60 protein-coding genes (2 of these 60 running past the window's edge) are annotated in these 57,671 nt (G+C 31.4%); 14 read left to right on the top strand and 46 right to left on the bottom strand.

Translation table 11 applies throughout. The features are described from left to right. A protein-coding gene (locus ACWJJ2_RS02955; protein ID WP_462953812.1) for an AI-2E family transporter crosses the window boundary here: on the bottom strand, positions 1 to 238 show its beginning. The gene continues 815 nt to the left of window position 1, outside the view; only the first 238 of its 1,053 coding nucleotides appear in the window; the start codon lies at positions 236 to 238; the stop codon falls past the left edge of the window. A gap of 238 nt (positions 239 to 476) precedes the next feature. On the opposite strand from ACWJJ2_RS02955, the gene ACWJJ2_RS02950 reads away from it, so the two are divergent. Beyond that, positions 477 to 737 carry a glutaredoxin family protein gene (locus ACWJJ2_RS02950; RefSeq protein WP_165414609.1) on the top strand — a complete coding sequence of 87 codons (261 nt, stop codon included), beginning with the start codon at positions 477 to 479 and terminating at the stop codon, positions 735 to 737. Positions 738 to 1,055: 318 nt separating this feature from the next. Here ACWJJ2_RS02950 and ACWJJ2_RS02945 read toward each other — a convergent pair whose 3' ends face one another. Continuing rightward, entirely contained in the window at positions 1,056 to 2,330 is a 1,275-nt protein-coding gene (locus tag ACWJJ2_RS02945) for a DEAD/DEAH box helicase (protein WP_216302777.1), read from the bottom strand. 407 nt (positions 2,331 to 2,737) lie between these two features. Here ACWJJ2_RS02945 and ACWJJ2_RS02940 point away from each other — a divergent pair, with 407 nt between their 5' ends. The 5 genes from ACWJJ2_RS02940 (at position 2,738) to ACWJJ2_RS02920 (ending at position 6,927) form a co-directional block, all read left to right on the top strand. Beyond that, positions 2,738 to 3,607 (top strand): SDR family oxidoreductase, encoded by an 870-nt coding sequence (locus tag ACWJJ2_RS02940; protein ID WP_462953811.1) that lies wholly within the window; start codon positions 2,738 to 2,740, stop codon positions 3,605 to 3,607. Positions 3,608 to 4,084: 477 nt separating this feature from the next. Then, positions 4,085 to 4,873 (top strand): M15 family metallopeptidase, encoded by a 789-nt coding sequence (locus tag ACWJJ2_RS02935; RefSeq protein WP_462953810.1) that lies wholly within the window; start codon positions 4,085 to 4,087, stop codon positions 4,871 to 4,873. Positions 4,874 to 4,888: 15 nt separating this feature from the next. Then, the gene (locus ACWJJ2_RS02930; RefSeq protein WP_462953809.1) at positions 4,889 to 6,004 is read left to right on the top strand and encodes an amidase domain-containing protein; all 1,116 of its coding nucleotides are present in this window, start codon (positions 4,889 to 4,891) and stop codon (positions 6,002 to 6,004) included. Positions 6,005 to 6,045: 41 nt separating this feature from the next. Further along, positions 6,046 to 6,345, top strand: a complete 300-nt coding sequence (locus ACWJJ2_RS02925; RefSeq protein ID WP_165414604.1) for a hypothetical protein — start codon at positions 6,046 to 6,048, stop codon at positions 6,343 to 6,345. 135 nt (positions 6,346 to 6,480) lie between these two features. After that, complete coding sequence (locus tag ACWJJ2_RS02920; RefSeq protein WP_165414603.1) at positions 6,481 to 6,927, top strand: RrF2 family transcriptional regulator; 447 nt, start codon at positions 6,481 to 6,483, stop codon at positions 6,925 to 6,927. An 84-nt stretch (positions 6,928 to 7,011) separates the two neighbouring features. Here the strand turns inward: ACWJJ2_RS02920 and ACWJJ2_RS02915 are convergent, their stop codons facing one another. From ACWJJ2_RS02915 to hflX, 11 genes are all read right to left on the bottom strand, one after another. Further along, positions 7,012 to 7,224, bottom strand: a complete 213-nt coding sequence (locus tag ACWJJ2_RS02915; RefSeq protein WP_216302774.1) for a DUF3006 domain-containing protein — start codon at positions 7,222 to 7,224, stop codon at positions 7,012 to 7,014. A gap of 314 nt (positions 7,225 to 7,538) precedes the next feature. After that, on the bottom strand, positions 7,539 to 8,600 hold the full coding sequence (locus ACWJJ2_RS02910) for a hypothetical protein (RefSeq protein ID WP_220319534.1): 1,062 nt from the start codon (positions 8,598 to 8,600) through the stop codon (positions 7,539 to 7,541). 382 nt (positions 8,601 to 8,982) lie between these two features. Next, positions 8,983 to 9,333, bottom strand: a complete 351-nt coding sequence (locus ACWJJ2_RS02905) for a hypothetical protein (RefSeq protein WP_220319533.1) — start codon at positions 9,331 to 9,333, stop codon at positions 8,983 to 8,985. Positions 9,334 to 9,597: 264 nt separating this feature from the next. Then, positions 9,598 to 10,338, bottom strand: a complete 741-nt coding sequence (locus ACWJJ2_RS02900; protein ID WP_220287813.1) for a YebC/PmpR family DNA-binding transcriptional regulator — start codon at positions 10,336 to 10,338, stop codon at positions 9,598 to 9,600. Positions 10,339 to 10,539: 201 nt separating this feature from the next. Continuing rightward, positions 10,540 to 11,205: a YigZ family protein gene (locus ACWJJ2_RS02895; protein ID WP_165413409.1), complete on the bottom strand. Its 666-nt coding sequence runs from the start codon at positions 11,203 to 11,205 to the stop codon at positions 10,540 to 10,542. Between the two features lie 65 nt (positions 11,206 to 11,270). Further along, positions 11,271 to 11,930, bottom strand: a complete 660-nt coding sequence (locus ACWJJ2_RS02890) for a HEAT repeat domain-containing protein (RefSeq protein WP_220319532.1) — start codon at positions 11,928 to 11,930, stop codon at positions 11,271 to 11,273. 33 nt (positions 11,931 to 11,963) lie between these two features. After that, a complete protein-coding gene (gene pdxR / locus ACWJJ2_RS02885; protein WP_165413407.1) occupies positions 11,964 to 13,370 on the bottom strand; it encodes a MocR-like pyridoxine biosynthesis transcription factor PdxR in 1,407 nt (468 codons plus the stop codon). A 26-nt stretch (positions 13,371 to 13,396) separates the two neighbouring features. Next, entirely contained in the window at positions 13,397 to 14,293 is an 897-nt protein-coding gene (locus ACWJJ2_RS02880; RefSeq protein WP_216302769.1) for a nucleotidyltransferase domain-containing protein, read from the bottom strand. A 73-nt stretch (positions 14,294 to 14,366) separates the two neighbouring features. Then, on the bottom strand, positions 14,367 to 14,588 hold the full coding sequence (locus tag ACWJJ2_RS02875; RefSeq protein WP_165413405.1) for a hypothetical protein: 222 nt from the start codon (positions 14,586 to 14,588) through the stop codon (positions 14,367 to 14,369). Positions 14,589 to 14,742: 154 nt separating this feature from the next. Beyond that, complete coding sequence (locus ACWJJ2_RS02870) at positions 14,743 to 15,306, bottom strand: hypothetical protein (RefSeq protein WP_220285841.1); 564 nt, start codon at positions 15,304 to 15,306, stop codon at positions 14,743 to 14,745. A gap of 48 nt (positions 15,307 to 15,354) precedes the next feature. Next, a complete protein-coding gene (hflX, locus tag ACWJJ2_RS02865; protein ID WP_220319531.1) occupies positions 15,355 to 17,142 on the bottom strand; it encodes a GTPase HflX in 1,788 nt (595 codons plus the stop codon). Between the two features lie 121 nt (positions 17,143 to 17,263). On the opposite strand from hflX, the gene hpt reads away from it, so the two are divergent. Next, positions 17,264 to 17,788 (top strand): hypoxanthine phosphoribosyltransferase, encoded by a 525-nt coding sequence (hpt, locus tag ACWJJ2_RS02860; protein WP_165413402.1) that lies wholly within the window; start codon positions 17,264 to 17,266, stop codon positions 17,786 to 17,788. Positions 17,789 to 17,969: 181 nt separating this feature from the next. On the opposite strand, the gene yunB is transcribed toward hpt, so the two are convergent. Further along, on the bottom strand, positions 17,970 to 18,647 hold the full coding sequence (gene yunB, locus ACWJJ2_RS02855; protein WP_165413401.1) for a sporulation protein YunB: 678 nt from the start codon (positions 18,645 to 18,647) through the stop codon (positions 17,970 to 17,972). A 218-nt stretch (positions 18,648 to 18,865) separates the two neighbouring features. Between yunB and ACWJJ2_RS02850 the strand changes: the two genes are divergently transcribed. Beyond that, positions 18,866 to 21,247 (top strand): transglycosylase domain-containing protein, encoded by a 2,382-nt coding sequence (locus ACWJJ2_RS02850; RefSeq protein WP_216303693.1) that lies wholly within the window; start codon positions 18,866 to 18,868, stop codon positions 21,245 to 21,247. Positions 21,248 to 21,293: 46 nt separating this feature from the next. On the opposite strand, the gene spoVAE is transcribed toward ACWJJ2_RS02850, so the two are convergent. From spoVAE to ACWJJ2_RS02720, 26 genes are all read right to left on the bottom strand, one after another. Further along, entirely contained in the window at positions 21,294 to 21,653 is a 360-nt protein-coding gene (spoVAE, locus tag ACWJJ2_RS02845; RefSeq protein ID WP_165413399.1) for a stage V sporulation protein AE, read from the bottom strand. After that, positions 21,654 to 22,670 (bottom strand): stage V sporulation protein AD, encoded by a 1,017-nt coding sequence (gene spoVAD, locus ACWJJ2_RS02840; protein ID WP_216303694.1) that lies wholly within the window; start codon positions 22,668 to 22,670, stop codon positions 21,654 to 21,656. Between the two features lie 6 nt (positions 22,671 to 22,676). Continuing rightward, complete coding sequence (gene spoVAC / locus ACWJJ2_RS02835) at positions 22,677 to 23,129, bottom strand: stage V sporulation protein AC (protein ID WP_165413397.1); 453 nt, start codon at positions 23,127 to 23,129, stop codon at positions 22,677 to 22,679. A gap of 206 nt (positions 23,130 to 23,335) precedes the next feature. Beyond that, complete coding sequence (gene sigF / locus ACWJJ2_RS02830; RefSeq protein ID WP_165413396.1) at positions 23,336 to 24,088, bottom strand: RNA polymerase sporulation sigma factor SigF; 753 nt, start codon at positions 24,086 to 24,088, stop codon at positions 23,336 to 23,338. Positions 24,089 to 24,098: 10 nt separating this feature from the next. Then, positions 24,099 to 24,527 (bottom strand): anti-sigma F factor, encoded by a 429-nt coding sequence (gene spoIIAB / locus ACWJJ2_RS02825; RefSeq protein WP_165413395.1) that lies wholly within the window; start codon positions 24,525 to 24,527, stop codon positions 24,099 to 24,101. A 13-nt stretch (positions 24,528 to 24,540) separates the two neighbouring features. Then, entirely contained in the window at positions 24,541 to 24,876 is a 336-nt protein-coding gene (spoIIAA, locus tag ACWJJ2_RS02820; protein ID WP_165413394.1) for an anti-sigma F factor antagonist, read from the bottom strand. 249 nt (positions 24,877 to 25,125) lie between these two features. Then, positions 25,126 to 26,427, bottom strand: coding sequence for an acetyl-CoA hydrolase/transferase family protein (locus ACWJJ2_RS02815; RefSeq protein WP_216303695.1), 1,302 nt, complete (start codon positions 26,425 to 26,427; stop codon positions 25,126 to 25,128). A 563-nt stretch (positions 26,428 to 26,990) separates the two neighbouring features. After that, on the bottom strand, positions 26,991 to 28,364 hold the full coding sequence (locus ACWJJ2_RS02810; protein WP_216303696.1) for a hypothetical protein: 1,374 nt from the start codon (positions 28,362 to 28,364) through the stop codon (positions 26,991 to 26,993). Between the two features lie 470 nt (positions 28,365 to 28,834). Next, entirely contained in the window at positions 28,835 to 29,473 is a 639-nt protein-coding gene (locus tag ACWJJ2_RS02805) for a nitroreductase family protein (RefSeq protein ID WP_220285843.1), read from the bottom strand. 72 nt (positions 29,474 to 29,545) lie between these two features. Then, positions 29,546 to 30,664 carry a 4-hydroxybutyrate dehydrogenase gene (locus tag ACWJJ2_RS02800; protein ID WP_216303698.1) on the bottom strand — a complete coding sequence of 373 codons (1,119 nt, stop codon included), beginning with the start codon at positions 30,662 to 30,664 and terminating at the stop codon, positions 29,546 to 29,548. A gap of 76 nt (positions 30,665 to 30,740) precedes the next feature. Next, positions 30,741 to 32,111: an aldehyde dehydrogenase family protein gene (locus ACWJJ2_RS02795; RefSeq protein WP_462953808.1), complete on the bottom strand. Its 1,371-nt coding sequence runs from the start codon at positions 32,109 to 32,111 to the stop codon at positions 30,741 to 30,743. A 99-nt stretch (positions 32,112 to 32,210) separates the two neighbouring features. Then, a complete protein-coding gene (locus tag ACWJJ2_RS02790) occupies positions 32,211 to 33,689 on the bottom strand; it encodes an acetyl-CoA hydrolase/transferase family protein (RefSeq protein WP_216303726.1) in 1,479 nt (492 codons plus the stop codon). Positions 33,690 to 33,769: 80 nt separating this feature from the next. Further along, positions 33,770 to 34,687, bottom strand: coding sequence for a DMT family transporter (locus ACWJJ2_RS02785; protein ID WP_462953807.1), 918 nt, complete (start codon positions 34,685 to 34,687; stop codon positions 33,770 to 33,772). A gap of 23 nt (positions 34,688 to 34,710) precedes the next feature. Continuing rightward, complete coding sequence (locus ACWJJ2_RS02780; protein ID WP_220285844.1) at positions 34,711 to 36,018, bottom strand: acetyl-CoA hydrolase/transferase family protein; 1,308 nt, start codon at positions 36,016 to 36,018, stop codon at positions 34,711 to 34,713. Positions 36,019 to 36,036: 18 nt separating this feature from the next. Further along, positions 36,037 to 36,309, bottom strand: coding sequence for a hypothetical protein (locus tag ACWJJ2_RS02775; protein WP_216303701.1), 273 nt, complete (start codon positions 36,307 to 36,309; stop codon positions 36,037 to 36,039). Then, complete coding sequence (locus ACWJJ2_RS02770) at positions 36,309 to 36,596, bottom strand: NifU family protein (protein WP_216303702.1); 288 nt, start codon at positions 36,594 to 36,596, stop codon at positions 36,309 to 36,311. Before ACWJJ2_RS02770 ends, ACWJJ2_RS02775 begins: the two co-directional genes overlap by 1 nt. A 93-nt stretch (positions 36,597 to 36,689) precedes the next feature. Beyond that, positions 36,690 to 38,144 carry a 4-hydroxyphenylacetate 3-hydroxylase family protein gene (locus ACWJJ2_RS02765; protein WP_216303703.1) on the bottom strand — a complete coding sequence of 485 codons (1,455 nt, stop codon included), beginning with the start codon at positions 38,142 to 38,144 and terminating at the stop codon, positions 36,690 to 36,692. A 330-nt stretch (positions 38,145 to 38,474) separates the two neighbouring features. Beyond that, positions 38,475 to 40,280 (bottom strand): sigma 54-interacting transcriptional regulator, encoded by a 1,806-nt coding sequence (locus ACWJJ2_RS02760; protein WP_216303704.1) that lies wholly within the window; start codon positions 40,278 to 40,280, stop codon positions 38,475 to 38,477. A 157-nt stretch (positions 40,281 to 40,437) separates the two neighbouring features. Beyond that, on the bottom strand, positions 40,438 to 40,848 hold the full coding sequence (locus tag ACWJJ2_RS02755) for a MaoC family dehydratase (RefSeq protein WP_220285846.1): 411 nt from the start codon (positions 40,846 to 40,848) through the stop codon (positions 40,438 to 40,440). A 28-nt stretch (positions 40,849 to 40,876) separates the two neighbouring features. Continuing rightward, on the bottom strand, positions 40,877 to 42,181 hold the full coding sequence (locus tag ACWJJ2_RS02750; RefSeq protein WP_462953806.1) for an acyl-CoA reductase: 1,305 nt from the start codon (positions 42,179 to 42,181) through the stop codon (positions 40,877 to 40,879). Beyond that, complete coding sequence (locus ACWJJ2_RS02745) at positions 42,178 to 43,290, bottom strand: LuxE/PaaK family acyltransferase (RefSeq protein WP_216303706.1); 1,113 nt, start codon at positions 43,288 to 43,290, stop codon at positions 42,178 to 42,180. The genes ACWJJ2_RS02750 and ACWJJ2_RS02745 overlap by 4 nt, the downstream gene beginning before the upstream one ends. Positions 43,291 to 43,315: 25 nt before the next feature. Then, positions 43,316 to 44,635 carry an AMP-binding protein gene (locus tag ACWJJ2_RS02740; protein WP_258876383.1) on the bottom strand — a complete coding sequence of 440 codons (1,320 nt, stop codon included), beginning with the start codon at positions 44,633 to 44,635 and terminating at the stop codon, positions 43,316 to 43,318. 35 nt (positions 44,636 to 44,670) lie between these two features. Next, entirely contained in the window at positions 44,671 to 44,793 is a 123-nt protein-coding gene (locus tag ACWJJ2_RS02735; protein WP_258280665.1) for a hypothetical protein, read from the bottom strand. Further along, complete coding sequence (locus tag ACWJJ2_RS02730; protein WP_220285848.1) at positions 44,790 to 45,032, bottom strand: acyl carrier protein; 243 nt, start codon at positions 45,030 to 45,032, stop codon at positions 44,790 to 44,792. The genes ACWJJ2_RS02735 and ACWJJ2_RS02730 overlap by 4 nt, the downstream gene beginning before the upstream one ends. Before the next feature lie 75 nt (positions 45,033 to 45,107). Next, positions 45,108 to 46,862 (bottom strand): Eco57I restriction-modification methylase domain-containing protein, encoded by a 1,755-nt coding sequence (locus ACWJJ2_RS02725; protein ID WP_462953805.1) that lies wholly within the window; start codon positions 46,860 to 46,862, stop codon positions 45,108 to 45,110. Between the two features lie 27 nt (positions 46,863 to 46,889). Beyond that, entirely contained in the window at positions 46,890 to 47,750 is an 861-nt protein-coding gene (locus ACWJJ2_RS02720; RefSeq protein WP_165413377.1) for a DMT family transporter, read from the bottom strand. Positions 47,751 to 48,182: 432 nt separating this feature from the next. Here ACWJJ2_RS02720 and ku point away from each other — a divergent pair, with 432 nt between their 5' ends. From ku to ACWJJ2_RS02705, 3 genes are all read left to right on the top strand, one after another. Beyond that, positions 48,183 to 48,995 carry a non-homologous end joining protein Ku gene (gene ku, locus ACWJJ2_RS02715; protein ID WP_216303710.1) on the top strand — a complete coding sequence of 271 codons (813 nt, stop codon included), beginning with the start codon at positions 48,183 to 48,185 and terminating at the stop codon, positions 48,993 to 48,995. Then, on the top strand, positions 48,995 to 49,930 hold the full coding sequence (locus ACWJJ2_RS02710; protein ID WP_216303711.1) for an ATP-dependent DNA ligase: 936 nt from the start codon (positions 48,995 to 48,997) through the stop codon (positions 49,928 to 49,930). The genes ku and ACWJJ2_RS02710 overlap by 1 nt, the downstream gene beginning before the upstream one ends. 450 nt (positions 49,931 to 50,380) lie before the next feature. Beyond that, positions 50,381 to 50,671, top strand: a complete 291-nt coding sequence (locus tag ACWJJ2_RS02705; protein WP_462952960.1) for an integrase core domain-containing protein — start codon at positions 50,381 to 50,383, stop codon at positions 50,669 to 50,671. Positions 50,672 to 51,034: 363 nt separating this feature from the next. Here ACWJJ2_RS02705 and ACWJJ2_RS02700 read toward each other — a convergent pair whose 3' ends face one another. Continuing rightward, positions 51,035 to 51,331, bottom strand: coding sequence for a CD3324 family protein (locus tag ACWJJ2_RS02700; protein ID WP_462952959.1), 297 nt, complete (start codon positions 51,329 to 51,331; stop codon positions 51,035 to 51,037). A 738-nt stretch (positions 51,332 to 52,069) separates the two neighbouring features. On the opposite strand from ACWJJ2_RS02700, the gene ACWJJ2_RS02695 reads away from it, so the two are divergent. Next, entirely contained in the window at positions 52,070 to 52,723 is a 654-nt protein-coding gene (locus ACWJJ2_RS02695; RefSeq protein ID WP_462953804.1) for a FusB/FusC family EF-G-binding protein, read from the top strand. A gap of 69 nt (positions 52,724 to 52,792) precedes the next feature. On the opposite strand, the gene ACWJJ2_RS02690 is transcribed toward ACWJJ2_RS02695, so the two are convergent. The 5 genes from ACWJJ2_RS02690 to ACWJJ2_RS02670 all read right to left on the bottom strand — a co-directional run bounded on the left by ACWJJ2_RS02690 (position 52,793) and on the right by ACWJJ2_RS02670 (position 56,184). Then, positions 52,793 to 53,575, bottom strand: coding sequence for a transposase (locus tag ACWJJ2_RS02690; protein WP_462953803.1), 783 nt, complete (start codon positions 53,573 to 53,575; stop codon positions 52,793 to 52,795). Positions 53,576 to 53,900: 325 nt separating this feature from the next. Then, positions 53,901 to 54,434 (bottom strand): hotdog family protein, encoded by a 534-nt coding sequence (locus ACWJJ2_RS02685; RefSeq protein WP_462953802.1) that lies wholly within the window; start codon positions 54,432 to 54,434, stop codon positions 53,901 to 53,903. A 135-nt stretch (positions 54,435 to 54,569) separates the two neighbouring features. After that, complete coding sequence (locus ACWJJ2_RS02680; protein ID WP_220319527.1) at positions 54,570 to 55,103, bottom strand: phosphoglycerate mutase family protein; 534 nt, start codon at positions 55,101 to 55,103, stop codon at positions 54,570 to 54,572. Between the two features lie 147 nt (positions 55,104 to 55,250). Beyond that, complete coding sequence (locus tag ACWJJ2_RS02675; RefSeq protein ID WP_369811882.1) at positions 55,251 to 55,499, bottom strand: hypothetical protein; 249 nt, start codon at positions 55,497 to 55,499, stop codon at positions 55,251 to 55,253. Between the two features lie 193 nt (positions 55,500 to 55,692). Continuing rightward, a complete protein-coding gene (locus ACWJJ2_RS02670; protein ID WP_462953801.1) occupies positions 55,693 to 56,184 on the bottom strand; it encodes a GNAT family N-acetyltransferase in 492 nt (163 codons plus the stop codon). A 588-nt stretch (positions 56,185 to 56,772) separates the two neighbouring features. On the opposite strand from ACWJJ2_RS02670, the gene ACWJJ2_RS02665 reads away from it, so the two are divergent. Together ACWJJ2_RS02665 and ACWJJ2_RS02660 are read left to right on the top strand one after the other, a co-directional pair. Beyond that, positions 56,773 to 57,351, top strand: a complete 579-nt coding sequence (locus ACWJJ2_RS02665) for a helix-turn-helix domain-containing protein (protein ID WP_462953800.1) — start codon at positions 56,773 to 56,775, stop codon at positions 57,349 to 57,351. After that, positions 57,341 to 57,671, top strand: the 5' portion of a protein-coding gene (locus ACWJJ2_RS02660; RefSeq protein WP_462954365.1) for a hypothetical protein. Its footprint extends 113 nt past the window's final position; 331 of the gene's 444 nt are visible here — the first part of the coding sequence; the start codon lies at positions 57,341 to 57,343; its stop codon lies beyond the right edge, outside the window. The genes ACWJJ2_RS02665 and ACWJJ2_RS02660 overlap by 11 nt, the downstream gene beginning before the upstream one ends.

The following is a 57,671-nucleotide window of genomic DNA, read 5'->3' as shown; positions in this document are numbered from 1 at the left end:
TTGTTACTGTCATAAACATATATATAATTATAGTAATAATAGTTGGATTTACTTTTACTACTCTGTTAATTTGCTTAACTAATAAACTTTGTAGACTATTCACTAAATAAGTAATCATAAATGTTAATAGAATCAAATTAAAAATGGATCTTATTAAATATGCAAATAATATTATTGCTAAAAGCAATAGCATTTTCTCTACGGTTTTTCTATTAAATAACTGTGTTATTGTTTGCATTTAAGGCGCTCCTTCATCTTTTTTATTGTTTTTTGTTAAAATTTATTGAGATTTATTTAAACATTTTTTTAATTTTTTCGCTATAATAAATTATTTTTCGGCTATTTCATTATATCAAATTGTTTAACTTATTTCTATTAATTACTATGTACTAAATTTAAAATTTTATAATACACGAAGAATAAGAAAAATGGTGTATAATATATATACTAATAAGAAAGTTTGGTGATGATAATAAATGAAACCTGTAATTATGTTTGTAACTGAATGGTGTCCATATTGTAAAAAAGCACTTACTTGGATGGACGCTATAAAAAAACAAAATCCAGAATACGCTGGTATTGATATTAAAATAATTGATGAAGAGCTTCAACCGGATATAGCAAAACAATATACATACTATTATGTCCCTACCTACTATGTTGACGGAGTTAAAGTTCATGAAGGCGTTGCCTCTAAAAATATTATTAATGGTATATTTGAAAAGGCCTTAAAATAATTTTAATAAACTAAAAATGTAAGAAGATAATTTTAAATTATCTTCTTACATTTTTTTAATTTCATGTATATCTTTTTAATCGCGGGATATACTATTATTGTAGTCGACAAACAAACATTAAACTTATAAAAGGGAGATGTTAGTTATGTTAATAAGTAAACCACTTGTAATTTTAAGCGTAGGCAATATTGCTGGGGCTAAAAATGGGGACTACTAAGTAATTCCGTATGAAAATTAAAATACGGAGTTATAAATCCATATTTTATATGGATTAGTAAAGCCAATGATTATTTTATATAATCATTGGCTTTATGTTTTTTATCTTGTTGATCTAAAATTTTTAGGCTGCTGACTCCCACCCTGATTTCTTCCATTTCTTCTAGCATTGCCTGATTGTTGAGGCTTTCTTGTTGAAGGTTTATTTGCCTTATCATTACTTGCTATTACAGGTTCATTACTTGCAGGATAAGGATGATCTTCAATTACTGGTATTGATTTTGATATAACCTTTTGAATATCCTTAAGAAAAGGTTTTTCTTCTTCATCGCAAAACGAAAGTGCAACTCCACCAAGTCCTGCCCTACCAGTCCTTCCTATTCTATGAACATAAGTCTCTGGTATATTTGGCAAATCAAAATTGATTACATGAGATAATTCATCAACATCAATACCTCTCGCTGCTATATCTGTTGCGACTAATACTCTTGTTATACCCGACTTAAAATTATTTAAAGCAAGTTGCCTAGCACTTTGAGATTTATTACCATGAATAGCTTGTGCTTCTATTCCTACATTGTTAAGGTCCTTCGTGATTTTATTTGCACCATGCTTTGTTCTTGAAAATACTAAGGCAGAAACTATGGACTTATCTTTTAGCAAATGAATAAGTAGCGGTTTCTTATCTTTTTTATCCACAAAATATACTGATTGTTCAATAAGCTCAATGGTAGATGAAACAGGTGTCACTGCTACTTTTACTGGATCCACAAGAATAGAATCAACTAGCTTTGAGATTTCTGGTGGCATAGTCGCTGAAAATAACATAGTTTGTCTAATTTTAGGTAGTTGCGCTATAATTTTTTTTACGTCACGCAAAAATCCCATATCAAGCATACGGTCTGCCTCGTCAAGTACAAACATTTCCACATGGTGTATGTTAATGTATTTCTGTTGCATTAAATCGAGTAATCTACCAGTAGTGGCAATTAAAATATCTACTCCATCTTTTAAAGCATCAGTTTGTTTTTTTTGTGATACGCCTCCGAAAATAACTGCACTAGTAAGATTCATGTGTTTACTATAGGCTGTAAAACTTTCTCCAATTTGAATTGCTAGTTCCCTAGTAGGTGCGAGTATTAAGGCCTTTATATTTTTAGGTCCCTTTATAACTTTTTGCCTCCCACAAAGAATTTGCAGTATAGGAATAGCAAAAGCCGCTGTCTTTCCAGTGCCTGTCTGAGCACAGCCTAGAAAGTCTTTTCCTTCCAATATAGTAGGAATTGCAGCTTCTTGTATAGGCGTAGGTTGCACATAACCTTCAGTTTTTAAAGCCTTGTTTATTGGTGTAATAAGATTTAAGTCTTCGAATAACATTTTTTTCTCCTTTGGAAGTGGCTGTCTTTGACTTTAAATGTCACAAATCACTGATATCCTGTTATGAATTTTCCCGAAAATTGGAAACAACAACTTTCTTACATGATTATATTGCATCTAAGAAACCACCCTTTTATTAGTGATATGAGCATATTTAGGCTGATTTTTCTTCATTTAGCTCCGACTTTGTAGGTCTATGATGTATAAATAAATATGTTTCTTTTATATCAACTTCAATCTTATAACTGTTTTAATTCAACTATTCGTTGCACTCATATTTTTTTATTATAACATATTTCGACTCTTGTTGCTATTCTTCTATTTTCCATAAATAATGTTGAATATAAATGTTAATTTACCACAAACTATATCTACAAAATATTTTTTTTACAAAAGGAGACATTTATATGAATGAAAACTTTAATTACCCTATGAACGTACCTGAGCAAAAACAAGATAAACAACCAGGATTAGAAACGCTTATGAATCCAAGACCTATTTTTGAAAATTTAAATTGCATAGGTTCTGGAAAATTAATGAATAAAGTTGCCTTAATTACAGGTGGCGATAGTGGCATTGGAAAAGCAATTGCTCTTGCATACGCCAGAGAAGGAGCTGACATAGCCATAGTATATCTTGATGAGCATGAAGATGCAGAAGAGACAAAAAAACTTATTGAAGCAAAGGGTAGAAAGTGTATTTTAATTGCCGGAGATATAGGAGACGATACCTTTTGCAATGATGCTGTAAATAAAATAATAAAAGAATTTAGCAAATTAGATATTCTTGTGAACAATGCCGGTGAGCAACATCCCCAAAATAGTATTGAAGATATTACAAAGCAGCAACTAGAGAAAACTTTTAAAACAAATATTTTTGCCATGTTTTATATGGTTAAAGCTGCATTACCCAATTTAATAGAGGGTGCTACTATTATAAATACTTCATCGGTTACAGCCTACAAAGGCCACGAAACCTTAATTGATTACTCCTCAACTAAGGGAGCAATAGTTACCTTCACCCGTTCTTTAGCTCTTTCATTAGCAAGTAGAAAAATACGAGTTAACTCAGTGGCTCCAGGCCCCATATGGACACCTCTTATACCGTCTTCCTTTAGCGCAAATGAGGTTGGTAAATTTGGGAGCAACACTCCTATGGGAAGGCCAGGTCAACCTGTAGAACTCGCTGAAACTTATGTGTTTTTAGCTTCCGAAGGTTCTTCATTTATAAGCGGTGAAACTATTCATGTAAATGGAGGCAATATTATAAATGGTTAATACCTGGTATCATCCAGCTTACAAGTGGCATGTTTCTTATCATAACTAAATAGGAAAATACAAAATAGGCGTCAATTTTTTGAGGCCTATTTTGTTCGCTTTGTGGTACCTTTATTTCTACCTCTCTCCTTTTGCAATTTTTTTAAAATTTATAATTATTTTATTTCTATTGGAAATAGCTTCACTTAATTTGTTAATATATCCACACATATAATAATAGTACATTGGCAAATATATATACCAATAGTATTATTAATAAGTAATTTGATCCTTGTATATTTTTTAAAAATTTCTTAAAATAATTTATTTTTTAAGGAGGAAGATATTATCAAAATCAAAATTTTTACTTTCACACTTTTTGTTAGTTTACTTCTTGATATTTGCAATATGACAATAGCCTCGGCTACAAATTTTACTTTTACAGATCAAAACGCTAATAAGTATAACATAATAATGAAGCAAGACCTACTCTGCCTAATGATAGCTTATCCTGAATATATTACAAATATTGAAGAAAATAATGGACACGTATATTTAATAATGAAGTCTGGAAAAAAGTTATGCTATGACGACAAGAAAGAGAAAAATTCACAAGAAAAACTATCAAACCCAGATCTTCAAGACACGTTAGATCAAATTTATCCCCTTTCTCCTGTTAAAAGCATTATGGAGTCTAATTTTGATCCTGGTCGCTTTCGGTCCTACGACTTATTATCAGAAGTTTATGGCACTTCAAAAAAAGCTGTAGAATCCAAACTTACAAAAGTCAAAGTAGGTTATAGTAATTTTCAATTCAATAATAGTAGTAGTGCATCCGATTCACTGCAATCTGTTATGAGTGAGCTAATTCCTCTTTCAGAAAGAAACCAAAATGTAAGAAGATGTCTTCTTCCCTGTAGTGGAACTTTTAATTATCGCGTAATTGCAGGTACAAATCGATTAAGTCCTCATTCTTTTGGTATTGCTATTGATCTTGCTAGTGATAAAAGTGATTATTGGAAATGGGCATCTAAAGAAGCAGGTGAAAACAGATTATCCTCATATCCGAACGAGCTTGTAAAAGTTTTTGAAAATAATGGCTTTGTTTGGGGTGGTAAATGGTCACACTTTGATATCTTACATTTCGAGTATAGACCTGAAATCATTTTAAAAGCTCGCTATTTTACAGGCAATGTAGGTTCAAAAAATGCTTGGTATGAAGGTGCACCATGGCAACAAGTGCCTATAAAGAATGCAATTGATAGAATCAATGCATTAATAAAATAATAGGAGTATAATATTATGAATTTTTGTAAAATTAAAAAGTTACAATTATCTAGAAGTAGATTACTTATATTTATCATACTTCTTTTATTAATACAGTTATATAGCAATAGTTACACATATGCTATTACGGATGATTCAAAAAAAGAAGTTACTAGTTATATAGATCAAATTTTTCAAAAAAGAAACAAAGCCCTACTTAGCGGTGATTTAAAATTAATACAGTCACTTTATAATATGGACACAAAATATGGAACTTGGGCATATGAATATGAAAAAAGAAAGATGGAGTATATTAATAATTGGGCAGAAAAACAAGGAGTTAAGTTTACACATATTATACCAACTGTAATTGTAAAAAATATTAAAGGTAGCAATAATAATCTTTCAGTTTATTTATTATGCTCCACAGAATATAAATATGAATATGAAAATCAGCCCGGACTAGAAAATACGTCTAGAATTGGAACCTATCACAATTTACAACTTATGAGTAAAGATGGTTCTTGGGTAATTTCTAAAGAATGGTATAAAGACCCTTTTGCAAACTCTTTAAACTTAGATAATATTAAGGCAGATTCTATAAAAAAATTTATACTATCCCAAAGCGCACGAGATCTATCTGCCATAGATAAAGGAAGAGTAAGTGCTATAGAATATGCTGATAAATATTGCGGGGCTGCAAGCACTGCAGAATACGAATACAAGTATAATAAAAAGTACAGAAATTATAATCCCGAAGGTGGTGATTGTGCAAACTTTGCATCACAAATTCTTTTAGAAGGAAGTAAATTCAGAAAAAATCCTGCTTGGAACTACGACAAAAATGGAGCAACAAGATCTTGGCTAAATGCGGATGGTTTTAAAAACTATATGCTATATAGTGGTAGAGCATCAATAATTTCCTATGGCAGCTATGACAAAGTATATAAAGCTAGTTATAATCTACTGCCAGGAGATTTTGTTGCCTATGAAAAGAAAAATGACATAACTCATATTTCTGTTGTTACAGGATCTGATTCAAGAGGATATTCCTTGGTCAGCTGTCATAATTCTGATAGAAATAAAGTTCCTTGGGATCTTGGATGGAGCGATAAAAACATTAAATTTTGGTTAGTTAGAGTTCATTATTAACAAAAATATTAAAACAATAAACTATAAGGAGGTAAATAATCATGAAAACTGAAGAACAAATTAAATCAGAAGTTACTAGGCAGGTTATTGATAGTATGAAAACAACTTTAAATGAAGAATTAACTGAGGTAGAGAAGGAATTTGAGGAAACTTATAAAAGCAAGCTTGAGCAAGAAATTCAATATACATTAGAACTTTCAGAAACAGGTCTTAAACACAATTCAACCAAAAACATAAAAGTAGAAAATAAAAAACTAATACAGCAATTAGATAATATAAGAAGTGAAAAGGCTAAAGTTGAGAGCAAATTAAAGACATTAAATGAATTCGAAAATTTATAGTTCCCCAGAAAGTGTCGTTGTGGCATGGTTAAGTTGACTTATTCTTTTCAATATAGTAGTATATAGTTTGATGAATAAATATTATATTATGCATAATATGTATATTTTAGTGTAGATAAGGAGAATTAACTTACCATGAATATTTCTACTAAAGGAAGATACGGTTTAAGGGCAATGGTTGATATAGCTGTGCATTCATTTGGAGACTATATACCCTTAAAGGTTATCGCTGAAAGGCAGTCAATCTCAGAAAATTATCTAGAACAAGTGTTCTCAGTACTTAGAAAGGCTAATCTTGTAAAAAGTGCAAGAGGATCCCAGGGTGGTTATACCCTATCAAAAGAAGCATCAAAAATCACAGTAGGTGAAGTTTTAAGAACCCTTGAAGGTGATTTAGATATTACTGGAGATGATGGTGGTGCCTTAGGTGTTGATAAAACCATAAAAGTTTGTATAAACACTCTAGTTTGGCAAGAGGTTAATGAACAAATTAATAAAGTTATGGATTCAGTAACGCTACAAGATCTTGTAGAAAAATATAAAAGTCTAAATGATGAGTATATCTTAGACTTTATAATATAAATGAAGAATAACAGCACTTTGGAAATCCCGGTGCTGTTATTCTTCATTTATTTTCATTAACATAAAAGAACACCTTGATTAATTCTATTCCCATAAATCTTCAGTTAATTTTTCAATTTCTCTGATTCTTTTTTTAGTTTCCATTGTATCAATAGTAATCAAACCATTATCAATACTAAGTACGTCTCCTTCTTTAGCGCTATGAGGTAATTTAATCCTTTTAATATCAATCATAGTTCTATCTTCTTTTTCACATACTGCATAACAGCCAACAAATCTATCTATTATTATTTTCATACAATCAACTCCTTAACGAGGTGCCCCCCAAACGCTACATGGTTCATATCCCGCTTTTGCATTATTCAAATTCATATGCATTTTACTTTTCTTTGAGTATCTACAACCATCACTGTGATACTTTTCACCTGTTACAGTATATACTGTAACGCTCTTATTTTGAGTTATTTTGACTTTTTCTCAAGGGATGAATTAACCACAGGGTGTTTAATATTAAACCTACCTTAGTGTATTAATAATTAATCAATACACTAAGGTGTTATACCATCATTGAACAAATTTTATTCGAATATATATTGTACTAATTTATTATCCTATAATATATTTGTGATTTTTTTCATATATTTTGTTTCTTCTTCATCTTCAATTAGTTTTTTCGCCATATCATTTTTCTTGTTATTATCAATTTTATCTTTTATACTTTTATCTAGATCAAATAAGTATGACCAGTCTTCTTCATTTATATTTTTCGGTCTATCCATCTGTAATTTATTGCATTTTAAAATTCCATTAATCAATTGTAGTTTTTCTTTGTATTCTTCTCTCTTTTCGTCAATCTCAATTTTACCCTTTAAATCTAATACTATTATTTTAAAATCAATATCTTTAATCCAAGCAGGTTTTTCCTTTTTAATTAATTCTTTCGGATTTTTAGTATAACAAAGTATTTTAAAGGCAAGTAGTTCTAATCTATATGCCTCATGCTTTAACTCATAAATTTTTTTGTCTTCCAAATATTCTAGTGGATGATTATTTATAAATTCAATTGGAGACTTTATAGAATATAATTTACTTAATAAATTTTGTAAATACAACTCTTTTAAGAAATTATAATAATCCAGCCACTTATCTTCTAACATTCCATTTTGTTTTTTTTCTTTTAATAAATCTAGTATTTTATCTGTATTAAAATAATATTGACTAGCATTGTATTTTTTTAATAATATAAATACATCAAAAATTTTATTCTGTATTATATTCCATATATCTTGCTTAATATTTTGAGGTTTATTCAAACCTAAAAGCACTGAAAAATCATTGTAATAGTTTATTTCCATAACTATTTTTTTGATTTGTTCCTCTAATACCTCTGTAGATTTTTTCAATATATAATCCCATTCATTGTTATTAATATAAGAAGGCTTATTATTATTTAAAAATTTATAGCATGTACTAAATTCAAGTTCTCTAATATTTCTAGGATTTCTGTTTTCTCCTACAAATTCATCTATAGCGACTTTACGGATATTTAACCATTTTTGTCTTGATACATAAATAGGCTTTCTTTTTTCTAATATTTTCTTACTTTCATAATATGCCTTACGTTCTAAATCATTAATTAACATATTTTTTAAGAAATTATTAAAACACTTCATCTTATCCACCTCGTATATAATTATTTTTTATCCGTTCTTACATATCCATATTATATCATAATTTACATAATATTTTATAATTATGAAAAATTTGGTTAATTGATTTATCAACTTTCTTAGTAAACCTAATATTTTTGCAAACTAAAGAACGAAAGTAGTATTTCTCCTACTCTAATTGTGTAAGTCATCTCCTGCGAATCTGCAATATTAATGACTTCAGAAGGAGATTTATACTCCCACTAAGTTTTACTCTAATGTGATATAAATATTACATTAGAGCACTCTTTCATAGGGTCTCGTATATTACCATCCTTTTTGCACGACAAAAAAAGAAGCTCATCTCTAAGCTCCCCTATTATTCTACGGGTAATCTTACCCTTAGCTACTTACCCTCAATACCTTTCATACCTTTCTCAATTTCTTGGTTTATTTTATCAGCTTGTATTTGAGTAATTACACGATTTTCTACTAATGTACCTAATCTATTAATACTACCTTTAACTTGCGACACATTTTTTGTTGCCTCTTCCATTACTTTATCTGACTGGGTTTGTGTTATTGTCTTAGCCGTAACTAGTCCTTTAAGAGTGTCAGAGTAAATTGTTTTTGTTGCTGTTGGAAGGATAGCTTTTTTAGTAGTATTAGTCGGCGACTTCATGGAATTACAAGCAGTAAATAGCAAAATAGATATACTAATTATAATAAATGTTGAAGCAATTTTTACATTCTTCATTTTTACACACCATCCTAAGATTATTTGTTCTTTATATTATTAGGATAATTGAATTAAAATATACTATTTTTGATACTATACAAATTCCTCTTATATTTACCACCATATTTTCTGTAAAATAAAAAAACACCTCCAATAACAGATACATTGTGTATCTATTATTGAAAGTGGTTAAATTCAGTATATCATTGTCTTAAATTTTCTACGGTAACATGTATATCATTATACAAACATCTAAATTTCTGATGATTGCCTGCAAACCATCTATCCCTCAAATTCCTCAGGGTACTCTGCATTGTGATAAACGTCCTGCACGTCATCATCATCTTCAAGTGCATCTATAAGTCTTTGCACTTTACCGGCGCCTTCTAGGCTAATAGGTATCATGTTATCTGGTATCATTGTAACCTCTGCAGAAGCAAATTCAAAACCCGCTGTTTCTAACACTTCTCTTACAGCTCCAAAAGTTTCTGCAGCTGTAATTATTTCAAACATTTCCTCTTCTGCATTAAAATCTTCTGCACCCGCTTCTAATGCTACCATCATTATCTCATCTTCATCCATAGTTTCATTTCTTTCTATGATGATTTGTCCTTTTTTAGCAAACATCCAGCTTACACATCCAGCCGCTCCCATGTTTCCACCATGTCTATCAAAAGCATGCCTTACAGTTGCCACACTTCTATTTTTCTTGTCCGTTAGCGTCTTAACTACTATAGCAACGCCTTCTGCTCCATAGCCTTCATAAACTATTTCTTCATAGTTTACGCCTTCAAGCTCTCCGGCACCTTTTTTTATTGCTCTAGTTATTGTCTCTTGAGACATATTATTAGATTTAGCTTTTGCAACTACATCTCTAAGATGAGCATTAATATCTAAATTAGACCCACCATTTTTAGCTGCCATTATTATTTCTTTACCTAATTTTGTGAATACCTTACCTCTTATAACATCAATCTTACCTTTTTTCTGTTGTATGTTATGCCATTTTGAATGTCCTGACATTTGATATCCCCCCCAACTAACTATTTTTCATATGAAATATTCTAACCTTCTCTAATAAATACCAATATTTCTATCAATTGGTTTTAAATACATTACATTCCCATTATATCATAGAAATAAAGCGTTTTTCAAATAAAAAAAGAAAAGTATATATACTTTTCTTACATGTGTTAAGTCATCTCCTGCGGAGCTGAAATATTGTTAAAGGATAGAGTTTATAATTTCACTATCATATAATCTATGTTCTAATTTGAAGTACATTTTTGGATCTTCTTCATAAAACAGAGCTTTTCCTGAAGTAACCTGGGTTATTTCTGCCCTTAATTTTTCTAGATTACTAAACTGACAAAGTATTTTAATCCTCACTTTGTCAGTATATTCTACGTTCTCTATATAAAAATTTTCTTTAGCACAGACATGTTGTAGCTTCCCTAGTAAATCGTATTCAATTAGTATATCTATTGAAATACCTTCAACCTTTTCCACTACCCCTGCCTCTTTAATAGCTAGTGATGCACCTTTCGAATATGCTCTTGCAAGGCCTCCAGTGCCTAGAAGAATTCCTCCAAAATATCTGGTAACTACCACCGCTACATCTGTAATATCACTTTTTTTCAAAACTTCTAGCATAGGAATTCCTCCCGTACCTTGAGGCTCTCCATCGTCACTATACCTTTGTATCCCTCTGTTTTCGCCAATTATATAGGCATAAACATTGTGTCTTGCTTGTTTGTGTTTATTTTTAACCGCTTGGATAAATTCCTTAGCCTCATCTTCGCTTTCAACCCTTTTTCCATGTCCTATAAAAATGGACTTTTTCTCTTTAAATTCAGCGATTGATTCATCTTTTATTGTAAAGTAACCCATTTCAATTCTCCCAACTATTACTGAATATTCCAAATAAAAATTTAATATCCCACTCTAATTTCTATTTATATTTGCTCCATTAGTAATAAAAACCTCTCAGCAGCATCAATTATGTATTTTTTTTCTGTGTTGTCATATATGTATTTTATTTTTGTAATAGCTTTTTCACTTTTTATTTTACCTAGAGATTTTATTGCATAGCTTATTACTTGTGGATTCTCATCCTCTAAGGCTCTAAGTAATGCTCCTTCAGCTCTCGCATCTCCCATTTTACCCATAGCTGAAACTGCCATTCTCCGTACATTTAAGAATTTATGCACGGAAGCTTTGATTAAAATGTTTAAACAAGATTTTTCTTTTAATTCTCCTAATATCCAAACTGCGACTTCTTTATCTTTAGGGTGCATCTCCACATAACTCGTTTTTATTAGCTGCGTTAATTTATTTTTATTATCCTCTTCCAATGAATTCAAGAAATAAATTTTATCCTCTTTCCCTGCTTTAGCAATACTCTTAAAAAGCTCATCAGTATCATTGCTATGCACTAAAAATCTATATTTTATTTTACCATCTATAATGTGTTTTTGCACAATGGCATTATCCAAGTTTCTAATTTTACATATGGCTTCCATAGTTTTCCCTTCCAAAAACAAGAAATAAGATATCTCTTCGTTAGAATATTTGCTAATGCACAACCAATCAACGTCCACTAATCCCTTTTTCAAAAGCTCCTCTCCTTACCTTGTAGCCATTTTTTTCTACTTTCCACTTAGTATCTCTGAAATAATATTAATTCCTTCTTCTATTTCTGGTTTTCTTATTTCTGAAAAACTTAATCTAAAGTAATCATTACCTTCTTTAGCATTTTTATAAAATAAAACCCCTGGTGTTATTAAAACTTTTCTATGCTTACACAAATAAAACAATTCCATGGAATTAATCTTCAAACCAGTAGCTATCTTAAAATAAAAATGAATTCCCCCTCCAGGGGTATAACAACTAGCCTTTGCACCCATGTTTTTTTCTATACAAGTTATCATAAAGTTATATTTGTCCTTATAAGCCATATTTAGACGACTTATATGTTCTTTCCAAAGATCCTTATTTATATATAAATCTAAAGCACGTTGCATAAGACTTGAAGTTGATATATCTGTGTTAATTTTGGAATTTTGAATATGCTCCTTGCATTTCTCTGGTGATATCATGTATCCGAGCCTTATTCCTGGTAGAAATATCTTTGAAAAACTCTTTATATAGATAACTCTATCAAATATGTCTAAGCTCTTAAAACTCTTATATTGCTTTTGGTCATATATTAGTTCAGATAAATAATCGTCTTCAACGATATAAAAATCATATAACTCTGCGAGTTCTAATATTCTTAGCTTTTTCTCCAAACTATAGGTGGCCCCTGTAGGATTTTGAAAATAACTCATGGCATAAAAACATTTTATCCTATTCTTTTTCAGTATCTCTTCAAATTGAAGTAAATTCACGCCATCCTCTAACATATCAACTTCAAATATATTTGCCCTTCTCCATTTAAAGACCGTTAGTGCCCCACCATAGGTCGGCTTTTCTACAACAACGTTATCATGAACATTTATTATAGATTTTGAAACTATATCAATACCCTGTTGCGCACCTGAGAGAATCAATATATCTTCAGTGTTTACCTTATTGTCCCAAAAAAAACTACTTATACTATTTCTAAGTCCCTCATACCCCAAAGATTCCTTATAGGCAAATGCTTCCGTGCCATCTCTATCTAATACCTCATTTAATACGTCTTTAAAGACTGTTACAGGGAAATATTCACTACTTGTAATTTCTCCTGTAAAATCTATATATTTTTTTAGGTCTTGACCAGAAATTTTTTTTAAGGTATTAGAATATTCCTTTTTAAACTTACTGTTTGTATCCCTTCGTTTAGCGTAAGTTCCGCTCCCCATCTTTTGATACGCATAGCCCTCAGCTTCAAGTTTTTTATAAGCACTAACTACGGTAACATCATTAACCACCAACAGTTTTGATAATTTCCTTATTGAGGGTAATTTTTCACCGTCGTCAACCATATTTTCATCAATCATTTTTTTTATATGCTTTGATATCTCTATATACTTAGGAATTTCGGAGATAAATTTAATTTCATACTTATGCATATCTCCACCTATCTATCCCGAAAATGTTAAACAAAGTAAACATTTTGATTAAATAAGATTTTATCCTTGTTTATCTTAAAATCCCTAATTTCCTTTTTAATAATATTTCTTTCCCAAAGTTTATTAAGCAACTCTTCCATTTCTATATCAAAATCCTTAAACAAATCCTCCGTCATAATTTCCTCAGCACTTAAAAACTTATCTTTTTCTCTCATATAGTTTAAAAGCAGGCTACAATTACTCTTAATACTTGAGTTTATGCTTTGTTCTAAAAATGTCATAGTTTCTTGAATTGTCTCCACTGTATTTGATTTTTCAAAAAACAATTTATCAACGCAAAGTTTAAAGTCTTCATTTAAATTAAGCGCCATAGTCATTACATCCTTACTAATCATATATCCCGACGAGTTGACAAATAATCTTGAATACTTCTCTATACATCTTATCGCAGTACTATAGGCCGTATATACACCATCACTTGATAAATATTTTTTACATACGCCAATATCTTTTAAGAGTTTTCCTAGGAAACACATTCCCCATCGCTCTCTATCTACATCCGGGAAAAATCTACCACCGTCGTACCTTACTGTTATATCCATATCTTTTGAGAATATAAGTCTTGAGGATGAGAAAATTCTATGTATATATCCGCCCTTTAGATTATCAGAATAAAGTTGTATGAATTTTTCCTTACCCATGAGTTTAATATGAATAGGAACACCCTTCTCTTGTGCATATATGTCCCTAATCTCACTGAATTTCTCCCTGACAATTACGAAAATATCAATATCTGATTCTTCCCACAAATCGCCTGTTACCATACTTCCAAAAACCATTACTGATAAAACAGATTCGTCGATTTTTATTCTATCTACTACACTATTAAAAGCTTTCTGATATTGCAAAATAGTTTTCATCATTTCCTTGCCTCCCCCAAGTTTTTATGTGCCTTATAATTTTAAAATATGTTTAGGTGTCTTAAAAATCAAATTCCTAAATGAATATTTTATTAACTTTAATTCTCTCATAAAAATCACAATTACTGCACTGATATATATGAACACAAAACTGATCTTTGTCATCAATCTCCATATTAGCAGTATAATCATCATAAAATTCTTGTATTATTCCTTTATCGTTCATTATAGCACTACATTTTTCACAATTACAAATATTCCTTTCTAAATTATTGCAAACAGGACATATTTTTTTCATGATATTACCTCCAAATTCATTATCATATCTATTTTTACCAGTTTTTATTATAATAATCTTAATAAAAAAAAGAAAAGCATATAATTTTCTAATAAAAAAATAAAGAGAATCAAGTTTAATATTAATAACCCTGTTCTCCTTATCATTATGAAGATTATTTACAATCATGCTTTGATAATTTCAGCATGTTATCAACTTTACATCTTAACACTTTAATTAAATCTTCAGAAATTTCATTAACGTCTTCAGCTAAACCTAGAGCATTTTTTATTTCTGAACTGCGTCCAAAATTTGTATTCGACATATTACTTGCAGCGGTTGAAAAATTAATAGATGCAAGGCCTAATGTATATAGAGTGTCTATTAACGGTCTTATGTCATTTTCAAAATACGCACTTGCTTTAAAATCTAGTTGCAATCTATCTAATTCGAATCTTAAAACATTTATATTTACAACCTTATCTGCTAATGATTTAACGTCAAAATTATTGGATATGTCACATATGTCACAGGTATCAAATTGACCATCATTGGGTACCTTATCTTGTTCATTAATATCATTTATAATTTTTTTAATTAGTTTATTGACGTTATACTGATTTATTTTTTTGTTTTTTCTCTTTTCATTATCTGGATTTGATTTTTCTTCTCCCATATCTACTCCTAAGTTCTTTGATAAATGCTTCGGACCTAATATTAAATTATATAAGATGCCCATTGACTTTATTACACTTATGAAGATTTTTTTATAAAAAAGAAATTTCAACTACACTAAAATATATTTTTCACACTTATTATAAACTTCGTCGTCCCCTTGTACTGACATAAGCGTTCCTTCTTCAATATACTCTTCTGTATCAACCTTTGATCCTCTATGCAAATATGCCACTATTGCCTGATCAGTATATGGAATAAGCACCTTAAATTTTTTAAGAGTATATGGAAGGTCTTTACAAGTTTCTTTTAGAAGTTCCTCCAAATTTGTACCATCTTTAGCCGATATTTCAATTGATTTCAAATTCTTATATTTTTCTTTGATTTTCAAAATATTTTCTTGTGAGGCTTTGTCAATTTTATTCAACACCAATATTGTTGGCTTATCAATTGCGTTTAATTCTCTTAGAACCCCATCTACAGCCTCTATTTGTAGTACTGCGTTTTCAGATGATGCATCTACCACGTGCAGCAACAAATCTGAATATACAACTTCTTCAAGGGTTGATTTAAAGGCCTCTACTAAATCATGGGGAAGTTTCCTTATAAAACCTACTGTGTCAGTTACTGCTGCCACTCTATTATCAGGCAATAGTAGTGCTCTTGTTGTTACATCTAGAGTTGCAAAAAGCATATCTGCTTCAAACACTTTTTCTTTTTGCACAATACTTTTTAATGCTGCTACATCGCATAATGCATTTCTAAGTGTTGATTTTCCAGAATTAGTGTATCCAACTAAAGATACTTTTGAAATGCTATCGCGACTTCTCTTTTCTCTTTGCACATTTCTAGTATTTCTTATTTTTTCAAGTTCTTTATTTAATTCATAGATACCTTCTCTTATTCGCCTTTTATCTATTTCTAATTTTTTCTCTCCAGGTCCTCTTGTTCCAATTCCCGCACCTGTTCTTGATAGTATAGTTCCAAGTCCTGTTAAACGTGGTAATCTATATTTTAATTGTGCAAGTTCAACTTGAATTTTTGCTTCCCTAGTTCTTGCTCTTCGTGCAAATATTTCTAGTATTAGTGTAGTTCTGTCTATAACTTTACATCCAAGTACTTCCTCCAAATTTCTAACTTGAGAGCCTGATAATTCATCATCAAAGATTACTATATTCGCTCTTATTGCTTGCCTAAGACCAGCTACCTCTTCTGCTTTACCTCTACCTATATATAAAGCCGAATCTATTTTATGTCTATTCTGAAGTACTGTATCTATAGTTTCTACATTACATGCTTTTGCAAGTTCTGCAAGTTCTACTAAATCATCTTCACTTTCTATTCCTACTAAAATAGCTCGTTCTGAATCATCCTCAACAATTTCACTTGTTTTCATTAATTTTTCAATATATCTAATTTTGTCTAAAATATCATATTCCATTACTTCATTTATAGTTATTGGTCCTATTTCTTCTTCTATTAAAATGCTCTTTTCTATTCCACAAAAACCTATGTTATACTTTAAATTCTCTTTTTCTCCTATACCAATAGCTACTATACAATCTAACTTTAATTTTGTTAAAGCTGACATATCCAGCGCAGATAATCTTGAATTACCATTTGGGTGAGTGTGTACTACTTTAACCCCCGATAATCGACCTTCTCTTATATCGATTATAGGCAATTCCACTGTACTACTATCACCAATTGCCATACTAATTATTTTACCTTTTCTATCAATTGCAGCGCTAATTTCTCTATCCAAATCTTTTGTTACCTCGACTAGTATGTCTACCAATTCTTCAGACAAAATGCAATCTTTGGAAACCGTTATATCGCAAGCATTTTCCAATTTATTTAAAATTGAATTTTTAACTCCACCAATATTTCCATATATCAACGTAAATCACTCCATTCTAATAATATTTAACAAGTATCCTTATACTTATACTTGACAACTTTCATATAATTTTATACCATTAAAGCATTAATGTAAATATATATAGAGGGTGGGATTAACATTGGATAATAAAAAAAGAAATATTCTTATAACTAAAGACCAAATTGATGAAAGAATAGAGCAACTTGGTGCTGAGATTTCGAAAGATTATTGCGAAAAAAAATTATATATTCTTTCATTATTAAGAGGTAGCTTTATATATACCGCAGACCTTGTGCGTCAAATTACTGTGCCTACAAAAATAGGATTTATGACAACTTCAAGCTATGGTGATGGTGAAGAGTCTTGTGGATCAATTAATGTTATAAATGATATTCCTGACAATATTGAAGGTTTTGATGTATTAATAGTAGATGATATTGTTGATACTGGAATAACTATGGATTTCGTTGTGGCTCACGTTAAGTCTTTAGGTGCCACCAGCGTTAAATCTTGCGTTCTTTTAGATAAACCACTTAGAAGAAAAATTGAGATAACACCTGATTATTGTTGTTTTGAAATTCCAGATCTTTTTGTAGTTGGGTATGGATTGAATTACGGAGATTACTATAGGAATATACCATACGTATTTAATTGGGAAGACTAATAACCTTCTATATCAGAGAAGTCCATATTAATGACATTTCAGAGGGAAAGTCGTTAATATTGCAGCTCCGCAGGAGATTATTTAATAACTCACTTTTTCAATACTTCTTAAATACATATTGTTAGTTTATAAAAATAAAGTACGTTATTATTAATAGCGTACTTTATTTTTTATATTTTTGTTAATCACTACCACTATTGCCCAGTTTAAAATCTGTACCATTTAAATCTAATTGAACTGCAGTATTAGGTGTTTTTCCCACTATAATAGTTTCAGCAATTGGTACTTCATTAGCTACTTCGATATCATTACTTTTTAAAGGCGCAATTACTTTAACGGTAGTTTTTACTTTAACATAAATTTTATGCCTTGTTTGATTTATACCTGCACTTTCAAACTCAGAAGAATATTTAGTTTCTACATGGCCTATCGGCTGCATTTTTATGGTTACTTTAGGGCCATAATAAGATAAAATACTATTTCTTGTTATATAACCTATTGGGATTTTCATACCAACCTCCCCCAATTTCATAAGTTCCTTTTGGGATTCTAAAGCAACATCACATGCTATTTTATTCATTTTTAGAGTATCCGCTTTTAGCATTACAATATTCCCCTGTGAATCTTTATCCACTCTTATAACCTGGTCGTAGTTAAATTGCTTGGAATATTCACTAATAATTGATCTATTTACAATCTCTGTAGCCTTTGCTCTCATTTCCGCATCCGCTACCGCCATTACCGTTGGCATTACGGTTTTATCAAAAATGTATATGAATATTGTAAAATTTATCATAATTATGGCTATAATTATTAATATCCTAACTTTAATTTTATTTTTGATATTTATTACCTCCATCTAAGGTTATATGCTATTATATGTAACTTTTTTACGGTAAAGAATTTAAATATCCAACTCAAACTCAATATTCTATATTAAGCCACATTCAAATAAATACCATGATTATATGGTATAATATTAAAAGCTAATTATAGTTAAACAAGATGAATTTTTAGAAGGCGGAAAGCTACTTAATAAGTGTTTTCAGCTCCTGAGAAATGCAAGGAGGATACTTAATGGAAAAAGAAGAACCTAATAAAAAAAAGAAAAAAGAAACTGAGAAACATGTTTTTAGAACCCTTGTTTTTACTTTTCTAATTATAGCTTTAGTAAGCAGTGTAGTTATTGGAGGAGCAGTTCTAGCTATGATTAAGACAGCTCCTATCTTAGATATTAATGAATTTTTAAAATTGGATGAGATTACAATGTTATTAGACGATTCTGGAAAGACTATGGATGAATATGTTATTTCACAAAGAAGAATTAATGTACCTATTAATAAAGTTCCGGTCATCCTTCAGGATTCATTTATAAGTATTGAAGATGTTAGATTTCAAACACACCCAGGTGTTGACTTAAAAAGACTTGGTGGTGCTATTTTTAATGATATAAAGATAAAAATAGCTGGTAGCGGTCAAAGTCTCCAGGGCGCTTCAACTATAACTCAACAATTAGTTAAGTATAGAGTGTTTTTAGAAGATTCTATGGAAAACAGAACTTCTATAAAGAGAAAAATTCAAGAAATGTCTTTATCCTTACAAATTGAAAAAGTTTTGACCAAGTCTCAAATTTTAGAGACTTATATGAACACTATTTTTCTAGGAGGAAATGCTCATGGTGTAGAAGCAGCCTCTCATCAATATTTTAACAAATCTGTTGAAGATTTGACCTTAAAACAATGCGCTTTTCTTGCTAGCGCTGCACAAAATCCTAGTGTTTCATATAATTTGGCATCTAAATCAAATAAAAATAAAGAAGCTTTTGATTCAAATAGAACAAAAGCCGTTCTTGATAATATGTACAATAGTGGCAAAATCAGCAAAGAACAATTTGATTCAGCTATGGCTGAAGATTTAAATTTTAGTTTTTCACAAAAAGATGCAAACAAAATGAACTATGAGTACTTCTCAAGACCTGTACTCCTACAGGTTGCTGAGGATTTAATGAAACAAAATAATATTAGTAAAAAGGAAGCATATTCAATGCTTATGTACGATGGTGTAAAAATTTATACAACCATGAATAGAGATATGCAAAATGCATCACAGAAACTAATTGATGATCCTATGAAATCAACGCAAGCAGGCCTCCAGGCAGCCTGTGTTATCACAGATTATCATACAGGTGAAGTTAAAACTATTATAGGTGGACGTGGTGACCAAGTTCCTATGTCTTATAACAGAGGTGCGTCGAATGACTACTTAAAGGCTCCTGGATCAAGCATTAAGCCACTAACCGTATATGGTCCAGCTATCGATTCAAAAACAGCTACAGCTTCTACTATTATTGAAGATTCACCTATACCTGAAGACATTGGCAAGAAATATTCTGCTCCAGGTACACCTCCTTATAATCCTAGAAATTCCCCGCTTGGATATAAGGGATATTTACCTCTTAGAGATTGCTTAAAATATTCTGTTAATGTTGCAGCTGTTAAAATTGAGGATATGATTGGTCTTAAGACTGGCGTTTCTTATGGCGAAAAGTTTGGGTTGCAGTTAGATGACCAAGATAAGAATAGTATATCTGCTATGGCCCTTGGACAATTAGATGGTGGTACTTATAAAGGCACTAATCCTCTCACTATGTCAGCGGCATATGGTGTTTTTGGTAACAATGGGCTACGTACAACTCCCAGATTATACACTAAAGTAGTCGATAGATCTGGTAAAGTATTGCTTGAAACAAAACTTGAAACAAAACCTGTTTTATCTCCTCAAAGTGCATACATTATATATGATTTATTAAAAGGACCTGTAAGTCCTGGTGGTACTGGAACAAATGCTGTTTTTGGCGACATGCCAGTCAGAGGTAAAACTGGTACTTCTTCCGATTCTAAGAATCTGTGGTTTGTTGGTTTAACTCCATATTACTCTACAGCTGTTTGGATTGGAACCGATAAGGGAGATGAACTTAAAAATATTGGAAGTAATGATGCCGCTTCACTATGGGGAAATATTATGAAAAAAGCCCATACGTCTCTTCCAGTGAAAAACTTAGAAATGCCTTCTGGTATATCTCCCTATTCCGTATCAAAAGATTCAGGTGATATACCTACTGATTTAACTTATGCAGACCCAAGAGGCAATAGAGTTTACTCCGAACTATTTATTGATGGAACTCAACCTACATCCCTTGATAACATACATGTTTTGGCTAAGGTTATCAAAGACCCAAGTGGTAAATATGTTCTTGCATCAGAATTTACGCCACCTGGAAAAATTGAAACAAAAGTTTTTATAAAGAGAAATTATACACCTAATGTATTTCTAGAGGACTCTGCTTATGTATTACCAACAGCAGTTGACACCTTTTCAAATAATAGTATATTCCCCCCAGTTGCCACTCCTAAAGCTAGCATTCCTAAAACTAAAGGTAACTATTTTACTAAGCCTTAACACATAAATAAAAAACTACTATCAAATATTTGATAGTAGTTTTTTATTACCCTTTAGTTTTAGGATTGAATAACAACGCCATAATATATCCAAAGAAAATTGCAGCAGTAATACCGCCCGCAGTACCCTTTATACCTCCTGTAAATGCTCCTATAATACCAACTTCATCTACTTCCTTCATTACACTTTTAGCTAAACTATACCCAAACCCAGGAAGAGGTATACTTCCACCTGCTTTTCCATATTTTATCACCACATCATATATATTTAATGCACCTAATATTACACCAGCAGTTACAAATAAAACTAGTATTCTAGCTGGAGTTAATTTAGTAGTGTCCATAAGTATTTGGCCTATTATGCAAATTATCCCTCCAACTATAAAAGACATAATATAATTATTCATTTATTCACCCCCAAACTCTATTGAAACGGCATGAGCAATTCCTGGTATTGTTTCTCCTTGAAGCGGTGAAGTTGAACTTAAAAGTGCACCTGTGGAAACTAGTAGTATTCTTTTAAATTTTCCCTTTAGCATATTTTTTAGTAAGTACCCTGTTGCAACCACTGCAGAACATCCACACCCACTACCACCCGCATTAGTTCCTTGGGTCTGCGCATCGAAAATTTCCTCACCACAGTCAATGTAATGACCCTTCATATCGTACTTATATTCTAGTAATAGTTTTTCTGTAAATTCTCTTCCTATAATGCCCAAATCTCCAGTAGCTATAATATCATAATCCGAAGGCTTTCGACCCGTGTCCATAAAATGTTGTTTAATAGTGTCTACAGCCGCTGGCGCCATTGCAACTCCCATATTATTCACATCAATTATTCCATAATCTTTGACCTTTCCAGTTGTAACATGGGTAACATATGGAAATTTACCTTTTTTTCCCAAAATCATTGCTCCTGCACCTGTAACGGTCCATTGCGCTGTTGGAGCTCTCTGACTTCCCATTTCCAGTGGCAATCTAAATTGCCTTTCAGCTGATGAGAAATGTGATGAAGTAGCTGCTATAACATAATTAGCCAGCCCACCCTCCATTATCATTGAAGCAACGCTTAAAGACTCTGCCATAGTTGAGCAAGCTCCATAAAGTCCTAGGAATGGTATATTCAAATCTCTAGCTGCAAAACATGAAGAAGATAACTGATTTAATAAATCACCTGCTAGTAGATAATTTATATCAACTTCTTTTAGTTTTGCTTTTTTTATGCCCTCTGATACAGCAGTATATAATAAACTAGTTTCAGCTTTTTCAAAGCTTTCAGTTCCATTAAGATCATCTTCTAAAATCCGGTCAAAATACTCTTTTAATGGTCCCTGCCCTTCCTTAGGCCCAACTATATTATATGTACTGATAATTCTAGGTTTACTTTCGATTTCTACTGTTTGAAGACCAATTCTTCTACCCATTTTAAATCACCACCTTAAAAAATAATATAAAATTCCTACAATTACAGATGACCCTATTCCATATACTAAAACGGGCCCTGCAATAGTAAACATTTTAGCTGCAACACCAAAAACAAAACCCTCTTTTTTAAATTCCATTGCTGGTGAAACGATTGAATTTGCAAACCCTGTAATTGGCACAACAGAACCTGCTCCTGCAAAATCACCTAGCTTATCATATACCCCTATGCCAGTAAGCACAGCTCCCAGAAAAACCATAACTATAGATACATATGTGCCTACCTCATCTTTAGGAATACCAATTCCAGAAAAAATGTCACTGATAAATTGTCCTATTACACATATTAAGCCTCCAACCCAAAAAGCATTAAAACAATGCAATCCTAAATTAGGTTTAGGGATGTTATTAGAATTAAGTTTATCAAATTTTTTTCTTATAGTTTTTTCTTCCACTTTCATGAAATGTCCTCCTTGTCGCTTTTAATAGTCACTACTAATCATTTATTATATTGTATTATGCAAATATAATATGCTAATTCTTTATGTTAGTATTTGCATTAATATTATTTTTAGTCAAAAAAAATAAGACGAATTTATAGATAAGGAACTTCAAAATTTAAAATTGAAGTTCCTTATTTATATCTCATCTTATACACTCACTTTTATTAGATCAACTTTTCCCTCATTATTTTCAAAACTTTTTTTTCTATTCTCGATACTTGTACCTGGCTAATCCCCATCATTTTTGCAACTTGAATTTGTGTATTATCTTTAAAATATCTGAGCATAATTATTTGCCTTGATTTTGCATCAAGTTTTCTAAGTGCTTCTTTAAGGGAAATTTTATCTAAAACCTGATTATCTTCTTCGTATTTTTCACTTAATTTATCTATTAATAGTACTGGGGCACCATCATCTTGGTGTATTGTATCAAATAAATACAGCATATTGCTAGCAGACTCTAATGCATATACTATATCCTCTTTTTCAATTTTTGAAAAAACCGACAGTTCATCAATAGTAGGCTCCCTCCCCAATTCTTTGGTTAGAGTATCTTTATCATAATGTAATTGTCTTGCAGTAATCTTAACGCTTCTACTTACTTTTATAATTCCATCATCTCTAAGAAATCTTTTAATCTCTCCCATTATCATAGGTACGGCATATGTAGAAAATTTCACATTATACTTAGTATCAAAATTATTAATTGCCTTTACTAAGCCAATACATCCAATTTGAAATATATCATCATACTCATATCCCCTATTAAGAAATTTTTTACTTATTGATGAAACTAATGGTAAATTCATTTCCACCAACGTATCTAATGCACCCGGTTCTTTATTTCTAGCCAATTGAATAAGTTGCATATTATCTTCATAAGTATAGTTTTCTTTTCTTACTATTTTTTGATCCATAATATTCCACCTAACTTAAAGGATTAAATATTTTTTTCATTATTATACTTGTTCCCCTACCTTTATCAGACTTTACTTCTAAACTGTCCATAAAAGTCTCCATTACAGTAAAACCCATACCTGACCTCTCTAAATCTGGGCGGGAAGTATATAATGGTTGCCTAGCGAGTTCTAAATTGTCAATTCCTTTTCCTACATCTTCTATTATCACTGTTAGTTCAGTTCCATTAATAATAGCTTCTATATTAATCATTTCCTCTTCATTATCATATCCATGAATAATTGCATTAGTAACTGCTTCTGATACTGCTGTTTTAACGTCGGTAATTTCTTCAATTGTAGGATCTAATTGTGAAGCGAATGCTGCTACTGCTACTCTTGCAAAACTTTCATTCTGCGATTTACTTAAAAATTCAATTTTAATTCTATTGTAACACATACTAATCCCCCCACTAAATGTTGTTTACAGCTTGTTCAACGTCATCATATGACATAATAATCTTAAACATTCCTGACAATTCAAATACTCTTTTTACTGAAGATTTAATGTTAGTTACGCATACTTTCCCATTTTTCATATGTAACTTTTTGTATCTTCCAATGACCACACCAATACCGGAGCTGTCCATGAACGTCACATCTTTGAAATCCATAATTAATTTATTGTAGCTATCTCGTTCTAAACGATCATCTATAATGTTCCTTACTTCTTCAGCACTATGATGGTCTAGTTCTCCAAACATGTAAACTATCAATTTGTCCTCGCTATTTTCAAAATTTAAATGCATTTTCTTCCCCCCAAATCATTTTAAATTAAAATATTTTTTCAGTATTGCCTAAATAATGTACCTTTATTCTATATTCTATAACTTACATGATTTTCCTTCTTTTTTTATGTAATATTTTTTCATTTTTTTATGTTATACCCATTTTTATTAGATACTACAGTAAAATATGAAAATAAAAAGAAGCAGGATGACTAAATACAAAGTCACTGCTTCTTTTTACTATATCTTTAGTGTTTATTATATATTTTACTAAAACTTACAGTTGAATCTTTTTTCCCATTCCTCAATAAGTGAAGGTCTAAAGTCTGGATGAGCAATATTTATGAGCGACCTTGCTCTATCTCTTAATGTTTTACCTTTTAGCTCCGCAATACCATATTCAGTAATTACGTATTGTATTTCGTTTCTCAAAGTTGTAACCGCTGCTCCTTCATCAAGCAAAGGCGTAATTCTTGAAATCTTTCCTTTGCTTGCTGTAGAAGGCATTGCAATGATAGATTTACCGTCCTTTGCCATACTTGCACCTCTAATAAAGTCAACCTGTCCACCTGTCCCACTAAACTGAGTTAATCCAATAGTTTCTGCATTTACCTGTCCCATAAAATCTACTTGAATAGCAGAATTTATACAGACCATTTTACTGTTTTTTGCAATTATAGCCGGATCATTTACATAATCTACAGAATACATTTCAACCATTGGATTATTATCAACAAAGTCATAAAGTCTTTTAGTTCCCATGAGGAAAGTTACTACTATTTTCCCTGGATGAAGTGTCTTAGCTTTATTTGTTATAACTCCTGTTTCAACAAGTTCAACTACTCCGTCTGAAATCATTTCCGAATGTATACCTAAGTCCTTTTTATCCTTTAAAAACAAAAGTACTGCATCTGGAATAGCTCCTATTCCAAGTTGAAGTGTGGAACCATCCTCAACTAAAGAAGCACAATACTCTCCAATAGCTTTCTCAATATCTCCAATTTTAGGAGGATTAAGCTCTATTATTTGATGACTTACTTCTACAATATAATCAATATCAGAAATATGTATAAAAGAGTCTCCCATAGTTCTTGGCATTTTATTATTTACTTCTGCAATTACCATTTTTGCACATTCCGTTGCTGTCTTTGTATAATCAACAGATACACCGAAACTACAATAACCGTGTTCATCTGGTGCTGAAACTTGAACAATTGCCACATCTATTGGCAGATAGCCCTTCTTAAATAGCTCAGGTATCTTAGAAAAAAAACAAGGTGTAAAATCTGCTCTTCCATCTCTAATGGCTTCTCTTGTAGGAGCACCTGCAAATAAAGCATTGTGCTTAAAATGTTTTTCCATTCCAGTATTAGTATACTCAGCTTTTCCCATAGGAACCATGTGTGCAATTTCAACATTTTCATAAGCCTTACAATTAGCTACCATTGCAGCTATAATCTCTGTTGGCTCTCCACAAGCATGTCCTGTAACTACCCTATTTCCGGACTTTATTTTCCCTGCCGCTTGCTGCGCCGTAATCACCTTTGATTTATAGATTTCTTCTAAGTTCATACCAATCACTCTCCTAAATTATAAATTTTTGTTTTGACTATATATTAAATATTTTAATATCATAGTTTCAGTTTTTAAGGAAACGTTGTTATAAATAAGGTTATAATATTTCTTAAAATTTGTATTAGCACATTTTTGTTAGTATTTCAATGGATTATTGTGATTTATTTCACAAATATTAGAAAGCGAATTTACAGAAATTTATAAACTCCTGCATAATATATATACTAATATTTATTGTTCTTCCTGCATTTTTTAAACTTGTTCATTTTCACACCAATTCTAATTGGCTTATCTTTCCACTTATTATTCTTTTAGTATACACTAATTCTCTTAACTTGTATACCTAAATAAGGTTCTTTAATTATATCTATAACCATATTTCCCATGTATTTATTAAAATACATCAGTTTGAAACTTCATAACTCTTATTAGCCTTTTTTATTTTGTACAAAACTTAACAAAATAAAAAAGGCACTAAAACATAAAATAAATAGAAGCAGTATAATAAAATGTAAAATCACCTCGCTTCTATTCCTTTTATTCAAAAGTCTTTCTCTTGCTTATGCCTCCAATTCTTCATTTTCAAACAGCATAACATCAAATTTTGGTTTATTTCCTGATTGAATGATTATACAAAGTACAATGCCTGCTGCTAATCCCCAAGCTGCCCCTCTTGTTGCAACTACAGCAGCCATAACACCTGCAATACCTAGATCATTTGCTGTACGCGCCTTCAAAACTCCTACCCTTATAGAAACATACCCCTGTATTAGCATTGTAGATGCTAGTGCAATTCCTAAGATAGGTTTGCATAGGGAAACTATTGGTAAGAGTAAATATCCAGTAAGCGTACCGAATCTGAAGGAACCCGCTCCACCAAATATCGACTCCATAGACTCCTTGCCATGTTTATATCTTTCACAAATAACAACTTGCATTGCTGCCCATAGTGGTCCACACATTGTAAGATCTGGTCCTATTACAGACATTAGCATGTTACGAAGACCAAATATTATGTGAGATCTGTTCGGATTATAATCTATAAGTTCATCTGGTCGCTCCTTCTTACAGTCTCCTATTAACGCTTGAGATTGTATCATATCACCAAATAAAACTATATATGCAGAAATAACCATCGGTAGAGCATTTATAAACATTTTGACTGGAGGAAACCCTATATCTTTAGAAAAAAGGGTCCATTGTGTCCATAAAACTCCAAAAGCTGGTTTTGTTATACCCCATTCTACCTTAGGCCAAGCTGTTTCCCCAACTAAAGGCGCAAATATTATCGCAAGTGCTATAATTGGTAGTATGCCTAAATTAGATATTGCTTTTAAAATTTTATTTTTATTGCTAATACTTTTAAAATGATTTGAAAATAAAAGGTAGAAACCTAACCCTACACAAACAACAATAGAAATTGGAAATTGATCAAAACGAGCACCTTTTACAAATATAATATTTACAGCTGCAATACCAGCTCCAATTATAATGCCGGACTGCATAGCATTAGGAACAATGTGAACTATCTTCTTACCAAGTCCTGTAGCACCTAATAATAATGCTAAAGCTCCTAGACTCATTTCAAATGCAATTAATGCTTGTATTCTTTCAGGTCCTATGGCATAATCACTTACATAAAGAATGAGAAGTGGAATGGCTGGTGTAACCCACCCAGGCACAACTGGATCCCCTAAAAATACATGTGCACAATAAAATATACCATTTAACACAACAACTGCCATTGCTACTTCAAAAGGCATTCCTAAAAATTCCTGGAGCATTGGAATAGCTCCAAGACAAACCGCACACATCAGTAATCCTTGAATATAATCTGCCATTTGAAACTTATAGTGAATTCCAGGTATTCTTATCTTAAAAGGACCTGCAGGTATATATGGTTGTTCTTTCACAAACTCTTTTTTAATAGACATAAATTAACCTCCGATTTTATTTCCTACCACTTGTTCTGCCGTAATGACCTTTGATTTGTAAATATCTTCTAAGTTCATACCTATTACTATCCTAAATTATATTTTTTTTGTTTTGACTATATATTATCTAATTTAATATAGCTTTCACTTAGTAAGAAATCGTTACCAAAACCACTGTCATTTTAATATGTCTGAATGCATTTTTCTTAGTATTTCAATGAATTATTGTGATTATTTTCACAAATATTAGCAAAAAAATTTATAAATCCCTGTATAATACATATATCTTATTATTTAGTATATACTAAGTATCTTAACTTGTATACCTAAAAGAAATTCAGCATTTCATCTAAAAAAGCGCGACCCAAGAACATGAAAATAAATAGAATCAAGATAATTAAATACAAAATCACCCTGCTTCTATTCATTAATTTTTAGTAAAAATCTTTGGTATCATCAATAAGAATTTTTTAGAGTATAACTGTAATAACTTCATCCACAGGCTTTCTACGAGGGCTTTTATTTTCCTCTTCTAATGGTAATCCAATAGGGGTTAATGCCATTAATGAATATTCTTCTTTTTTAAAATTAAGCACATCTCCAATTTCTTTTGCAGCATAATTTGGACCTGTCATCCAGCATGTGCCATAGCCAAGACTCGCTGCTGCAAGTAATAAGTTTTCCATTGCGGCCGATGCTCCCTGTATTCCTGGTGCAGTATTAAAAAGTTCTTGTATATCATCTGCGCTTTCATTAATGGCCTTAAATTCTTCAAATCCTGTTGGTTTATAATTTCCAGCATATACTAGAATTAAGCAAGGAGCATTCCTAAATGCAATATGGTATTTTAAAGATTTAGTGAAAATTGCCTTAATATTTTCATCTACAATTTTAGATGCTATTTCTGAATTTTTATCTTCCACGACTTTTACAATTTCATTTATCTTTTCTTTATTTCTAATTATTACAAAGTGCCAATTCTGAACATTTTTACCCGATGGAGCGTGAATAGCCGCTTTAATAATCTCCTCTAAATCAATCATAGGAATAACTTCGTCCTTAAATTTTCGTATACTGTGTCTTTTATAAATAAAATCTAAATTCGACATGGAATACCTCCTAATTTTATATTGTATATCATATACTATAAAGAGAGAGGTTTAACCCTCTCTCCTTATATTTTAATACAAATTCTTATAAACGTCTCTAATTTCATCTCTGCTTAAAGGCACATAATTATTAGCTAAAAGTCTTGCCTGACCTACAATAACGCTATCCGCAAAGCCTTCAATATCTTCTACCTTCATACCGTAGTCTTTCAAAGGTTTTCTAGTTAATAATTTATCAAGTATGCTGGCAAGTGCTGCAAATACATCATCTTCACCATTTACATTTAAAATATCTGCAAGTATTTTTTTAATATCTTTAATTTTACCATTTGGATTTTTCTTATTATAAGTTCTAAATACTTCAACAAACATCTGGTAGTTTGCTTCTCCATGAGGAACGTGGTAAGTTCCACCAAGTGGATAAGAAAGTGCATGAACAGCACCAACTCCTGTGTTTCCAAAAGCAATACCAGCATAGTTACTACCTATTACAAAATCTTCAATTATTTCTTTTCTGTATTCTTCACCTTTTTCAATTATTTGAACGTATCCTTTTAAAATCAATTCCATTGCTTTAACACTAAATAATTCTGTGTATGGATTAGATTTTGGAGATACATAGGACTCAATAGCATGAATCAACGCATCAATTGAACTAGCAACAAAAAATCTGTATGGTAGTCCTTTAACTAGTTCTGGAATAAGTACTGCATGATCAGCTAATAATTCATCTGTAGCAAGGCCCATTTTTGTATGTTTAGCTTTAATTTCAGCTATAGATAAATTTGTAACTTCTGAACCCGTTCCAGCAGTTGTAGGAACTATTATAAGCTCTTTATCCTTTATAAGTGGAACTTTTTTCTCAAATAAATCTAATGCTGTATTATCACCTTTTATTACAAGAAGCTTTGCTATGTCAATAACACTACCGCCACCAACAGCAAAAATCCTTTTAAAAGTTTTCCCCTTAATAGTAGCGAGAACTGCATCAATTATTTCATCTGAAGGTTCTCCAACTCCATATTTTTCTAGGAAAACTACTTCAGCGTTAAGATTTAGGCTTCCGAAAAAAGGATTATATATAAATTCATTTGATAATACAAAATCTCCTTCACCGATATTAAAGGTTTCAGCAAAATCCTTTGCTGTATCAAACTTATGAATTTGTGACTTAATTGAAAATAATTTCATTATTTTACCTCCTATTTAATTTAATTTAATTTAGGAAATTAGGTTTCAACATAAATTGAAACCTAATAACTCTATATTATTTTAACCAAATTTCCTCTATAGTTGGAACCTTAGCATCCTTATTGAAATATCCTATTCTTGATATATTTATTAAGTGGTAATACGTAAAGTTTTCAGATATTGAATTATTTCCCCAAGATCCACAGCCAAGAGTTGTAGATGGATTGAATCCATTATTGAAACTTCCACCCGCTCCTGTTGATGATGTTTGATTAACAACTAATCTACTTATAGGTAATTCTTTTCCTGCATATTCAATATGATCATTATCATTTGAATGAACCGCTGTAGTATGACCTGCGCCTTCATATAAAAGGTTAGTTTTAGCTAGTTCTACTGCTTCTTCAAAAGTATTGTAAGTCATTGTGATCATAAATGGGAACATTTTTTCCTTGTTAAGTACATCTAGTGATCCTATTCCTTTAGTTTTTAGTATAACTACTTTAGTATCTTCAGGAACCATAACTCCTGCCATATCAGCAATAAATTGAACTGATTGACCAACAAGTTTGCCATTTATACTTCCACCTGGGAACATAACCTTTCTAAACTTATCAATTGTTGCTTCATCTTCAATGTAGTATGCACCATTATCAACAAATGCCTTCATTATTTCAGAATGTTTTTCAACTGGAGCAATAATTGATTGTTCTCCAGAACAGATGATACCATTATCAAACTTTCTTCCTGCTATAATATCTTTAGCGGCTTTATCAAAATCATAATCTCTATCAATAATAACTTGAACATTTCCTGCTCCTACTCCGAATGCTGGTTTTCCGCTTGCGTAAGCAGCCCTTACCATTCCCATTCCGCCAGTAGCTACAACTGTATCAGCAGCTGCCATTAATTCTCCAGTTAATTCAACAGATGGTTCTGATATTATTTGAATTAAATTTTCTGGTGCTCCTAGTTTCCTTAATTCATCATTCATTAGTTTAACAGCATGTGCTGAGCAATCCTTAGATCTTGGGTGTGGAGCAACAATAATTGCATTTCTTCCTTTTAATGCAAACATGGCATTACACATAGGTGTAACTATTGGATTTGTAGTTGGTGTAATAGAAGCTATAACTCCCTTTGGCTTAGCAACTAGTACTATTCCTTCTTTTCCTTCTTCTGCTCCAATGATATCTACAGATTTTTTACCTTTTAAACTGTTCCATATAGTCTTTGACTTACCCATGTTCTTAGCTACCTTATCTTCATAAACTCCCATTCTTGTTTCAGTTACCGCTTCTTTTGCAAGTATTTCAGCATTATCAAATATAACCTTACCAATAACTCTAACTAAATCATCCACCTGTTCTTGATTATAATTTGCAATACCTGCTTGAGCTGTCTTTGCCTTAATCATCATTTCATTTATATATGCCTTGTTATCCATTTTATCTTCCTCCTATTTGTTTTATATTGTTTTATATATTTATATATTTTTTATATTAACTTACTATTAGATTATCATATTATTTAACGAAAATACATTTTATAATTCTTTATTCATCTTCATTGTACCTGTTTCCATAAACCTTACATGCCAGGATAGCGCATCGCATAACACATGAGGGGTATGCTTTCCAGCACAACATTCTGCTTTCTCCAAGTATTCCAAAAGTTGTGGCCTATAGTCCGGATGAGCACAATTATTAATAATCGCAACTGCCCTTTCCTTTGGGCTCTTACCTCTTAAATCTGCGGTGCCTTGTTCAGTAACAATTACCATAACATTGTGTTCTGTATGATCTACATGCGAAACTATTGGAACTATTGAAGATATATCTCCACCCTTGGCTATAGATTCTGTTGTAAATATGGTTAAAGAAGCATTTCCTGCAAAATCTCCAGAGCCACCTATTCCATTCATCATCTTTGTACCCATAACATGAGTTGAATTAACATTACCATATATATCAACCTCTAAAGCTGTATTCATAGCAATAACTCCAAGCCTTCGAATAACTTCTGGATTATTACTTATTTCCTGAGGCCTCAATACAATTTTATCTTTTAAACTGCCAACGTCACGTCTAAAAGCTTCCATTCCAGTTGGTGAAGGGCTTAATGCTGTAGCTGAAACCATTTCTGCTTTGCCACATCTTATAAGATCAAGCATAGAATCCTGTATTACCTCTGTATAGCAGGTAAGCTTTTTCAAATTAGTTTCACAAAGTCCTGCAAGCACTGCATTCGCTACATTCCCAACTCCTGATTGCAAAGGTAATAAATTTTCTGGGAGCCTTCCTTCTTTAACTTCATTTTCAAGAAAATTTATTAAGTTTTTTGAAATTGCTTTAGAAGTTTCATCAATAGGTTTTAACGCTCTTGTTTTATCAGATGTATTTGTCATCACAACTGCAGCAATTTTTTCAAGTTTACAAGGTATATAAGTTGTTCCAATCCTATCTCCCGGATGTGTTATTGGAATTGGCTTCCTGAAGGGAGGATTTTCTAACGTATAAATATCTGCAATACCTTCTAATGACAATGGCTGATTTTCATTAACTTCAATAATAACCATATCTGCATTTTCCACATAAGTAGCTGCATTCCCCACTGCTGTTGTAGGGATTATGTTGCCTTCTTCCGTAATTGCCAAAGCTTCTATAATTGCAACATTAACTTTAGGTAAAAATCCATAATTTACAAATTGAGGCATACAGCTTAAATTCATATCAATATACTCTGTAAGCCCTTTATTAATGCAGTTTCTTAAATTGCTGTTAGTTTGATAGGGCATTCTTTTTGAAATTATACCCGCCTCAGTCCAAGCTCCATCTATTTCTGCACCAACAGACGCACCTGTATACAATGTGAGTTTCATTTTTTCGCCAGTACTTTTAACTCTTTGCGCAAGAGCTAAAGGAACATCCTTAGGATAACCTGATGGAGTAAACCCACTTACTCCAACTACCATTCCATCTTTTATTAGACCCGCTGCTTCCTGCGCAGAAACTACTTTTTTCATAACTTCTTGACTTCTTATTCTTGCATTTTCCAAAATTACACCTCCAGTTTATATTAAATGTAAAAGATTATCTTAAGTATTTAGTTAGTAACTACTTGAGAAATCTCTGAAGCTCGCTTAGATTTAAATGCAATATACGAGCTCACAATAATAAATCCAATTCCTATAACTATATTTAATTCAAGCTTCTCTCCAAGTATCATTACAGCAAGCATAGTAGCTAAAGCAGGCTTTATTAAAAATACTAAGGATGCTGTAACTGCTGATGTTAACCTTATTGCTCCAAGGTAGAATACATATCCAAGTGCCTTTATAAATAGGCCCATGTACACGAGTACTAAACCTGCATTACCATCAATTCCTTTGACTATAGGTCTTCCTGTAGCTAAAAGTATTATTAATACAAAGAATGCTCCAATATAGAATGCTATACAGTTAAATACATAACCACCGTATTGATTTATTCTAATTTTGCTAATTACTGTAAATAGCGACCAGGCTATAGCTGCACCTAATGCAAGTGTTATTCCTAACAAATTAGAAGATTCACCATTCATTCCTGCTACCATTTTTGATGGATTGAAAATTATAATAACACCTAAAATACCTACCAAAAGAGATATTAATGTTGCTTTATTAATCTTTTCTTTTAAAATTAAATAAGCAAAGGGTACTGTAAATATCGCATTTGAACTAAATATAACCGCTGAAGTTGAAGCTAGAGTATATTTACCTGCAAATGATAACAGCGCCATTGAGATGGGTATACATAGTGCACCATTTAATGCAAAGTAGCCAACATCATTTATACCAAGCTTTAACTTCTTAGCTTTAATATCTTTTATTGCAAATGGAGTTAATAGTATTGCGCCGATTGTGAATATTAGAAATGTAATTTGAAATGAATCCATTCCATTTTTTACTAGCATTTTATTTGCAATTTCCTGAGTGCTGTATAGTAGAGCAGTTAGAATAATATACACATAACCTTTCCTCATTTGTTTCCCCCTATAATTTGCATTTAATTTTGGAATTTGGCTTTAAATCTCTTTTCCCATTCTTGCATAAGTGAAGGTCTAAAGTCTGGATGAGAAATATTTATGAGAGACCTTGCTCTATCTCTTAATGTTTTACCTTTTAGCTCTGCAATACCATACTCAGTAACTACGTATTGCACTTCGTTTCTCAAAGTTGTAACCGCTGCTCCTTCATCAAGCATTGGTTTAATTCTGGAAATCTTTCCTTTGCTTGCTGTAGACGGCATGGCAATAATAGATTTTCCATCCTTTGCCATAGCTGCACCTCTAATAAAATCAACTTGTCCACCAGTTCCACTAAACTGAGTTAAACCTATAGTTTCTGCATTGACCTGCCCCATAAGATCTACTTGAATAGCAGAATTTATACAAACCATTTTATTATTTTTTGAAATTATAACCGGATCATTTACATAATCTACAGAATACATTTCAACCATTGGATTATTATCAACAAAGTCATAAAGTCTTTTGGTTCCCATAAGGAAAGTTACTACTATTTTCCCTGGATGAATTGTCTTAGCCTGATTTGTTACAACTCCTGTTTCAACAAGTTCAACTACTCCGTCTGAAATCATTTCCGAATGTATGCCTAAGTCTTTTTTGTCTTTTAAAAATAAAAGTACTGCATCTGGAATAGCTCCTATTCCAAGTTGAAGTGTGGAACCATCCTCAACTAAAGAAGCACAATACTCTCCAATAGCTTTCTCAACATCTCCAATTTTAGGAGGATTAAGCTCTATTATTTGATGACTTACTTCTACAATATAATCAATATCAGAAATATGTATAAAAGAGTCTCCCATAGTTCTTGGCATTTTATTATTTACTTCTGCAATTACCATTTTTGCACATTCCGTTGCAGTCTTTGTATAATCAATAGATACACCGAAACTACAACAACCGTGCTCATCTGGTGCTGAAACTTGAACAATTGCCACATCTATTGGTAGATAACCATTTTTAAATAGATCAGGTACCTTAGAAAAAAAACATGGTGTAAAATCTGCTCTTCCTGAGCTTACTGACTCCCTTGTAGTTCCCCCTACAAATAATGAGTTATGTCTAAAGTGTTTTTCCATGCCTGGCTTTGCATATTCACTTTTACTCATTGCCACCATATGTACGATTTCAACATTTTCATAAGCCTTACTATTAGCTACCATTGCAGATATAACATCTGTTGGCTCTCCGCAAGCATGTCCTGTAACTACCCTATTTCCTGACTTTATTTTCCCTGCTGCTTGCTCCGCCGTAATAACCTTTGATTTATAAATTTCTTCTAAGTTCATAATTATCACTCTCCCCAATTACAAAACTTTGATTTTGTCTATAATATTAAGCAATTTTCTGTTATCGTTTTCACAAGTTATATATACTTTTTCATATTTAGCTTCAAGATTTTGGTGACTCGCACAAGCACTGGTACATCCACATAAAATAACAACCACATCATAAATAATCCCGTGTTTTGCCGTTTCAATACTGTGCGCTTTGCCAATATATTTCTTTAATTTTGACACTACCCCTGGCCTATCATAAGTTGGATTACATCCTCCACAATATTTAATACCAATTTTCATTAATTCCCTCTATTACCCTTACTTAAAAATTTTCTAGCTTGTTCTAATAACTCTTCGCTTACTTCATTTTTAAGTATTACCTTTTTAATGCTAGGAATTGCTTCTTTAAGTGCAACTTCAACCACATCTTCAATGGTAAATTTTGCAGATAAACATCCCTTACATTGCCCCAAAAGCTTAACCTCAACTATTCCATCGTCGAAGCTAACAAGTTCAATATTTCCATAGTGATCTTTTAGCTTTGGTCTGACATTCATCTCAAGGATTTTTTCAATTTCAGCAAACATTACGTCACTCCATTCTTTTAAATATATGCGGGGTGGGTTACCCCTTATATATTTAAGGTTTTCATATTATGAAAAATGTATTTTATAAATAATTTATTCTTTTATTCTAGCTATCACTTTTGCTAAGGCCTTTTTATGGGCTAAATTGCTTTGTCTTGCTATCATTATTCTTTGAGCCTGTGGTGAACCTGCACCATGCATTGATTCTGTTCTGTAACCAACTGCCGCGGTTCCAAGTGCTAAGTTTTCTATTAATCTTAATATTCTCATTCTATTTTCAGTTGAAACAGATGCAACACCTTTTAAATATTTTTCAAGATAAGGTCCGGTTATTGGATCTTTAAAATCTTTATCTGCAGGCATAGTTACCATTAATCCTCCAGCGATATCTTCAGCAAGTCTTACTATTTCATATGGGAATCTTGTAACATTTTGCTTACATACATTAGCAAGTAACAAATCTATTATATAATTACCTGATTCAGTTTTATGACCTTCTGCAGAACATGCAATTCCACAAGCGTATAGTGTTTCATTTAGGTGAGTCATTTCTATTAATTTATCTTTAATATGTGATACTCTATTAGTTCCATTATAATCTGCTGCAAGTGCCGTAGCGCCAATAAGCACATCACCTACGCCAACTTTACATCCGCCATAACTTTGTCTATGGTATCCTGCAAATCTTTCAACAAGCATACCTGCAAATTCTGTTTCTCCATTTAAGAATATTCGTTCATTTGGTACGAATACATCATCAAAGATAGTTAAAGCTTCTACTCCACCATAATTATAATTTCCAACATCGATATCTGCGCCTTCTTCACTTTTTCTTGTATCGCAGGATTGACGTCCAAGAATCATAATAATGCCTTCTGTGTTTGTTGGCACTGAAAATGATACTGCATAGTCCTTATCCTCTGGTCTCATAGCAATAGTTGGCATAACTAAAACTTCGTGAGAATTACATATACCAGTTTGATGAGCCTTTGCCCCTCTGACTACAATACCATCAGGTCTTCTTTCAACTACCCTAAGATACATATCTGGATCTTCTTGTTTTGATATTGATAGACCTCTATCTCCTTTTGGATCTGTCATTGCTCCATCTACTATTAAATCATTTTCGTGAATATATTTTAAAAACTTTTTAAATCTTTCATGATACTCCGTTCCACAAGCTTTATCTATTTCATAAGTAGTACTATATTCAGAGTTAAATGCATCCATGCCAACACATCTTTGGAAGCATGAAGCGGTTTTTTGTCCACATAATCTTTGCATTTTAACTTTTTTAACTAGATCCTCTGTGCTTTGATGTATATTAGCAAATCTGTTAATTTTTTCACCTGTAATTATTGAAGTAGATGTCAATAAATCTTCATATTCAGGCATTTGTGCCAAATCATAAGTCATTTTAACTGAATTCATTGAAGGCCTAATTATAGGGTTATCTACTACATTTTCTACTTTTTCTCCAAACATATAAACTTTTAAATTCAATTCTCTAAGACTTTCTACGTATTGTTCGCCAGTCATTAATCCCATTAAAACCATTCCCCTCACATGTGTATTTTATGTAACTTTACATTTACATATGTAGCAATACCTGTGCCAAAGTTACAAATATGTGATATGTTTTCTTAAATACTATTATATTAATGTATTTTAATGAATTATTGTGATTGTTTTAACAGATATATTTATAAAAAAAATAATATATCTGTGAAAACAATCACAAATATATTATTTTTTATTAATATCTGTTGCATAAAGGCAACAGATATTAGAAACTCAACCGACAGAATTCTATAAACTCGTGCATACTATATGAGATTTAGAAGGTAATTACTTGTTTTTGCATTTTTGCAACACGTTTCATTTTTGCAACGCTTCTTTTCCAAAATATTTTTTACGCTTTCTAACAAAAGTAGAGGCATCAATTCCAAGTATTTTTGCAGCACCCCTGACATTACCAGCATTATCAAACGCTTGGCTAATAAGTTTAGCTTCAACTTTTCCAACTGCCTCTTTTAAATTACATGCATCCCCGCATTCAATATTTCTCTCCATAACATTCGAAGAGGTTTTAATCGACAAATCACTTTGGAATATTTTATCACTACTACTCATCACTATAACCCTTTCTACAATATTTTTAAGTTCACGGACATTACCCGGCCAACTGTAATTATAAAGTGTATTCATCGCCTCAATCGTGAAAGTTTTCTCAAAGTTATATTTTTTATTTAATTGAGATAAGAAATGTTGGACTAAAGGAACAATATCCTCTTTCCTATCCCTTAGTGGTGGGATAGTAAGAGGGACCACATTTAAACGATAATATAAATCTGATCTAAATGATTTCTCTTTAGTCATATCTTCTAAGTTCCTATTAGTAGCTGCTAATACTCTTACATCAATTTTAATTGATTTAACCGACCCCACTCTTTCCACTTCGCCCTCTTGAAGTACATTAAGTAGCTTAACTTGTATATTCAAAGGAAGTTCTCCAATTTCATCCAAAAAAACTGTACCTCCATCTGCTACTTCAAAAAGTCCCATTTTGCCTTCCTTATTAGCCCCTGTGAACGCCCCTTTTACATATCCAAAGAGCTCAGATTCTATAAGATTTTGAGGGATTGCTCCACAATTAATTTTTATAAAATTTTTATTCTGTCTCGTACTATTTTTATGTAAAAACTTAGCGATTTCTTCCTTTCCAACTCCAGTTTCTCCTAATATTAAAACAGTAGTATCCACACTAGCTACTCTTTTAGCAACCTCCAATAAATCTATCATCGCTTTATCCTTAGCAACCATATCTGACAAATTTAAATATTGAATTCTCATAGTTTCTATCTCTGAATAATACTTTTCTGTAAGCTTCCTATTTTTAGTTAGCTGTTCTTCTAATTCGTATAATTCCGTTATATCTCGTACATTTGTAACCACCATGCTTATATTACCCTTATCATCAAATATAGGATTACTAGAAACCAATACTTTTTTACCAGTACTAAATTCCTGCTCAATGGTATTAGATTTTCTATTTTTTAATACCATAAGAGTAGCTGATTTAGATATGTATCCCTCTTTTTCAAGTTCATACATATTCCTATTAATCATACCTTTTCTTTGTATACCTGTTATGGTTTCATAAGATTTATTAATCTTTAACGTATTAGCTTTACCATCGGTTATGTAAATACCATCAAATGACGATTCAATAATTGCATCTAATTCTGTGCAATTAAGGATTGCATTGCCACATTCTTCCGTACAATTTAATCTTTGCTTTAGCTCACTTATTTTTTCTGATTGATTATCAAAACCTCGCTTTAACATATTATTCACACTAAAACAGCCAACAAATTTACCAACTGAATTTTCAACTCCCAAATAACTTTCCTTCGCATCAACATAATCCTGTATTTTATCATCCTCATTGATAATATTTTCTTTACCACGTGAAAGATATTTAATACATATATTAGGGCTTGTACCCTCAATAAAATTCTTAATTATGTCATTTTTCGTTATAACACCAACCAAAATTTCTTTTTCATCTAATATAGGTATAACTTCAACTTCATTATTACTAAATAACTGCGACGCCTCATAAAAAGTATTATTTTCTTTAAGTATGAAATCACATTTTATCATAACATCCCTTACTTTCATAAAAACACCTCTCAATCTATAAAAAATTAAGCTATTCATTATTTATAGATTACATAGCTTAATTTTATTATATCAGAAAAAGCATAATTTAATGTGACTATTCAACTACTGTTTTAAGTAAAACGTATATATGTTATGCCATTCTCTCAATTATAGATTATCTTAATACTAAAACCTCAGCTTTTCCCTTTATAACTATTTCGTCTTGTTCATTTAGACAAAATGTGTCAAGTAATAGTATTTTCTTTTTTTCATTTATTTTAGTTATAATAGCCTTCGCTTTGATTGTATCCCCAATTCTTACTGGTTTTAAAAACTCGAAGCTCTGCCTTAAATATATATTACCGCCTCCAGGTAATTTTGTTCCAAGCAAAGCTGAAATCATTCCTCCAACTAATTGTCCATGAACGATTCTACCCTTAAAAAATGATTTTTTAGCTTTTTCCTCATCCATATGCACATAATTATAATCTCCAGTAATTCTTGCATAAGATTCTACTTCAGCCTCTGTAAATCTCTTTATATACTCCTCGCTTTGACCTACATAAAAACTTTTAAAATCTGCCATTTTCTCCCCCCCCATTGCAAAATAGGATTTAAATCATTCCCTTTGTATTAAGGGAGCACCACCTAACTAATTCGCTTATTATTAAACTTCCATCCCATGGAGAATCATAGAAATTCATGTATCCAATTTTCACAACTCTATCTACTCCAAAAGTCGTCACTCTATCTGCAAACTCTAAAGTCTTATTACTATTCTTTGAGGCTATCCCAATGGTTTGTATGTTTTTAGTAATTAAAGGGCATACATCCAATATATCATCCACCTCTTTTATAAATATAGTTCGTCCTGTAATTGCTTCTTCAAGCTTTACTTCACTATCAATTAGTATTGTATATTGAAGTCCCTTACTCATATAAGTAAGCTTATTGATACTTAGTAGATATTCACCTCTTTTATTAATTATTTTAGCAGCTATAGCCTCCTCTAAATCTAAATTAGTATATCTTTTAGTAATCTTCTCAAATTTCCGACTTAATATTTTCGCTATTTCTTCTACAGTTAGTTTACTTTTCTCTAAAAACAATACCTGAGGTGAAGAACATGATTTTTGATTAAATGCAATTATATCTGTAACCAGATTTTCTAAGTATTCTTCAAAGTCATCACTTTCAATAGCTGATCTATCAAAAACTGCAAAAGAATACTTAGGCCCAAAAATTAAATCCTTACAAGTAGCTTTTTTAGGTAAAAGAGAAATAGCATCTACTGCTGTTTTATTACCCCAAACTATTCGTGCATCGGCTTTTAAAGACATTTGAGAATTAAGATACTTATCGCCACTATTAAAATAAACAAGGGCAATATTTTTCAATATAATCTTAGAAGAATAAGCTTCCCCGCCATACTCAACCTCAATATTGTCCAAAAGTTTTAATAGTTCATATACTGTACTGACACTTTCTTTAGATACTCTTAGGATATTACTATTTTTGCATATTATACTCTGAATCACTGAATAGATACCTAGGGTAGGTACATTCCCAGCCATCCAATGACACACTAAACCCTTTGGCTGTGCTTTGATGTATTTTTCATTCTCTACCTGCACAAAATTATTTAGATATTCAATATTTGATAAGTTAAGTTTTAACTGTTTTTCCATATTTATTTTCTTTAAATAAAAACATAAGAACGGAACCCCTTCCATTCTTAATATTTCTCTGTTTATTGCAATTCTCTTGCTATATTCATTTATAATAAGTATTATAACTTGCACTGGGAATTCATGAAGTTTATTGAAATTCTTATTTAAGCAAGTTTCTAATTCATGAAAGTCCTCAAATTTTAGTCCCTTTTCATAAAACTCTCCATTTAGCTCGTAACAATTTATCATTTACCTACCTCCCTTTCTGCAAATGTATCTCCACAGCCTCTAATTTCAGCCTTGTCTACTCGTGACTTAAATCTAAAATACTTGCCTCGTCTACCACAAGGGCAATCATCCACGCCTATAAATTTCCCAATATCCTCAGTAAGAATAGCCTGCGATGGATAGCTAGAGCCCAAAACACTCATAACCTCTATAAGCCCTTCTTCACCAAAATTCACTTCTTCTAAAGTCTGTATATCCCTTATAATAACCTCTGCAAAATTTGGTACATGCTTATGCCCACACTGGCAATCAATAAAAACTACTCCTAACTGTTCCACCATTCCATAAAAGTCTATAATATTATCTTTACTTGTGTTAAATATCTGCGCAGCAGTCTCTGAAAACACTTCCTTTTCCACCTTTTCAGAAATAAGTTTTTTCCAACCTCCGCTATGTAACAGCTTTAACTTTGGCATGTCTAATTTTATTCCTTCCTGCTTTAATACTTTTAAAAATTTCGACCACACTATATAAGTAAATCCATAAACTAAAACTTCCTCATCTTTATATTTTCTTTCAAAGTCGCGAAGCCTATCTATATTTAATTTAAGTTCCCCTTCTTCTTTATCCATAATATAAAACATCTTGCTCGCAAAAGTGCTTACCCCTCTAATAGCAGCACCACGTGCAGTCATTCCATTCCCTCTTTTATTACTGTCTGCGTTATCTATAATAAGCATCGGTCTTCGCATTCTTCCTAAAAAACTTGTTAACGTACTTATTAAAGCTTGCGTTTGTCTTATTGAAGTCTTTTTATCCAAATATATTTTACTAGGAACTCCTGTGGTGGTAGCACTAGATTGTAACACCCTAACTACTTGCTCCTCCTTACATATTCTGAGATGGAAAGATTTAAACATATTTACAGGGATATATGGTACCTGTTCTAACGTTTTAATTTTATTAATGTCTACATTTAATTTATTATACATAGCTTTTATACTTAAATTTTCCTTATTGTGTTCTAATTGAGGTAACATAATATTTAAAAGCAACTTTTCCTTTTTTTTCAGCTCTATATTAAACTGCGCTCCAAGCACTAGTTCATCTATTAATTCTAAATCCTCCACTTACTTCACCCTCTTACTATTTCTTTTACTTAAGCTCCTTGAGCTTTTTTATTAAAATTTTGCCAGAAGAATTTTTGGGAAGTTCTTTTAAAAATTCTATATACCTTGGAGTTTTATATGATGGTAACTGATTTTTACAAAAGTCTAATATATATTTAAAATCCATATAGTGGTTATCTTCTGTTAATACTACAAAGGCTTTTATTGATTCTCCTAAAATATCATCTTCCACTCCAATAACTGCACATTCCACTACCTCTGTAATTTGTAATATTATGGCTTCTATTTCCTTAGGGCTTATTCTAATCCCACCACTTTTAATAATATTTTTTTCTCTTGAAACTATATATATATACCCGTCATCATCAACTTTTGCTATATCCCCCGTGTATAAGTATCCTTTCTTTAGAACTTTATCCGTTTCTTCCTTATCATTAAAATATCCCTTCATTATGTTTCCACCCTTGGCAACAACCTCACCCGTTTCTCCAGATTTCACTCGCTTTCCTTCACTATTTAAAACCAAAAGCTCCGTTCCTTTAATTCCACGTCCTATGGAATTCATCTTTTCATTAATTAAATATGACGGTAAATATGATAACCTTGCCGTAGCCTCAGTCTGACCATACATTATAAAAATTTCTACTCCTTTTAGAATACCTATAAGCTGTTTAATAAAATTATCTGAGAGCTTTCCCCCAGCTTGAGTTATGTACCTTAAGGTTGGAAGTTTAGTATTCTTTATATCAGTCATTCTAAGCAGTATTTGATAAGTGCTAGGGACCCCTGAAAAACCTGTGCAACTATACTTATTTATATCCTCAACAACTGTTTGCGGAAACATAAATTTATTGTTAATTACAAGGCTTCCCCCTACCCTAAAGTGTGTATGCAAAATTGAAGTCCCATAGCAATAATAAAAAGGAAGTACTGTTTCCACTCTATCTCGCTCTGTAAGTTTCAGGTATTCTATTATAGAATTTGTATTATACATCAGATTATAATGAGTAAGCATTACCCCTTTAGGATTTCCTGTGGAACCGGAAGTAAAAAGTATTACAGCCACATCTTCTTGTATATCTATATCCTCACTATAATTGTTTTCATGTGCATAAGTAAAATTACATTCAATGATATCTGTATAAATTTCAACGTCTTCACGAACCAATTGCTTTATTTTTTCAATAAATTTATTTTGAGTGAAAATCAGCTTAATATCTAGAGAGTCTACAATATACTTTATCTCATTGCTACTTAAAGCTGGGTTAATAGGAACACAAATAGCTCCACTTTTAATTATTCCAAAATAATTTTCAATGAAAAAATCAGAATTTTCTGAAACCAGAAGTACAGCATCCTTTTTTAAAAATTTCTTGCTTTTTATAAAAGAAGCTTTTTTTTTACATTTTTAAAAATTTCCTCATAACTTATTTTATCTTTAAAAATTACAGAAGTTTTATCCAGTTTTGATGAAAACTCAAAAACATAATCTGTAAATGTCATATCTGAACACCATATTTTTCAACTATCTTCTTAATATCACCTATGGTATACATTCTGGAGATATCCACTACATCTAAAGCTATATCAAAAACTTCCTCTAAACTTGTTATAAGTTCTACATGGCCTAAAGAATCCCAAGATTCTATTTCATCTGGTCCAAAATCATCATTTATGTCCTCTACTTTTTTGAAATCAAATAAATCACATAACACCTTGTTTAGTTTTTCCAAATTGCTCACAATAATTCCTCCTAAATATTAATAATTTATTTTATATACAGCAAGATATATGCCAACTTTTCCATCAAAAAAAGATTATACTTCCCCAAGTATAATCTTTTTTTCTTCTTCACTAAAGTGAAAATAATCATATAAATAATTTTCATCTTTACCCTTAAAATCTATAATAATTGGGATGCATAATTTCATTAAATTATTTGGGTAATACTCATAAGCATCTTCACCTAGTTTTTTTGCAAAGGTCTTAAAATAGAATTCATAGATTTTACTATTTAATAGATATAATAAAAAATCATAGGTAAACGGAACATTTTCTTTTAATATCAATGCATATACATCCGCACTAAAATAACTTCCCTTGTCAAGAGCAAATCTATTACTGCTTGCCTTAAATGGAAAAACTATTTTTTCGCCTTCAAATATGTTTTGATCTCTACCCCATTGAAGTTCATACCATTTTCTAATACCCCTTTGGCATTCTCTTCTTTTTAGTAGCTTTTCCTTCTGCAATTCAATATAGGCTATAGCATTATTATAATCATGCGTGTTATGGATTAAATCTGAATATATTATGTAACTATCTTGTCTTGAAACTTTATTTTTTTCTATGTAACTACTCTTAATCCAAGGTTTTATTATATTTTTTTCAATACTTCTCCTTAGAGCAATATCATTGGTTACTACAAACGCTTTGTCACACCCAGTTATTACTCCCTGATAACTATTACAAATATTACTTAAGTGAGTAAAACTTCTTTGCTCTATTTTATTTATTATATTTCTATCCTTTTCATCTATTAGAATCCAACCCTTGTCATTTAATTGACTTTTATTAAGAAGAAAACTATTAAATTCATTCCCACTTTTTAAAAATACACTGTTATAAAATTCTTTTTTATGTTTGTTTTTTACATTAGAAGGTTTTATAATTTCAATTTTACTATCATCATTTTGACAATTCGTTATACACATTATTACAGGATCTATCCCTACGTTTTTAAATGGTCTTCTCCCGTAAAAATCTATAATTTTGTCTATCGTGCATAGTTTTTTTAAAACCTTCCTTAAATCCTCTCCACTAGGTGATTCTAAAAAGTACCTCGAAGTAATAAAAGTCAGCTTTCCCTTCTCGTTTAAGTCTTCTAATGCTTTTTTGAAAAAACAATAGGATAGATCTCCTTTATCTCTATACACTTCTTTATATCGAATTTTTAAATAAGCTGCGTATTCATTATCTATAGATTTTTTACCCACATAGGGTGGATTTCCTATGAACACGTCATATTTATGTTCACTTTCATATAATAAAAAATCCTTGTTAACAACATTACTGGCTATGCTCCCCTGACTTAAATCATATAAATCTATAATCAGGATTTTCACAGCTATATCATCAATATCAAAGCCATACAAATTATGTGTTATTATATGTTCATCAATGCATTGAACATTTAAATTCAACCCATTTTTCTCATTTATTAGGTTTAAATTATCCTTATATAAATTTCTAAGAAATTTAAAACAGCAAATTAATATATTGCCAGTTCCACAAGATGGATCCACAATTTTTATGTACGGATTCTTTATTATCTGTTCTGCTTTTATGGTGTTTTCTATCATATAAGAAGTTATAGGTTCTGGAGTGTATACTGTGCCTTTTTCTTTATTATTTTTAATAAACTCATAATAAACTTCACCAAAACTTTTTTGCTGTGTTCCTTCTATTTCCCTTTTATAATTTTTTAAAGCAGTTATTTTGAACATATCATCTATTGGGCTTAAAATAACATTATGTAATTCACATATTTTCTGTTTTAACAAGTCAAGCATTTATTATCTCCATTCTATATAATTAAATTATTCTTTTGTTAATATCACGACTGACATAATAATCAATATACTTCCAATTACAATTCTAACTGATATAGGTTCTCTTAAAATTAGTATTCCTAGTATTAACCCAACTATAGGCTCAATAGTACTAAGAATTGAAGCATTAGAAGGCCCTACTATTCTAACCCCTTCTAAGAATGCCATTAAAGCCACCACTGTAGATATGAATGCTAATAATAAAATTGCCACAAGTGCATAAAAGGAAATATGCATGTTAAAATTACCAGTAGTGATTGCTGCTATAAACATAATAACAGCAGCTGAACACGAGATATAAAAAGTTAAAACATAACTGTTGATAGCTTTAATTTCTTTAAGAGATACTCCTAGCACATATATTGAATATAGCAGCGAAGCCATAGCTGCCAATATTATTCCTTTTAAATTAAAGCTAACACTTCCCTTATCGATTAAAACATAAATACCTATTAAGGAAATAATTAAAGAAATGATTTTTCTAGCTTTTATCTTTTCTTTATAAAACATATATGACAATAAAGTAATAATAGCAGGGTGTGTATATAAAATCATACTCGCCAATCCAATACTTATATAATTGTAGGACATAAATAAACTACAAGATGTAAGTGAATATCCAAACATACCTGTGGTTAATACTAAAAATAATTGTTTTTTAGTTAATTTTAAAGATATACCTTTATATTTCAAATAATATAATAGCATAATTGACGCAAAAAAAAACCTAAGCGCTAATGTGGTATATGTATTTGCCCCTCCCCTATATGACAATTTTGCGAGTATTGGCATAAACCCAAAAGCAATTGCAGATAAAACAATATATAAAATTCCTTTTGTTTTTTCCATGTTAATCCCCCTTGGTATATTAAATCGTCTTCGCGAAGCTGTGGTCTTAAGTAAATAACAATTTAATAGCTACTAAAATTGTACCATCTTTATGTTAATTTTTCATCATTTAAATAAATTTTTTACAAATAATCGATATATCTATAAACGAGCGAGTTAGCTAACAGATTGCTCATTTAAAATTAATGTCAACTACCCTAAGCCATTTTTAAAATCTTGAAGTATATTATTTTTAATATAGGCACTTTTCCAATAATCTTTACAGCTATTCATAGCTATTTTAAGAACCCAGTTTTAAATCTTCCTTTGATATAGTAAACAAATTTGCATACTTATTTTGTAATATATATTTTAAATAGATTATTTGGTGGGAAAACAAATAGTAAATAAGTTAAGTTATGGTTATACTATTAAAAAAGTGAGGTGTTAAAAATGGCTATAGCCCATAAAACAGTTATTTCATTTGGCCTTGTTGCTATACCAATATCCATGTATACCGCAACACAAGATAACGACATACATTTTAATCAACTTCATAAAGATGACAATTCAAGAATAAAATACAAAAAATCATGTAGTCATTGCGGCAAGGAAATTACAACTAAAGATATTACCAAAGGATATGAATATGACAAAGATCATTATGTAGTCATAACCGATGATGATTTAGAAAAAATCAAAACCGAAAAAGAAAAATCAATACAGATAATGCACTTTGCACAACTTAATCAAATCTCCCCTATTTTTTACGACAAAACATATCAAGCCATTCCTGAGGCTGGCGGTGATAAAGCTTTTGAACTTTTGCGTGTAGCGCTTATGAGCGAGCAAAAAATTGCAATTGGCAAAACTGTAATGGGTACAAGAGAGACCTTACTCGCTATAATCCCACGTGAGGATGGAATACTAATCTCGAAAATGTACTATGAAGATGAGATTAAAGACCTTCCCAAATCTTATAATAAACCCGAAATAATAGATGCTGAGATTACTATGGCAAAGGCATTAATTAATTCAATGGCCACTCCTTTTAATCCGGCAGAATATAAGGATGAGTACCAGGTAAAGTTACGCGAGTTACTGGAAACTAAAATATCTGGTCAAGAGATCGTTGCTTCCAAACCCGAGACACCAAGTAATATTATTAATCTTATGGACGCATTAAAAGCAAGCATCGAGCAAAATAAAGTAAAAGAAACTCCAACAAATAAAGAAAAACGTAAAAGAACTCCAAAAGGTGCATAATGGATTTGTTTGATAATAAAAACATTAAGCCTATGTTAATCGGTGAAATACAAGAGGCATTTGACAGCCCTAATTATATTTATGAGTTAAAACTTGATGGTGAACGATGTATCGCTTATTTAGATAAGGACATGACAGAACTACGTAACAAACGAAATATAAAGATGCTTGTAAAGGTACCAGAATTGTCGAATATACACAAGCAGATAAATCACCGTTGCATTTTAGATGGTGAGTTAATCGTTATTAAAGATGGCAAACCAGACTTTTATGAAATTCAAAGGCGATCTCTGATGTCAAATACCTTCAAAATACAACTTGCATCATCTAAATTACCAGCCAGTTTCACAGCCTTTGATATTCTCTACTATGATGATCAACAGGTTACAGATTTGCCATTGATGGAGCGGAAAAAGCTACTTGAAAAAGCTATTAATGAAAATGAGCGCATTGCTATTTCTAGATATATTGAGAAGCGAGGGGTTGAATTTTATAAGATTGCTAAACAAAATGAATTGGAGGGCATAGTAGCTAAGAGTAAGGATAGTAAATATTATCTAGACAAACGCACTAAGGATTGGATTAAAATTAAAAATCTCCTGGATGATGATTTTATAGTGTGTGGTTTCATTTTTAAGCAAAACGGTGTAATCAGCATTGTACTTGGTCAATATTCAAGCAAAGGGTTGGTATACAAAGGCCATGTCACCCTGGGAATATCGACCGGAGACTTTCAATTAATAAAATCCATGCCCGGAATAATCACACACCCTTTTACTGATTTGCCTTCTGGAAACGATAATGCAGTGTGGATACAACCTAGGCTTGTATGCACCGTAAAATATATGATGAAAACAGCAAACGGTTCCTTGCGTCAACCCGTATTCAAATGTTTGAGGAACGATAAAGAGCCTGAAGATTGTATCGTAGAATAATTATTATAAAATTATTTTTGTTTAAACTAGTTTCTATTACTAATAATAAACCTAGTCTCAATACTCATTAGAAAAGATTTCAAGTACTATTCAACATCAACAACTATTATTTTGAATCACTTCCGATAAGTATGCTGATAAATAGAAAATGTAGCCTAACAGAACTGTTAGGCTACATTTTACATTTAAATTTCAAATCATTTCAACTCCATTTGCATACTATCTGTAGACCACTCTTTCAAGGCTTCCTGGCTATTTTCCTCATTTTGCATCTAGACTGCTACTTTCAGAAGTCAGTTGGTGCTACTTAGCATCGGTCATGGATCTTTATAGCGGGAAAATAATAAGTCATGCTATGTCTAAATTCATTGATACTACATTAGCTCTACAGACTGTTAAAATGCTATACCGCTACAAAAGCCAACCAAGACGCTAATACTTCATAGCGATTTGGAATGCCAATTTACAAGCTGCGCTTTTAAAGCATATATAAATAGCACTAAAATTATTAAACTCTCATTTAGTGCCAATGGTTGCCCATATGATAATGCTTGCATTGAATCATTTCATGCCTCATTGAAAAAAGAAGAGGTTTACCATGTTAAATATTTTGATTATGACGCTGCAAGATTAGGAACATTTGAACATATAAAAGCTTGGTACAATATAAAAAGGATACATAGTAGTATTGGGTATATTACGCCTCAACAGTGTGAAGATTTGGCTAAAAAGGCTTCATAAAAAGTTCAACTTTTTATGTCTAAGATATTGACATATATCCACTGTCCCCTTGTCCCTTTTATTAATGAGTATACTATTATTAAATCAGCTTTTTCTAATTTATAAAAGTATATTCTTTAATTTGGTAAATAGGTATACAAAAGAGAAGTTCACCGTAGCGATTATAACTTAGACTTTTAATAGTCTAAAAAAGAACTGCTTCAGAATAATTAAAAACCTATTTTGAAGTAGCCCTTTATACTTTAGCTATTAAATTCATCTAGTGATGTTTAAACATTAAAATAAAATTTCTCACTTCTGAACACACACTTATTTTTATCATATCATTATTATTTGATGATCAAAGGGCGATTTCGATCTCGTTTATAATTCTGCATTAATTTCGAGTGTAATCTTCTTTTGCTGAGTAATAATTCTTCTTATACTTTTATCCGAAAGATAGTATTCCTGAGCTAAATCTAAAATTTCAGAACCTTTTATATATTTTAAATAAATTTCCGCATTTCTTTTTTTCAAAGTATCTCTTGAGCCGCTTTGTTCTCCCCATTTCTTTTGTTCTTCTTCTTTTCTAGGTATATATAAATATTCCCCATCCACATATTCTTGAATAACTTTTACTATATCAATCGGTAAAACCTTGTATGCATTACTATATTTCATATCTTTACTCCTCCAAAAAATTATTTTTGTTGAAGCAAAGACCAAAAAAACTGTTACAAAACTACGTTTGCAACAGTCTCCATTCTTATATAAAGGAAGGAATGAATGTATGAAATTATCTGTTAAATCACCTAATGCTGAATAATTGCGCACAACTAAAGCCCTCTAATATAAATCAAAAAGAGCTTAGCAAGACCATATAATTCAACATCAACTATTTTAACAAAATAATCTCCAAGCAAAGCATAGCCAATTTAGTTCTTATGGCCTTCGCAAGGAGTTGCTTTTAATCCTAATTCATTTTTGTAAATCATACTGTTCACACCTTCCATAAATACTAACTTCTAATTATATTAAGAAATAATATTTATAGTATACTATCTTTTACTATCTTTTCTTAAAGTTTTCAATTAAAACGATAAAATCTGGGGAGTAAAACTTCTATGCTCATAATCATTACAGAATTATTTATTAGATTGAATGTTTATTTTAAACTATGTTATGATTTCATTGTGCCAATCCAATAGAAGTTATCATTTCTAATTTAAGACAAGGTTCAAAAGAAAATCATTGTGAATATGAAGTACATTTTAAATCAGGATGATTATTGTTACTTTCATTTGGAGTAATAATAGTCATCTTTTTGTTAGCGGACTTATGGTAAAATGAACCTGGAAGTAATGTTATATTTACTTCCATAATAAAAATAAATTTTTTAGAAAAGAGGTGCTAGATTTTATGAAAGCTTTTATTAAAAAACATGAGTATAATTATATAAGAAAGCGCTTATATGATTTAAATAATGCTTTCAGAGTTTGTCTAGATATTAATATTATTGAAGTTACTAAAGCATATAAACACCTGCAAATATTAAATATTTTCACGAATTTATCCGAGGAAGAAAAAGAACTACTTGATATTAGTAAAATAACCACCCCATTACACATCGATAAATATTTAGCTGAATTGAATGAATATGTATATGGAATGCCAAACATTACAAATGCACAAATTAGTAGATTATTTAAAAAGGAAAAGAAATTCAAATTACCTAACTTAAATGCACAGGATTCAAAGAATGTATATTTAGGTTGGATTGATAACTCCATCAGAAAATTATTTGTAGCTTATAATATGGATGGTAAACTTATAGGTATGGCATGTAGCATTTCAAGTAATGGTTCCAATAACGCTCATAGATGTGTGCTTTGCAATCACTCGGCTGGTGAAAATGAAGTAAACTTTGTTTCACCTATCTGCAAAACAACTGGGGAAGGTGCATATAGGTCAATAGGCTTTGATCTATGTTTAGATAGCAAGAAGTGTAACGAACGAATTGTAGCAATCGAAAAGCTTGAGAAAATTTTAAAGGATGTTAACAATATAAAGTGATAGCGGAGTTCGTCAACATAGTTGTCGTAATTTTTATTTTTAACCTTTTTATGAAGATGCCTTCTCTATTCAAACAAGCTCTTCTTCCTTTATTGGATTTAATACCACATATTTTGGCAAATCCCAATTTCTGATTTTCCTACTCCACCTTTCAGGATGATTCCTCTTTGCCATTTCATACACTTTTTTTCTATTCTCTATGATATTTTTATCTAAACTATAGTGGCGCTGGTATGGGGTCAAATATTTGATGCCACTATGCATATGAACATGGTTGTACCAGTAAACAAACCTAGTCACCCATTCTCTTGCGTCAGCAATGCTTACAAAACCAGCATTAGGGAATGAAGGTACATATTTCATTGTTTTGAATAATGATTCCGAGTAAGGGTTGTCATTGCATCCTCTAGGCCTTGAAAAGGAACTCTGAACCCCTAGTTTCTCTAATGTAGCAAGGAAAGTTGCAGCTTTCATAGGACTTCCATTATCAGAGTGAAGTATAAGAGGCTTACCTGATATTTTCTGAGAAAGAATGGCGCGTTTAACAAGGAGTTGGGCATACTCTGCATTCTCTGTTTCCCAAACTTCATAACCATCTGAAGCAATGTAAATTCCCTGATCAGCAAGCTTTTGAACTATTTGTGCAGGTACTAAATCAGCATACTCGTGGCTATTTATAACTTGTACAATCTCAGCTCTTTCTTCATCACTAACCTTGTTTTTAGGGGGATTCCTATGTACTATGGGACGTTTATCTTCCGTGGATTCTGGCGTTAGCGACCATCGTTCATAGGTCCTAGTCGATATTCCAACTTCGTTGCAGCATGGGCTCACCCGAGCACCAGCTTGCACCGCTTCATTAATCAGTTTTAAAGCTTTAATGCGATCTGAGGCACTAATTAGTCTTCCTCTTGGTCCCCCAAAATCGCATGGACGTTTTTTCTTAGTACTAAAAGTGCCGCTGTTTCGGCTAAAGCTTTTTCTTTGAATCTAAGTTCTTTTTCAATTTTTCTGACTTTATCTTTTTCTTCTTCTCATTAAACCTACAAACCGATTACTCAGAGTGCAGTTTCGAGCGGGGATACGTTTAGTAACTAACGCAGTTTCTCACGAAACACTACTATTTAGCGACTTCTTGTCGCACCGAACTTTATGAAAACTACGAATTAAAAACATTTTAAAATAGGGTTGCTTGAAAGCATAATATACCATTACTAAAACCCTTGGTAAGATTTCCTTCATGTTTTAAATAAATTGGATTATCACCATAAACAGGATAAATATATTTTACTTCTATTTTATTTGTTTGAGTTTTGTTACAAAGTTCTTTCAAAATAAACAAGTCTTGCACAACAGGATTTTCAGAAAGATGAATAGAATTAGTATCTCCTGTTAGATGACTAAAATCTGCGATTTCTTCTTTTGAGAAATTACGCCATAAAGTCTCCCCGTCTTGAATAGTTTCTGTTTGAACAGATTCTTTAACAGTTACATTCATCATTAAATATACTGTTAATGTCTCTGCAATTTCATTTTCAATATATCCACTACAGTTGGCTATACAAAGCCTTTTATTACTTTTTACAACTTCATTTCTATAAGTTTCTTCATTTAATTTTAGCTTAAAACGTTGATATTTTGCTTTAGCAATAAATGCACCGTCATAAAAAAAATCTTCTGTTGTAGAAAATGCTCTAAATAAATCTATCATTTTTATTCTCCTTATATCTTCATAATTATTAACTTCACACAAAATTACAACCTAAAGTATATATTTAATAATATAATTATTACCACATATTTTTTGTATTTATTTCTTGGCGTAATTTAAAAAAATTCGAATTAATTATTTTTTATATAAATATAATTTACCATTTTTAGGTCTTTTTATATTTTGTCCATTAGCACCCCTACTTTTAAATTCCTTTTGTAATGTGTTCATAAAGAAACCATGACAAACAATTAATATATTGTTATTTGATTCATCCTTAATACTATCCAAAAACTCATTCACTCGTTTTTGAGTATCTTTTTTATTTTCTATTTGAGATTTGCACTGAAAAAGCCAGGCAAATCTTCCACTTATACACCAAAATATATAAGGTATTTTTATATTGGTATTAAATATCGGGGCCATAGGCACTTCTCTTAATAATTGAGTTTTTATTATTTCACCTTTGAAAATAGATTGTGAAGTTTTAATGGCTCTTGATAAATCACTTGAAAAACATTTGTCCCATTTTATGTTTCCTATTTTAAATTTATTTTCTATAACATTACTATTATCATACTGTTTTACCCATTGCTTAAAATCATTTGATGTCATAAACATCTTTGTATAACAATTAACTTTAAAATGTCTAACCAATCCTATATTCATTTCTCCTCCAATAATACGCAATTTTATACACTTGTTCATTTATCGTAGAATGTCACGGTAAACGTACTAGTCACCCAGTACGCCCCGTACAGATCCCGGCGTGCGGAAGTACCGCACCGGACTCTTCAAATATATTCACTTCCGTAATCACTCAAAACAGATTTCGATTCTCATTTGTGTTTCTGCTCTTTCCACTACTCTAGGTTTAATTAGTCCATACCAATTCATCTTTTTATTAAACTCTTCCCAGTTGAAACCCTTTCTTTGACTTCTACGATTCATCCATTTATACAATATTTTTAGGGATGGTCCATAGAACTCACTAAGTCCCTTACTATTTCCTATTACTCCGTAATAGTTGAAATATCCTCTGTATTTAGAATTTAACATTGCCACTATCTTTTTAATTCTCTTATAACGATTTTGTTTACACCATAAATAAACGCCTTTATTGATTTTCTTAGTTTGCTCCTACTAGTTATTCTTTTTATTGTATCTTTTTCTTTAAGAGAAACTCCCCATCGAAATTCAAAGCTTTTCCTCTCATATTTCCTGAAGCGTAATTTGAAGTATTTCTTACTATAGAAGTCTAAAGTCCAATTTTCATAAAGCCCACTGTGAAAGGTAAATGTTTATACTTTCTTGTACCTGTATGTATAAATCCTAACCCGCTGTACCAATTCCTTAATTTCGTACTTTCTTCAATTACTCCAATAGTCATTTTATTACTTCCCATTTCTCTGACTTTATCCATTGCAAAAATAATCATTTCTCTGCCATAACCTTTATGGCGATATTCTACCAATACAGCAAGATTATTCAGTTCAAAACTCCCACCATCATTCTTGCCAAGCGAAAAATAACCTACAATGATACCATTATCAAGGCACGCAAACATTGGTCGACCTTCATCATACTGCTTATATAATTTTTCAACTTTCATAAAACTTGCATTCCCTGGACAATTCTCTTTTGTAAGATTAAATTCTTGTGCTACCGTTCCAAAACTTTTTCTGATTACTTGTACACATACTTTAATCTCATCTCTTTCTATCTGCCTTATCATTTTTATCACTTCCATACTCACATTTTATTAATAATCTTTACTTTGTATTAAACTACGAGTTCGACATATCGCCGGTCTTTAACGAAGAGAAATGTCTGTAAAACATGACTTTTCAGCCGACTACGATATTCCCTACACGCATCAATTAACATATACCTTAATTATACTACAAATTTTATCATAATCTCTTTATTTTACCTTTGATATTTCTTTTACTTTTATCTACGATTTAAACTAAAACCGCTCCATCTAAATTACTAGCCTAACAAAAAAAATAGCAAAACCTTATAACAAAGTTTTTATTATCTTTTTCTAATTATCATACCTCTATTTTCTTACGGGTAGCGAACAGCACTCCACATGCCTTGATACGTTAAAAAGAACATATTTTAGCTTTATTAGTTATACTCCTTTTTCACACAGTGTGTTGTACGTTGAAGATAAATACACATCTTCAATTGTATTCTTATAGAAAAGATGCCTGTAAATGCAGTGTTTTAGCCGACTGGCTTGATAGTCGAGTTGCTAAATCGGGCTGTTTCGTTGACATAGGGAAATGGTAAGTATAGTATTGGAAGTGAAAAAATACTAGGAGGAATTTCTATGGAAGATAAAAAGTCATTTGGTGAATTTATTACGCAAAAAAGGAAAAAAGCAGGATTGACTCAGAAGAGTTTATCAGAGAAAATATTTGTAACAGAATCTGCAATTTCAAAATGGGAAAGGGGAATCTCTTATCCTGACATCACCCTTATAAGTGACATCTGTGAGGTGCTTAAGATTAACGAACATGAACTGTTGACCGCCAGTGAAGACCTTCAAACAAGAGCTACTGAAAAATTAGCCACAAAATATATAAAAATATTAAACAGATATAAATATACATTATTTTTTATGTATGGAATATCTTTATTAGTATGTTTTATATGTAATCTGGCTGTTCAACATAATCTGTCGTGGTTTTTTATTGTGCTGACTGCAGAATTGATTGCATTTACGTTAACACTGCTGCCTGTTTTGGTGACTGAGTATCGTGGAGAGATCACGCTAGGATCTTTATTTACTTCGCTTGTTCTTCTTTTGATGACTTGCTGCATTTATACCGTTGCTGTTTGGTATGACGGTTGTTTTTTTACCAATTATACTAAATCGCATATGGCTTCCGGAGTTCTTGGCAAATAAAAAAGTATTGCTGTGTTTTATGGTAGATACCGTGTTACTATTATTACTGATTTTTGTATGCGATATGTATACAGGCGGAGGATGGTTCTTAACGAAGGGTCTTCCGATTACGTTATTATGTCTGATTGTTCTGTGGAGTATGATGCTTATTATTAGATATTCTATAATCAATGGGTTACTGAAGACTTCAGGATGTTTCGCTGTAATTTCTGTATTTGAATTTTTTATACAAGGTCTGATAAATATGGTATTGGGGCTTGAACCTTCTGTATTTGGATTTCAATACAATTTTCAAGATTGGAGTGACAAATATATGAATG

The organism is Clostridium sp. CM039 (assembly GCF_055081075.1).
This window is presented reverse-complemented; position numbering and strand designations above follow the sequence as displayed.

Bases quoted from the DNA above. Each gene is read 5' to 3' on its own strand.
- ACWJJ2_RS02950 (WP_165414609.1), top strand. From the start codon at position 477: ATGAAACCTGTAATTATGTTTGTAACTGAATGGTGTCCATATTGTAAA.
- ACWJJ2_RS02945 (WP_216302777.1), bottom strand. From the start codon at position 2,330: ATGTTATTCGAAGACTTAAATCTTATTACACCAATAAACAAGGCTTTA.
- ACWJJ2_RS02940 (WP_462953811.1), top strand. From the start codon at position 2,738: ATGAATGAAAACTTTAATTACCCTATGAACGTACCTGAGCAAAAACAA.
- ACWJJ2_RS02935 (WP_462953810.1), top strand. From the start codon at position 4,085: ATGATAGCTTATCCTGAATATATTACAAATATTGAAGAAAATAATGGA.
- ACWJJ2_RS02930 (WP_462953809.1), top strand. From the start codon at position 4,889: ATGAATTTTTGTAAAATTAAAAAGTTACAATTATCTAGAAGTAGATTA.
- ACWJJ2_RS02925 (WP_165414604.1), top strand. From the start codon at position 6,046: ATGAAAACTGAAGAACAAATTAAATCAGAAGTTACTAGGCAGGTTATT.
- ACWJJ2_RS02920 (WP_165414603.1), top strand. From the start codon at position 6,481: ATGAATATTTCTACTAAAGGAAGATACGGTTTAAGGGCAATGGTTGAT.
- ACWJJ2_RS02915 (WP_216302774.1), bottom strand. From the start codon at position 7,224: ATGAAAATAATAATAGATAGATTTGTTGGCTGTTATGCAGTATGTGAA.
- ACWJJ2_RS02910 (WP_220319534.1), bottom strand. From the start codon at position 8,600: ATGAAGTGTTTTAATAATTTCTTAAAAAATATGTTAATTAATGATTTA.
- ACWJJ2_RS02905 (WP_220319533.1), bottom strand. From the start codon at position 9,333: ATGAAGAATGTAAAAATTGCTTCAACATTTATTATAATTAGTATATCT.
- ACWJJ2_RS02900 (WP_220287813.1), bottom strand. From the start codon at position 10,338: ATGTCAGGACATTCAAAATGGCATAACATACAACAGAAAAAAGGTAAG.
- ACWJJ2_RS02895 (WP_165413409.1), bottom strand. From the start codon at position 11,205: ATGGGTTACTTTACAATAAAAGATGAATCAATCGCTGAATTTAAAGAG.
- pdxR (WP_165413407.1), bottom strand. From the start codon at position 13,370: ATGCATAAGTATGAAATTAAATTTATCTCCGAAATTCCTAAGTATATA.
- ACWJJ2_RS02880 (WP_216302769.1), bottom strand. From the start codon at position 14,293: ATGATGAAAACTATTTTGCAATATCAGAAAGCTTTTAATAGTGTAGTA.
- ACWJJ2_RS02875 (WP_165413405.1), bottom strand. From the start codon at position 14,588: ATGAAAAAAATATGTCCTGTTTGCAATAATTTAGAAAGGAATATTTGT.
- ACWJJ2_RS02870 (WP_220285841.1), bottom strand. From the start codon at position 15,306: ATGGGCATCTTATATAATTTAATATTAGGTCCGAAGCATTTATCAAAG.
- yunB (WP_165413401.1), bottom strand. From the start codon at position 18,647: ATGGAGGTAATAAATATCAAAAATAAAATTAAAGTTAGGATATTAATA.
- ACWJJ2_RS02850 (WP_216303693.1), top strand. From the start codon at position 18,866: ATGGAAAAAGAAGAACCTAATAAAAAAAAGAAAAAAGAAACTGAGAAA.
- spoVAE (WP_165413399.1), bottom strand. From the start codon at position 21,653: ATGAATAATTATATTATGTCTTTTATAGTTGGAGGGATAATTTGCATA.
- spoVAD (WP_216303694.1), bottom strand. From the start codon at position 22,670: ATGGGTAGAAGAATTGGTCTTCAAACAGTAGAAATCGAAAGTAAACCT.
- spoVAC (WP_165413397.1), bottom strand. From the start codon at position 23,129: ATGAAAGTGGAAGAAAAAACTATAAGAAAAAAATTTGATAAACTTAAT.
- sigF (WP_165413396.1), bottom strand. From the start codon at position 24,088: ATGGATCAAAAAATAGTAAGAAAAGAAAACTATACTTATGAAGATAAT.
- spoIIAB (WP_165413395.1), bottom strand. From the start codon at position 24,527: ATGTGTTACAATAGAATTAAAATTGAATTTTTAAGTAAATCGCAGAAT.
- spoIIAA (WP_165413394.1), bottom strand. From the start codon at position 24,876: ATGCATTTAAATTTTGAAAATAGCGAGGACAAATTGATAGTTTACATG.
- ACWJJ2_RS02815 (WP_216303695.1), bottom strand. From the start codon at position 26,427: ATGAACTTAGAAGAAATCTATAAATCAAAGGTGATTACGGCGCAGCAA.
- ACWJJ2_RS02810 (WP_216303696.1), bottom strand. From the start codon at position 28,364: ATGTCTATTAAAAAAGAGTTTGTGAAAGAACAACCATATATACCTGCA.
- ACWJJ2_RS02805 (WP_220285843.1), bottom strand. From the start codon at position 29,473: ATGTCGAATTTAGATTTTATTTATAAAAGACACAGTATACGAAAATTT.
- ACWJJ2_RS02800 (WP_216303698.1), bottom strand. From the start codon at position 30,664: ATGAAATTATTTTCAATTAAGTCACAAATTCATAAGTTTGATACAGCA.
- ACWJJ2_RS02795 (WP_462953808.1), bottom strand. From the start codon at position 32,111: ATGGATAACAAGGCATATATAAATGAAATGATGATTAAGGCAAAGACA.
- ACWJJ2_RS02790 (WP_216303726.1), bottom strand. From the start codon at position 33,689: ATGAAAAAAGTAGTTTCTGCGCAGGAAGCAGCGGGTCTAATAAAAGAT.
- ACWJJ2_RS02785 (WP_462953807.1), bottom strand. From the start codon at position 34,687: ATGAGGAAAGGTTATGTGTATATTATTCTAACTGCTCTACTATACAGC.
- ACWJJ2_RS02780 (WP_220285844.1), bottom strand. From the start codon at position 36,018: ATGAACTTAGAAGAAATTTATAAATCAAAGGTTATTACGGCGGAGCAA.
- ACWJJ2_RS02775 (WP_216303701.1), bottom strand. From the start codon at position 36,309: ATGAAAATTGGTATTAAATATTGTGGAGGATGTAATCCAACTTATGAT.
- ACWJJ2_RS02770 (WP_216303702.1), bottom strand. From the start codon at position 36,596: ATGTTTGCTGAAATTGAAAAAATCCTTGAGATGAATGTCAGACCAAAG.
- ACWJJ2_RS02765 (WP_216303703.1), bottom strand. From the start codon at position 38,144: ATGGGATTAATGACTGGCGAACAATACGTAGAAAGTCTTAGAGAATTG.
- ACWJJ2_RS02760 (WP_216303704.1), bottom strand. From the start codon at position 40,280: ATGAAAGTAAGGGATGTTATGATAAAATGTGATTTCATACTTAAAGAA.
- ACWJJ2_RS02755 (WP_220285846.1), bottom strand. From the start codon at position 40,848: ATGGCAGATTTTAAAAGTTTTTATGTAGGTCAAAGCGAGGAGTATATA.
- ACWJJ2_RS02750 (WP_462953806.1), bottom strand. From the start codon at position 42,181: ATGATAAATTGTTACGAGCTAAATGGAGAGTTTTATGAAAAGGGACTA.
- ACWJJ2_RS02735 (WP_258280665.1), bottom strand. From the start codon at position 44,793: ATGACATTTACAGATTATGTTTTTGAGTTTTCATCAAAACTGGATAAA.
- ACWJJ2_RS02725 (WP_462953805.1), bottom strand. From the start codon at position 46,862: ATGCTTGACTTGTTAAAACAGAAAATATGTGAATTACATAATGTTATT.
- ACWJJ2_RS02720 (WP_165413377.1), bottom strand. From the start codon at position 47,750: ATGGAAAAAACAAAAGGAATTTTATATATTGTTTTATCTGCAATTGCT.
- ku (WP_216303710.1), top strand. From the start codon at position 48,183: ATGGCTATAGCCCATAAAACAGTTATTTCATTTGGCCTTGTTGCTATA.
- ACWJJ2_RS02710 (WP_216303711.1), top strand. From the start codon at position 48,995: ATGGATTTGTTTGATAATAAAAACATTAAGCCTATGTTAATCGGTGAA.
- ACWJJ2_RS02700 (WP_462952959.1), bottom strand. From the start codon at position 51,331: ATGAAATATAGTAATGCATACAAGGTTTTACCGATTGATATAGTAAAA.
- ACWJJ2_RS02695 (WP_462953804.1), top strand. From the start codon at position 52,070: ATGAAAGCTTTTATTAAAAAACATGAGTATAATTATATAAGAAAGCGC.
- ACWJJ2_RS02685 (WP_462953802.1), bottom strand. From the start codon at position 54,434: ATGATAGATTTATTTAGAGCATTTTCTACAACAGAAGATTTTTTTTAT.
- ACWJJ2_RS02680 (WP_220319527.1), bottom strand. From the start codon at position 55,103: ATGAATATAGGATTGGTTAGACATTTTAAAGTTAATTGTTATACAAAG.
- ACWJJ2_RS02670 (WP_462953801.1), bottom strand. From the start codon at position 56,184: ATGGAAGTGATAAAAATGATAAGGCAGATAGAAAGAGATGAGATTAAA.
- ACWJJ2_RS02665 (WP_462953800.1), top strand. From the start codon at position 56,773: ATGGAAGATAAAAAGTCATTTGGTGAATTTATTACGCAAAAAAGGAAA.